Below are 57,671 nucleotides of genomic sequence, written 5' to 3' on the forward strand. Positions count from 1 at the left end.
CGGCGTGCCGGCCTCGTACTCCGTGAGGTCGCCCGTCTCGCCCGCCCGCACGGCACGCCGCCCGAGCACGAGGGCGTACGCGACGCAGGCGCCGAGGGCGAGCGCGCCGATGCCGATCTTGATCGCCCACGGCCACTCCTGCCGGGTGACGAACCCCTCGACGAGGCCCGAGAGCGCCAGCCCCAGCGTGAGGCCCACCACGACGGTCGCCATCGAGCGCCCCGCGGACGCGACGGCTGATCCGCGGCTGGTCGGCCCCGGGGCGACGAGGGCCCAGAACACGCGGAGCCCTGCGGCCCCGGCCGCGAAGATGCACGTCATCTCGAGGAGGCCGTGCGGGAGGATGAACAGCACGAAGTCGGCGCCGCGGTCGAACCACGTCATCACGGCGGCCGACGTGCCGAGCCCGACCGCGTTCTGCACGAGCACGTACAGCGGCCAGAGCCCCGTGATGCCGAACATGATGCACTGCGCCGCGATCCACGCGTTGTTCGTCCACACCATCCCGGCGAAGACCGCCTCCGGATGGTCGCTGTAGTAGGCGACGAAGTCCTCCTCCGCGTACTGCTTCAGCTGCATCTCGTCGCCCATGGCCGCCATGTAGGCGGGGTCGGACGACGCCCACCAGCCGACGAGGGCCACGATGCCGACGAAGGACGCCGCGATCGCGAGGGTCGTCCACCGGAGGCGGTAGAGCGCGGCGGGCAGCTGGTGGACGAAGAAGCGCGGGATCTGCCGCAGCATGTTCTCCGGCGCACCCGTGATGCGCAGCCGCGCCCGCCCGAGGATCGTGGACACGTGATCGCCGATGCGGGTGCGACCCTGGACGGTCTTGATCTCGGCGAGGTCGGCGGAGGCGGATCGGTACAGCCCCACCATCTCGTCGACCTCCGCGCCGGAGAGCGAGCGCCGCTTCGACAGCTCGTCGAGGCGACGCCACTCGTCTCGGCGGGCTTCGGTGAGTGCGTCGAGGTTCACGCCTGCCACCCTACGCGAGCACCCCGCGGCGTCTGATTGACTGGAGGCATGTCCGCGCTCACGGCCCCGGCGTCGCCGCCCGCCCTCGTCGCCGAAGACGAGGTGCTCACGGGAGAGGCCGTGGCCCTCGACCTGCAGCCGATCGGAGCGGGCCTCAAGGCGATCGGCGGCGCGATCGACCTCCTGGCGTCGATCCTCGCGTACATCGGCGTCATGATCGGCGCGCTCAGCCTCGCGAACGCCGGGCTGCTCACCTCCGCGACGATGCAGATCGTCGGCATCGTCATGCTCGTCGTGTGCTTCGTGGCGGTGCCGACGATCGTCGAGACGCTCACCCGCGGGCGCAGCCTCGGCCGGCTCGCCGTCGGCGGACGCATCGTGCGGACCGACGGAGGAGCCATCGGCTTCCGGCACGCGCTCATCCGAGCGCTCGTCGGGGTGCTGGAGATCCTCATGACGCTCGGCTCCATCGCCCTCCTCGTCGCGATCTTCACGCCGCGCGCCCAGCGACTCGGCGACCTGGTCGCCGGCACGTACAGCGAGCGCACGCGCACGCCCGCCCTGCCCCCTCCCGCTCCCGGGCTGCCCGCTCCCCTCGCCGACTGGGCGGAGGTCGCCGACGTGTCGCGCCTCCCCGTGCGGATCGACGCCCGCGTGGCGCGCTTCGCGACGTCCGTCGGATCCTTCGCCCCCGCGACGCGCACGCGGATCGCGGCGGAGCTCGTCGAGGAGGTGCGGCCGTTCGTCTCCCCCGTGCCGGACGCGCCGCCCGAGATGCTGCTGCTCGGCGTCGCCGCGGTCCGTCGCGAACGCGATCTCGCCGCCCTGCGGCGGCGGTCGGCCGTCGCCGCGGCCCTCGCCGGACGACCCGACGACTGAGACGTCACCTCGGGGCGAACGCCGCGTGGCGCAGCACCGTCCATCCCTGCGGGACCTGGAGCCGGTCGGCGTGCAGGGCGCACAGGTCGTGCGCGTGGGGGTCGTTCCCGAGGCCGAGCGGGCCGAGCGCCGCCTGCCGCCCCTCGTAGTCGAACGTCAGCGTCGCGACCGCCTCGCGGTCGCACGACACCTTCGAGCAGATTCGTTCGCGCACGGGGCACACTCTAGGCTGGATCCATGAAGTGGTGGGATCGCGCACGCCGCGAGCGCGTCGATCAGCCGCTCCCCTCTCCCGCCCGCCACGGGCGGCACGGCAGGGCGGGGGGCGGATCCCTCACGCGCCCGCCGTTCCCGGCCGTCGGCTCGCGCTTCGACCGGTTCGACATGACGCTCGCCTCGTCGGCGGACTTCCTGCGGAGCACGTGGCCGGAGCTGCGCGACGTGCGCTTCGACATCGAGCGGATGCCGCAGACCGACGCCTCGGACGACGTGCCGCGCTGGGCGATCGACCGCGAGCGGAAGCGCATCGTCGTCTTCCGCGTGCCCGTCGAGCGGCTCGAGCGGGCGCACGGACAGCCGATGCACCAGACGGACGAGTTCCACCGCCGGCTGCTCATCGAGAGCGTCGTGTTCCGCGCGGCGGCCGAGTACCTCGGCCGCGACCCCTGGGATCTCGGCCTCGACCACCCGCACGACTGAGCCGCGTCAGGGGGCGACCGTGATCTCCTCGGGGGTCGCAGGGTCGGGGACGACGGGGAGCGTCGCGACCGATCCGGAGGACACCCGAGCGATCGACGCGGCGATCGGCCCGTCCGGCGCGATGCGCAGCGTCTGCCCGGACTCCGCCGGCATCTGCTCGCTCGCCCCCGGCGCCACCTCGACCGTCGTCGGCTCGTCGTCCCCGTCCTGCCGCGAGACGGCGACCTCGACGGGCTCGTCGGAGGTGTTCGCGAGCGTGAGCGTGTAGCTCGACGCGCTGCCGGGCACCGCGACGAGCGCCGGCTCGTCGAAGGGCTCGCTCGGCACGACCCAGCCGTAGTCGGATCCGCGCGTCTGCAGCGCCGCCGCGACGAACGGCGCGTCCGAGCGCATCCGGAGGGTGTAGCGCCCCGGATCGAGATCCGACAGGTCGACCGTCGCGGGCTTGCGATCCATGATGTCGACGTCGGCGGTGAGCTCGCTCTCGCCCGTCTTCAGCGAGACGACATCGACCGTCACCTGCGCGGCGTCCGGCCCCGTGCCGAGGAGCCGCAGCACCGTGGTCGCGGCGGCGGACTCCTCGGGAGGGGCGGTGATCGAGACGCGGGGCATGACGTGCTCGTGAGCGGGGAGGCTCGCGCTCTGCAGGTCCGCGCCGTTCGGCTCGAGCGTCGCGATGCTCGACGACTGGAGCGACGCCCGCACGGGAGCGCCCTCGCTCGTGACCCGCAGGACCGGGTCGGTCTCCCCTCCCGCCAGGGAGGCGACGGGCACGGCGCGCTGGCTGCGCGCGGGGATGGCCATGGATCCGGCGCTCGGCGTCGCGGCGCCGTCGACGCCGAAGACCTCGACCTCGACCGTCGCCGGCACGTCGGAGGGGTTCTGGACGATGAGGATGTCGGTCACGCCGGTCGCCACGCGGGCGCCGACGATCCAGGACTCCGGCTGGCCGGGCGCGCAGGCGGAGGCGACGAGGCCGCTCATGTCCTCGGCATCGATGTCCGCCGAGACAGAGGCCGCGACGGGGACGGGGCTCTCGCCGTCGGGCGCCTGGCGGACGAGGAACGAGGACCCGACGTCGGGCAGGTCGATGCGCCCCTCCGTGTCAGGTCCGTCGGCGTCGGCGCTCGCCGAGACGAGGTCGACCTCCGCCGCGACCGACAGACCGGCGGCGTCGCTCGCGTCGCGGCCGAGCGCGAGCATCGGGCCGTCGCAGGCGAGGACGGTCTCGGCGGGGAGCGGGGTGAGGGTGTGCCGGGGCCCCGCGGGCTGCTGCTCCGCGACGCCGTCGCCCGCGATCGTCGGCCACGGCGCCACGGCGGCCCCCACGGCGGCGGCCGCGAGGATCAGGCCCGTCGCGCCCACCGCGATGCGCTTCGCCACGGATGCGGTGCTCATGCGTCCTCCTCGTAAGCGGCGCCGATGACGCGGGGGTTCGCGCGCGCCGCCCGACGCGTGGAGCGCGTGGGGGCGGCGAGCAGCAGGGAGACGACGAGCACGGCCACCTGGGCGGCGCCGACGAGCCACGCGCCGCGGGCCTCGTCGCCGGAGAGGGGCGCGCGCTCGGCGACCTCCCCGTCCAGCAGCCACAGCACGCCGCGCGCGGTCTCCCCGACGCGCACGAAGCCGGCTCGGGCGTCCATCGAGGCCTTCGCCGTCAGCGACATGATGCGCTGATCCGCGTTCTGCTCATCCGCGGTCTCCCGCAGCAGCACGAAGGAGAGCCCGTCGTCTCGCAGGGGTCCCGCGATGTCCGACGCGCTGCCCGCGACGATGTCGGCCGCGAGCGCGGCGAGTCTCTCGTCGTCCTCGGACGTCTCCATGCGGGTGCGCAGCGCGGTGGACTGGCCGCTCAGCGTCTCGCTGGCGCCCCAGACGACCTCGGTGCTCATGCCGCCGTCGTCGAGCGGCGTGAGCACGAGGGTGCCCACGGGGCGGTCGCCGCGCGCCTCGGCCGCCACGTAGGCGGGGAGCGTCGTCTCGGTCCCCGCGTGCAGGGGCGTCGCGCCGCGGTGCAGCGCCGTCATCTGGGGCACGACGGCGACCGCGGCGCAGGCGACGACCGCGGCGCAGGCGATGCCGCGCCACGCGTGGAGGCGGCGCGCGGTGTCGAGGGTGATCGCCGCCGCGCAGACGATCCCGATCCAGGCGAGGCTGAGCCCGGCGCCTGGCCAGACGGCGACGGCGTCTCCGCGCTGGAAGGAGACGAGCACGTGCGGCGCCGCCGTCGCCGTCGCGATCCCGAGCGCCGCGGCCCCGAGGGCGTAGAGCGAGAGCCTCCAGCGTCGCGTGAGGGGCGCGAGGAGCGCGAGCAGGACGGCGGGGACGACGAGCAGCGCCGTCCATCCGTAGAAGGAGGGGTCCTGCGGTGCGCTGATACCCAGGTCGGAGAGGAAGCGCGGCCAGAAGGTCGCCTGCCCGTTCGCGAGCCCCGCGCCCGTGAGCGGGCCGCCGCCGTCGCTCGGCTGCGCGACCGGGTCGGCGAGGAGGGCCCAGGGCGTGCCGCGGCGCACCTGCTCGACGACGAGCGGCGCGAACATCGCGGCGGAGGGCACGGCGAGCCAGAAGATCCGCGCGATCCCCCTGCGCACCCACGCGATCGCGCTGAGGAGCGACACCGCCCACAGCACGCAGAGCGCCGGGGCCAGGGACGGCGAGCCGGCGAGCACGACGACGAGGAGGAGGGATCCCGCGCCCGCGGCCGTCCAGGATCGGTGCGCCGCGGCCGCGGCGAACACGAGCCAGGGAAGCGCGAGGTGCACGATCACCGCGGCGGGCTGTCCCTGCATGAGCGCGTCCCAGAACGGCGGGGCGACCCCCCAGAGGCAGGCGGCGAGCACCCGCGCCACCGCGCTGTCCGCCACGCGCGTCGCGGCGAACCACGCGCCGAGCACGGCGAGCGGCAGCGCGAGGAGCCACAGCGCGACGAGCGTCGCGCCGGGAGCGGCGGGCCACAGCGTGCCGAGCAGGGCCATGACCGTCGAGAAGGGATCCGCCGGGGCGGCCTCCGCGAGGCCCAGGGGACGCAGCCCGTACAGCGCGTCGTTCCACAGCCCCGACACGGTGCGGCGCAGCGGCAGCAGCGCGCCGCCGGCGATGTGCGGCCAGGTGAGCAGGGCGATGAAGACGCCGACGCTCACCGCGAGCGCGGCGAGGACGGCCCACGCCCCGCCGCCCGAGAAGAACCGCAGGTCGCTGCGCGCGTCGGCCCCGCCCTGCCCGTCCTCGTTCTGGCGCTCGCGCAGCTCGCCGCCCGAGATCCGCAGCGGGTCGACCTGCTGCCACGAGCCCGTGCGGAAGCGGGACAGCAGGGATCGGGAGCGGCCGATCGACGGCCAGCGCACCATCGCGGTGAGCGCGCCGGCCCACTCGGGCCAGACCCGGTCGGGTCGCTTGGCGAGGAGGGCGACGACCGTCGCCCAGAGCGCCGCGGGAAGCAGGCCGAGCCAGTGCAGGGGCAGCGCCCACAGCGGCGCGTAGACGAGGCGCCGGTGGAGCTGGGCCACCCGCTCGGTGTACGCCCGGGTCCCCGCGCGCTGCCGCGACGGCCGGACAGCGACGCGGGCCTCGGGCGCGAGCGCGACGCGCCGGCCGCCCAGTCGGGCCCTCACCCCCATGTCGAGCCCCTCGTCGACGCCGAGGAGGGCGCGATCGGGCACGAGCGCGTGGGCCACGTCGCCGCGCAGGAGCATGCCGCGCACGTCGGCGCCGAGCACGTCGTCCGACGCGTCGCGCTGACCCTGGTCGAACTCGCCCGCGGCGAGCTGCACGGAGCGGCCGAAGCGCGTCATCGTCACGCCCAGCGACTCGATGATGTCACTGTCGTCCGCGCGCACGAGCTTGGGGGCCGCGATCGCGACCGAGGGCTGGCGCTCCAGCGCCGCGTGCAGGGCGGCGAGGGCGCCGATCTCGGGCGCGGTGTCGTCGCCGACGAGCCAGACGGCGCTGCCCTCCGGCACCCGGCGGAGCGCGAGCTCGACCGCGCCTCCGAAGGGGATCGTCTCCGGCGCGCTGATCACGGCCTCGGCGCCGGACGACTCGGCCGAGGCGCGCAGCGGAGCGGGGTCGCCGCAGACGACGATCGTCAGCGCGTCGACGGGGCGCGTCTGGCGGCGCAGGGCGGAGAGGGTTCGCTCCAGCCGCTGCTCGGCCTCGGGGGCCGAACGCGCGACGAGCACGGCGTGAACTGGGGCGGGCATGACCCCGCAAGCTTAAGCCGCGGGCGATGCGCGCCGGTCAGGACACGCACAAGCGGGCGCGACGCGGGTCGCGGGCGCTCAGGACGCCTGGGCGGCGCGCTTGATGCGGCGCCGCTCGCGCTCGCTGAGGCCGCCCCAGATGCCGAAGCGCTCGTCGTTCTGCAGCGCGTACTCGAGGCACTCGGCGCGCACGTCGCAGGACGCGCAGATGCGCTTGGCGTCGCGCGTCGATCCGCCCTTCTCCGGGAAGAACGCCTCGGGGTCGGTCTGCGCGCAGAGCGCCTCGCTCTGCCACGAGAGCGCGCCGTCATCCGCCCCGTCGTCCGGCCTCACGCCGGGGACGCCGAGCTCGACCGGGTCGACGAACCAGTCGGCCGGCGCTTCGGAACGGTACTGCGGTGCGGTCATCGTGCTCTCCCCCGGTCTGGACCCGCTGGCGGGATCGTGCCTGGGGCAATTACACCCGTGTGATTCCCGAATATCAAGTCGCAGATACTAGAGGCCTCAACCGCGACATGAATGTTTTGCGCGCCCTCGGCGTGTCGCGCCCCCCTCAGGAGCCCGGCTGCGCGACGAACACCTCGCCCCTGCCGCTGACCGACACGCGCGCCTCGTCCTCCGAGACGAAGGCGGCCCCGCCGGCCGTCAGCGGTACGCTGACGCCGCCCGCCGTCACGGTCGGCGCGCCGTCGACGGCGAGGACGATCGCCGGGCCGGCCGGAGAGAACGACGCCTCCGAGGTGCCGTCGAGCCGGGCCCGGAGCAGCTGGAAGTCGCGCGCCGCGGCCGGATACTCCTCGAACCCCCCGCCCTCGCCCTCGAACACCCGCGGCAGGACGACGGGGACCGGGCCGGCGTGCGGGTCGAGGATCCGCATGAGCTCGTCCACGTCGATGTGCTTCGGCGTGAGCCCGCCGCGCAGGACGTTGTCGCTCGCGGCCATGATCTCCACGCCGAGCCCCTCCTGGTACGAGTGCAGCTGGCCTGCGCCCAGGAAGAGCGCCTCGCCCCTCCGCAGCACGACGAGGTTCATGAGGAGGGCGACGACGATGCCGGGGTCGCCGGGGAAGACCGCGGCGATCGAGCGGGCGTTGGACAGCTCGGCCGCGAACTCCGTCGAGCGCGCGGTGTCGAGCGCCTCGACGACGCCGTCCACGAGCTCCTGCGCCTCGCCGGAGAGCAGCCAGCGCACCGCGCCCGCGAGGCTCTCCTCGTCCGAGATGCGCTCGGCGAGCGGCGCCGCCGCCGGCCCGAGCGCGTCGAGCAGGCGGCGGGTCGCCGCGATCTCCCTCAGCCCGCACATGGCCGTGAACCGGTCGCTGAGCGCGACGATCATCTCCGGCTTGTGGTTGTCGTCGGCGTAGTTGCGCACGAGGCCGGGAGCGAGCGACGCCTCGCGCGCGAACCCCTCCTCCGCCTGGCTCTTCGTGGGGTGCACCTGGATCGACAGCGGCTTCGCGGCGGCGAGGAGCTTCAGGAGGTACGGCAGGCGGCCCGATCCCCGCTCGGCGAGGAGCGCGTCGAGGGTGCGTCCCGTTCCGTCCCGCAGGTCGGCGGGGTCGGACGGATGGTCTCCGAACCAGACCTCCGCCTCGGGCCCCAGGGCCGCCTCGCGGCCCTCCAGCGAGGCGAGGAGCGTTCTGGACCCCCAGGCGTAGTCGCGCGGCGCGTTCGTGAGAGAGACAAGCATGTCCTTCACTCTAGGGTCTCGTCGCATCTCCTCCCGTCGGGACGCGCGCGGCCGGAGCGCATACCCTGAGAGGCATGGCGCAGCTCAGCAGGCACCCCGTGGCACCTCCGCCTCGCGCTCCCCGCCGCGAGGCGACGGCGCATCTGCTGCTGCGCGCCTACGCGACCCTCGTGCTCTTCTCGCTGCTCGCCTACTCGGCCTGGTTCAACCTCGTCGGCGCGACCGGCGCGGCCGTCGTCCTGGGGGCGGGGACCCTCGCGACCCTCGCGATCTGGATCCCGGATCTCGCCCGGCGCCGCGGCGCGCGGGCCTTCGCGTGGCGCCGGCTCCCCTGGGCGGCCCTCGGGTACGGGACGCTCGCCGTCGCCTCTCTCGCGTGGTCGCAGTGGCCGGGCGCGACCGCCCTCACGCTGCTCCTGCTCGCCTCGTGCACCCTGCAGGGCGTCTTCCTGGCGGACGCGCTGTCCTGGGGCGAGATCGTCCGGGCGCTCGAGGTGGCGCTGCGCTGGATCCTCGGCCTGTCGCTCGCCGTCGAGGCGTGGGTCGCGCTCGTCGTGCGGCATCCCATCCTGCCGAACTTCTTCTCCGTCGACGGCGAGCCGGACCCCCACTGGTACTGGGTGCGCGGCAACCTCTTCGAGGCGATCGGCATCGGCCTCAGGATCCAGGGGATCGTGGGCAACTCGAACCTCCTGGGGATGCTCTGCGTCGTCGCCCTCGTCGTCTTCTCCGTGCGCCTCGCGGCCGGGCTCGCCGAGCGCGCGGCCCGCGAGCGGATCGCGATGAGGATCGTGTGGATCGCCGTGGCGGCCTGGCTGCTGCTGCGCGCCGGGTCGGCGACCTCGTTCGCGTGCGCCGCGCTCGTCGCCGTCGTGCTGCTGGCCGCGCTCGCCATGCGCCGCCAGCGCTCGCCCCGCGGCCGCACGCGGGTGTACGCGCTGTTCACGGCGCTCGTCGCGGCGGGCGCGATCGCCGCATGGCTGGGGCGCGATCTGCTGCTGAGGGTCGCGGGGCGCGGGGAGGGCCTCACGGGCCGCGACGCGATCTGGGGCGCGGTCGCCGATCGCGCCGCAGAGCTCCCCGTGCTCGGCCACGGATTCTCCTCGCCGTGGGTGCCGTGGGATCCCGCCTTCGACGGCTGGATCGTGGATCACGGCATCACGGTGTTCCAGGCGCACAGCATGTGGCTCGACGCCTTCCTGCAGCTGGGCGCGGCGGGCGTCCTGCTCGTCGCGATCGCCTGCGGGGCGCTCGTCTGGCGCGCCTGGTTCTTCGCCGTGGACCGGCCCCGCTGGGATGCCGACGGGAGCCGCCCGTTCTCGGTCCTGTCCCTCGTCCCCCTCCTCGTCGTGTGGGCGCTGCTCGTGCAGGGCCTCACCGAGTCGAACCCGATCATGCTCTGGGGCTGGACCCTCATCGTCCTGTTCTCGTTCAAGATCAAGACCGCCCCCGTGCTCTCCCCCGTCGACACCGACGCGGGCATCGGCACCGAGCAGCGCTGGCGCGGCGCGCGCCGCATCGCCGACCCCGCGGTGAGGGCGCAGCCGTGAGGGATCGGCCCGCGCGGGATGCGATCGTCGCGGAGCTGCAGTCGCCGGCGTTCGCGCGGGCCTACACTCTGACAGCCCTCACGGCGGGGTTCCTCACCGCCGTCCTGCACCGCACCGTCGGAACCGTGACGCTCGCGACCATCGTCACGGGGCTCGCCTGCCTCGGCGTCGCCGTGCTCGTCGCCCGTCGCGACGAGCTCTCGCTCGTCGGCTTCGCTCCCACGAGCCTCGTCCTCTTCCTCGCGTGGACCCTGGCGAGCGTCGCCTGGGCTCTCGACGGCGCCAGGGGGCGCACGCTCGCCGCGTGGCTGGCCCTCGTCGGGTGGGCGGTCGTCGCCATCACGATCGCCCACGTCAGGGACACGCTGCAGATCGCGCGCGCCGTGGGCGACGTGCTGCGCTGGCTGCTGACGCTCTCCCTCGCGCTCGAGGTGCTGAGCGGCATCGTCATCGACGTGCCGTTCACGGCGCTCGGGATCACGGGCGACATCGCGTTCGGCGGCCCCGTGCAGGGCCTGTTCGCCTCGCGCAACCTCCTCGCGTTCGTGGCCGTCGTCGCGCTCGTCACCTTCACGATCGAATGGCGCTCGCGCTCCGTCCCCCGGCACGTCGCCGGCTACTCGCTCATCCTCGCCGCGCTCCTGGCCGTGCTCTCGAGCTCGCCGACGGCGTTCGTGCTGCTCGTCATGATGGTCGTCGCGACGGCGGCGCTCGGCATCGCCCGCCTCGTCCCCCTCCCCCGCCGGCGCACGGCGCAGGTCGCGATCGCGGCGGCCGCGGTCATCGGCTTCATCGGGGCGTTCGCGATGCGCGGCCCGATCGTCCGCTTCCTCTCGGCGCGCAGCGGCTTCACGACCCGCGCCGACCTGTGGACCCAGATGATCGAGTGGATCAGGCACCGTCCGATCACGGGATGGAGCTGGTTCGGCACGTGGGAGGACGAGCCGTTCCCCACCAACATCGTCAACCTGTCCCTCGGCTCCCCCAACGCGTCCGCGCTCAGCGCCTACTTCGACGTGCTCCTGCAGCTCGGCTGGGTGGGCCTGCTGCTCTTCTCGCTCCTCATCCTGCTGGCGCTGGCGCGGGCGTGGCTCGCCGCCTCCGACCGCCGGTCGGTCGTGTACGCGTGGCTGCCGCTGATGCTCGTCGCCCTGCTCGTCGAGTCGGTCTTCGAGAGCTACGCGCTGAGCGACCTCGGGTGGCTGCTGCTCGTCATCTGCGCGGTGCGCGCGGGGCAGGAGCGCTCGTGGCGCATCGCCCTCGACCCGACGGCCCCTCTGCCGCCGCCGCGCGGCCTTCCCAGGCCCTGAGAGGTGGGCCGAGTAGGCTCGTCACCGGCGCGCGCGCCGCACCGTTCCCGAGCGACCTTCGAAAGCTGTGAGCACATGCCGATCGTCCTGCAGAACGTGGTCCTCCCCACCGACCGCGACCCCGACCTCCTGCCGCTGTACGTCGACCCCGACACCTGGTCGACGATCGACGGCGAGGCCGTGCGCGTGTCGCAGAGCGCCCACATCTCGGACGTGCGCAGCCGCACGAGCGTGCGGATCCCCGCCGGCACGCGCACGTCGTTCGCGACCTACTTCAACGCCTTCCCCGCGTCGTACTGGCAGCACTGGACCCCCGTGCGCGCCGTGCGCCTCTCCGTGCGCACGGAGGGGGCGGGGACGGTGCTCGTCTACCGCTCCAACGGGTCCGGCGTGCAGCAGCGCATCGCGACCGAGGAGGTCTCCGGCGAGTCCGAGAGCGTCTTCGACATCCCCCTCACGCAGTTCTCCGACGGCGGCTGGATCTGGTTCGACATCGTGGCGGGCGGCCGCGCGGTGACCCTCGCGGGCGGCACCTGGACGACCGAGCAGGAGCCGGAGCGCACCGGGCTCGCCTCCATCGGCACGACGACGATGAACAAGCCCGGCTACTGCGTCGACACGCTCACGGCGCTCGCGGGGAGCCCCGACGCGCTCGAGGTGATCGATCGCATCTTCCTCATCGACCAGGGCACCGACCGCGTCTCGGACCACGAGGGCTTCCCCGCCGTCGCGCAGGCGCTCGGCGACCGCCTGCAGGTCATCGAGCAGCCGAACCTCGGCGGCTCGGGAGGCTTCTCCCGCGCCATGTCGGAGACCCTCGGGCGCGAGGAAAGCGACTTCGTGCAGCTGCTCGACGACGACATCGCCCTGGAGCCGGAGTCGCTGCGCCGATCGGTGGTCTTCGGGCGGTTCACGACGGATCCGACGCTCGTCGGTATGCACATGTTCGACCTGCTCGATCGACCCAAGCTGCACGCGTGGGCCGAGGAGGTCGAGCGGGAGCCGTTCATGTGGCGCCCCCTGTTCCTCGAGCAGATGCCGCACGACTTCTCGCGGCGCAACCTGCGGCAGTCCCGTCTCCTGCACATGCGCATGGACGCCGACTACAACGGCTGGTGGGGCTGCCTCATCCCGAAGGCCGCGATCGAGGAGGTCGGGCTGTCGCTTCCCGCGTTCATCAAGTGGGACGACGCCGAGTTCTGCCTCCGCGCGGGCGAGGCCGGGTTCCCGACCGTGTCGCTGCCCGGCGCCGCGCTGTGGCACGTCTCGTGGGTCGGCAAGGACGACGCGATCGACTGGCAGGCGTACTACCACGCGCGCAACCGCATCGTCGCGGCGCTGCTGCACTCCGAGGAGCCCGAGGGCGGCCGCCTGCTGCGGCACAGCCGCCGCGTCGACCTGAAGCACCTCATCTCGATGCAGTACTACCCCGTGGCGCTGCGCATGCGCGCGCTGCGCGACGTGCTCTCCGGGCCGGACCACATGCGGCGCACCCTCGCGACCCGCATGCCCGAGGCGCGCCGCCTCGCCGCGCGCTTCCCGGAGACCACCGTGCACCGCGAGTCGGACGAGGTGCTGCGCTCGCGCTTCGGGCGCCGGGTGTTCGATCCGCCACGCGGGCCGGTCCCCGACCCGCCGCTCGGGCGCGCGCGCATCGTCACGACGGCGCGCGCGGTCGTCTCGCACCTGCTGCGCCGCCCCGACCCCCGCAACCTCGACACGCCCCAGGTCGAGTTCAGCAAGGCCGACGCGACGTGGTGGCGCGTCTGGTCGGTCGACTCCGCGATCGTGAGCGCGGCGGACGGCTCGGGCAAGCAGATCTACGCCCGCGACCGCCGCATGTTCCGCCGCATGCTGCTCGAGTCGGTGCGCCTGCACCTCCGTCTCCGCCGCAGCTGGTCGCGGCTGGCGCGCGACTATCGCCGCGCCCTTCCCGACCTCGTCTCGCCCGAGGCGTGGCGCCGCACGTTCGAGCAGGACGCATGACCCCCTCCCCCGAACGCCCCGCCAGACGGGCCGCAACGAAGAAGGCGACCGACGTGACCACGACTTTCGACCCCCAGAGCGCGACCATCGCCGTCGTCACCTACAACCGCTCCGCGCTGCTGACGCGGCTGCTCGAGTCGATCGAGCGCATGGATCCGAGGCCCGGCCACGTCGTCATCGTCGACAACGCCTCCTCCGACGACACCACCGAGGTCGTCGAGGGCTTCCGCTCCCGTCTCGGCTCGGAGATCGTCTACCAGCGCCTCGACGAGAACACGGGCGGATCCGGCGGGTTCAGCGAGGGCATGCGCCTTGCCTACGAACTCGGGTCCGAATGGATCTGGCTCATGGACGACGACGTCGAGGTGCTGCCGGACGGCCTGGCCGCGATGGGCAGGTGGACGCCGCGGTTCCAGAGCATCCAGGGCCGCCGCTACGACTACGACGGCTCCGAGTTCTACTGGCAGTACCGCGTCTCGGTGCCGCTCGGCATCCCGATCCCCTTCGCCCCCGCGGGCTTCGACGAGTCCGGCTACCGGGAGATGAACTCCGGCTGCTTCGAGGGCATGTTCATCCACCGCGACATCGTGCGGCGGATCGGGCTGCCCGACCCCCGGTTCTTCATCTACTGGGACGACACCGTCTACGGCTACCTCGCCTCGATCATCACCCGCAGCGCGATCGTCGACGAGTTCGTGCTGCAGCGCACCCGCGAGATCAGGCAGTGGGACATGGGCACGAGGCACCTCAACGCCTCGAGCGACATGTACCGCTACTACATCATGCGCAACCGCGGCATCATGAAGCACTACTACGCGGCCCACGGCGACTACCGCCCCGTGCGCTTCGCGATCGGCACGGCGGCGACCTTCGCCAAGGAGATCATCCGCCTCGCCGCGGTCGAGCGCCGCGTGACCCGCAAGGGCTGGGGGAACCTGTGGCGCGGCATGCGAGACGGCTGGCGCCTCGCCCACGACAAGGCGTTCGAGGTCATGCCGGCGCTCGAGGAAGCCTGAGCGGCTTCCCCGGCGCACGTCCGAGCGTCAGGGGAGGCTCTTGATCACCCTCGCGGGGACGCCTCCGACGAGGACGTCTTCCGGGACGTCCTCCGTGACGATGGATCCGGCGGCGACAATCGCCCCCGCGCCGATCGTGACACCGGGGAGGATCGTCGCGCTCGCGCCGATCCAGACCCCGTCCCCGATATCGATGGGATCGGTGCGCACCGCCCCGGCGCGTCGGCGGTGAGGGCCATGGTCGTGGTTGTCGGTGATCAGTCGGACGAAGGGACCGAGGTTGACCCGTGCGCCGAGGCGCACGCTCGGCCGGATGTAGGCGTCCCGGTTGATGAAGGTCTCGGCTCCGATGAAGACATCGGGGCCGACGATCTCGGAGCCCCGATAGATCTTGACGCCCTTCTCGATGACGATGTTCTCGCCCATCACGCGGACGGAGCCGTCGACGAACGCCTCGGGATCGATCGCTGCGGTCATGGACCGTACCTCCTCCTATGGTCGAACATGGCCGCCCGATTGTATGTTTCCCGGCTGGGCGCGCGGCGCGTGCGAGCCGCGGAGAGCGGGGTGGGTGCGTCGACCTCGACCGGCGCGCCCCCCCTCCCGCTCCCGCGGAGAGTCCGCGGACCGCGCCCCGAAGACGACGCCGAGCAGCAGAAGCACGCAGGCCGCCGCGAACATCGTCCTCAGGAGCACAGGGGAGATGTCCATGAAGGCCGCCGGATCGGAGATCGATGCCGGCGTCCCCTCCTCGCGTGCCCGCCATGTCAGAGGGACCGCGGACCGCATCGCCACACCGACGACGACCATGGCCACGACCCCGCCGATGATCGTCACGGCGCCGTTCACACGTCGTGATGCCCGGTGCGCCAATCGGTGAGCCAGCATCGCGAACGCCAGCGCGAAGACGGCGATCCCGCTGAAGAGGTACCTTCCCTGGATTCCGCGCCTCAGACTGCCGAGATCCCAGTAGATCGCGTGCGAGTTCTGAAAGAGCGTCACGAGGATGACCACCGGATACAGCAGCAGGATCGCCAGCAGGAGACGCCGACGGGCGAGAACCAGCGCCAGCACGATGACCAGGACGAGGAAGATGCCCCCGGCGCCCACGATCCACCCCTGCCCATCGGCGCGCACGTAGCCGATGCGGTCCCAGAAGGTCGCGTTGAGGCGCGCGAAGAACGTCTTGACGAAGAGGGAGAGCGAGTAGCCGTCCGCCGCGACCTCCTGGCCGCGGTCATCTCTCAGTCCGAAGCGGCTGGGCTGGATCCGCCCCAGCAGGATGAGGTTGCGGATCCACCACCATCCCCCGATCGCGGCTGCGATGCCCGCCGGCAGCAGCAGTCGCCATGTCGCAGACCACAGGCCCCACCCTCGCCGCCATACCGCCCAGACCGCAAGCAGGAGCACGACGGGGGCGAGCATCAGCGCGTATCCCTTCGCGAAGAGCGCCACGCCGTACGCGACCCCCGAGAAGACGAGCATGCCGGTCCGGTGACGTGGGTCTGTTACGGCCCGCACAAGCGCATAGATCGTCGCGCTCACCGCCAGGATCAGCAGCGCATCGTTCGATATCCGGCTCCCCGACGCCGCGTACCAGGGAATGAACAGGGGAAAGAGCGCCCCGAGGATCCCCGCCCATCTGGACCCGGTCGCCCGGCGCACGACACCGGCGATGAAGGGGGTCGCTCCCGCGACCATCGCCGCCGAGAGAGCGTAGAGGACGAAGGCGGTGTGGTCCCATCGCATACCCTCGCCACCCGTCGTGTGGACGACCGCGGCCGCCACCAGGTAGTAGCCCGGCGGGTGCTGAACCATCCCGTCGTTCGACCTCATGGGAGGGACGGACGGATCGATGAAATCCCCCCTCCCGCTCGGCGCGGGAAGAGGATCGACGAACTCCCCGTCGGGCATGACGGCCCCGGACTCGCCGAGCGCTCGCCACGTCGAGCCGAGCAGAGATGCCTCGTACGGGAGGGGCCATCCGCCGCCGTCAACCAGCCGAGCCACGGAGTTGTAGTGCTCGCGCTCGTCTGGCCCCTCGAAATGGGGCAGGGCGAATGCCCAGAGCAGGGAGAACAGAAACGTCGCCGCGGTCAGAAGTGCGGCGCTGCCGAGATACGCTCGCTCACGCCTCGTCGCCACCCGCAAAGAGGGAGACACCCCGGAATTCTACCTGTGCCTCCGGCCGCGCCGGAGTGCGCGCCCTGACGTGACGGCGCCGTCTCCCGTTTCCCGGCTGGGCGCGCGGCGCGGAGTCGATCGCGCCGCGTCCCCGTAGCATGACGGTCGTGTCCAACTATGCCTTCATCGCCTACGGCCCGTCGAAGCGATCCGCGATCGACGCCTGGCTGCGACGGAGCGCCCCGGAGTCGGAAGTCCGCAGGATCCGCCTCCCCCTCGGGCGGACTCTGGCGATCGTCAGCAGGGACGTCGAGCGCAGCATCTCGGGAAGCGCCTTCTTCCGGGGCACGCTCATCGCCCCGGCGGAGAAGCGCATCGTCTTCGGCGCGCGAGGATGGGCGGACGCTCCGCCCTCGGTCCGAGCTGAGCCCGGCGAGCACGACGGCTCGTACATCGCCGCGGACTGGGAGGACGGCGTGTCGATCGATCGGGACGCGTTCGGATGCGCGCGTCTGCTCGTCACCTCGGGCCGAGGCTACGCAGCGGCCTCCGATTCGCTCCTCGTCCTCGCGTCTCTTCGGCGCGCTCTGGGAGACCCCTGCACGCCGAACGAGGAGGCTCTGCTCGCCAGGATCCCGCGAACCGAGATCGTCGGCCAGCAGATCTCGTCCGAGACGATCATCTCGGAGGTCTCCTTCGTCCCGCCCGGACGCGGTCTCCGGCTCTCCCGCGCGACAGGCGGCTGGCGGATGACCGGGCGCACGCTCCGCGAACGAATCGAGGCACCGAGGGGATCCTATGCGGACGAGCTCCGTGCCGGCGCGGAGCAGGTCGCGAGCGTCGTCGCCGGGCTCGTCCAGGTCGGCGGCTGGACGACCGCACTCGAGCTGTCCGGCGGATACGACTCACGACTCGTCCTCGCCGGGTCGACGGCGGCAGGGGTCGCCTCCGACCTCCGGATCGTCGTGGGCGACTCCGGGCGCCCCGAGCTCGCGGGCGATGTGGCCGCGGCGACGGGGATCGCGCGCTCCCTCGGCCTCGACCTGTCGCTCCGCGATCTGCGCCCGCGCGCGTTCGAGCCGGGCGAGGACGAGCTCGCGACGTGGTCGGCGACGCTGCTCGGTGTCTACGACGGCTATGGCTCCGCGCGTCGCGGAATGCAGGAGGATCGTCAGATCACCTTGCAGGGCCTCGGAGCGGGGGCGGTGAAGGGCGCCTGGGGGTGGAGCCCGCTCGACGCGCTCCTGCGCAGGATGGATCCTCCCGACATCGCGATCGACGCCACGCGCGCTCAAATATCGGCCTCCCTGCGCGGGCTCGGGGGATCCCCCGAGGACGGCGATGCCAGCGAGCTCTACTACCTGGGCTATCGCAACGCACTGCACGGCACCGCGGCGCACATTCACACTCGGATGACCGCAGTGAACCCCCTCATGCAGATCCTGCTCGCTCGCCTCGGACACACGCCGGCTGCCGATGGACGCGGATTCGCGGGCGAGGGGGACGTCATCATGGACATGATCGCCGTGCTCTCACCCGACGTCGGTTCGCACCCCTATGATTCGCCGGAGCGGAATCGGAGCCTCGCGTCGCTCCAGGCACGATCCGCGGAACTCGGAGGCGAGCTCGGGTCGGTCCAGGTCTCCTCCGTGTGCGGGTCCCCGGATGACGTCGTCGCCGGCCCGTCCGCCTTTTCTCTAGAGCTCGCGCGCAGAGCAGGTCTCACGGGCCCGCTCACCCCGGAGAACGCCGCCAGCCGCGCCCCGTCCGCGATCGACGCCCTCCCCTCCGCGCCACTGCGAGACGCCTATCGCGACCTCTACGAGAACGCCGTCTGGCGCATGAGCAGGTCCGGCCCCGATCTCCGCTTCACCGGCGTGACCATGCCCCGCATCTCGATGCTCGAGGTCCTCACCCTGGCGGGGTAACGCATCGCCCGCGTTCGCAGGCGAGAAGAGGGGCCTCAGGCCTCGCGCGACGCAGAGAGGGCGGGACGGGTGGCCGCTCGCTCCTCGTCATCCGCGGGACCGATCAGTCCCAGCGCGCGTGCTCGCGCGATCCCCTCCCCGATCTCCGCGTTCTCGCGCGCGACCGCGCGCGCGAGAACGATCTCCTGCGCTCCGACGAGTCTCCACAGCACCTCGTCGCGCCAGGTCGGCGGCTGCTCTCCACCCCGCTGCGCCTGCGATACCGCTGTCATGACGCGCGCATCGAGCTCGTTCCTGACTGCTCCCTTGCGCAGGAACCAGTAGAGGGAGCGGGCGGCGTGAGCCGTCGCGCCCGGCCCGCCGTTCGCGTCGTCGCAGACGCGAAGCGCGAGCGCGTCCTGGTCGCCGATCAGACCCGCCGCGCGCGTCAGCGCCCGCGCCTCTTCCGCGGTCTCCCGATACTCGAGACCACGGGCGATGTCTTCCAGAGCCGTCGCCGACGCGCGGCGGAGACCCGCCTGGTCGCGGTCCGGCCCCCGGGAAGACTCACCGCCCCAGACGTCGTGCGGGAAGGCGCTGAGCAGAGCCTCCCGATCGATCTCCGTGGGCTCGACGGGCCCCAGATCTCGCGCTTCGGCGGGAGAGGAGGCAAAGCGCACGCCTCTGCGTCCCGTCCCCGCGTAGTAGTCCACGTATTTGAAGGGGTGCTCCGACGCCGACAGCAGCGGACGAGACGGGATCCCGAAGGCGTCCGCGACGATCAGCGCGTGGAGAGAGCTCGCGATCACGAACGAGGCGCCCAGAATACGGCGGATGACCGAGCGCGGATCTCCGCGCGGATCGACGACATCGCCCGCGTCGAGAAGCGCGCGGTCGTTGAGGTTCGGGACGAGCACCTCGTCGCGATGCGCCCGATTCCCGACCCCCCTGGCCTTGGCGAGCTCGGGCACGAGATCCGGAAGGAGGAGCGCCGGATCCCCGTAGACCTCGGGCACGTCGATGCCGTGGCCGAGCAGGACGGCTCGCGTGTAGGGGCCGCGCACCGCGCGCACATCGAGGGGATAGGTCAGCACCTGCCTGACCTTTCCGTTGACGCCTGCTCCCCACACGACGTCGCCCGGCCGGGCGAAGTGCAGAACGCTCCCGATCGAGATCAGCCGCCCGGCGCCGGGCCCGGGAGATGGAGACGGCTCCTCGGTCGCCTGCTCTCGGATCGCTCGCACGAGCATCGGGCCGAGCTCATCGCCGAAGTTGCCCCCGTCGTCGTCGGGGTGCCATCGGGGGAGCTCGACTCCTTCGAGCACATCACCATCAAAGGGCACGAATCTCCCACCGCTCCGCGTCCGAAGGCTCCCCGGGCGTCTCCCGCCTCGGGGTCCACTGCGTGATCTACAATAGCGGCGATGCGCGAAGGTTCCTCAGTTCTCGTCTTCCCTGCGTGGCGGGACAACCCGTTCCTGAACATGCTCGCGCTCGCGGCGCGCGCCGAAGGCCACCGCTTCCTCGGATCGACGACCTACGACGGCCTGCTGCTGCAGCTGCGCCGGCTTGGCGCGGGCGATGTCCTCCACGTGCACTGGACGCACCCCCTTCTCCAGACCGCGGAGACGGCGGACGACGCGGAGGTCCGTCTGGAGCGGCTCCGCGAGCAGTTCGCGGAGCTGTCGGATCGAGGCGTGTCCGTAGTGTGGACGATCCACAACCATCTGCCCCACGAGCTCTCCTACGCGGATGCGGAGCGACGGCTCTATCGTCTGCTCGCCGACGCGGCGAATGCCATCCACGTGATGGCGCCGGCCACGCCGGAGGTCGTCTCCGACGTCGTCGCGCTCGACGCCGCGAAGGTGCGGATCATCCCCCACCCGAGCTACGAGGGCATCTACGACACGTCCATCGACCGCGCCTCCGCGCGGGCGAGCTTCGACCTCGCGGCGACCGATCGCGCTGTCCTGTTCCTCGGCCAGATCCGCCCCTACAAGGGAGTCGACTCCCTGATCTCGGCGGCCGCCGCGGCATCGCTGCCGGACCAGGACATCGTGCTCATGCTCGCGGGAGCGATCAGGGAGATCCCCCTCGACGACTTCGTCGCATCCGTGCCCGACGAGCTGCGGACGATCACCCACCTGTCGTTCGTGGACGACGGCGACATCGGTCGGTGGTTCCGCGCGGCGGACATCGCGGTGTTCCCCTACCGCGCCATCCTGAACTCGGGGAGCCTGCACCTCGCGGCCAGCTTCCACACGCCCGCGATCCTGCCGGATGAGCCGCATCTGCGCGCGCAGTTCGGGGACGAGCGCTGGGTGGCGTTCTTCGACCCGGCCCGTCCCTCGGAGTCGATCGCGGAGCTCCTCAGCGATCCCTCGCTGTTCGCGGACGTCGACGCCGCGGACTTCCGTGCCTTCGCCGACCCGATCTCTCCCTGGGAGGTATCGCGCCGGTACGCCGCGCTCCTCGACGAGCTCGGCGCAAGCGCGACCGCGCGCTGACCCCTCGGCCCGTCAGCGCGGCGCCCGAAGAGAGCCCGCGCGAAGCCTTCGCCGAGACGGCGAAGGATACCATCGATCATCGCGCCCCTGCTGCCGGAGCAGGTCGCCCCGCTTCCAGGACCCTTCACACGCCCATGCCCCACGAACGAACATCACACGCGAACCTCGCACCGCCGGATCCGTCGCCGCGCAGCGCTCGCGCGGAGCCCAGCGGGCCCGCGCGCATCCCGGAGATCGACGGGCTGCGCGGGATCGCGCTGACGCTTGTGGTGCTCTTCCATCTCTTCGGCCATGGGCGGGTTTCCGGTGGCGTGGACGTGTTCCTGATGGTCTCGGGCTTCCTCCTGACCCTCTCGCTGGCGCGCGCTCTCTCCTCAGGTCGACCGATCGGCGTGCTCGGTCGATGGGGTCGGACGTTCGTCCGTCTCACGCCGCCCGCGGCCGTGGTGCTGCTCGTCGTCGTCGCTCTCTCCGCGACGGTCCTCGATCCGGGGCAGCAGCTCTCGACGCTCGAGGAGGTCATCGCCGCCGCGCTCTACCTGGAGAACTGGCAGCTGATCGACGCGAACCTCGCCTACGGGGCGGCAGGCCCCGAGACGAGCCCGCTGCAGCATTTCTGGTCGCTGTCTGTCCAGGGCCAGTTCTTCCTGGTCTTCCCCCTGCTCGCGCTCATCATCACGCGGGTCGTGCGCACGCCCCGCGCCCGCTCTCGCCTGCTGTGGATCCTCACGGTCGCCGGAACCATCGCGTCCTTCGTCTATGCCGCCCTCGCGAACGCCGAGGACCCGAGCTCGGCGTACTTCAGTACCTTCGCCCGGCTGTGGGAGATCGGACTGGGCGGGATCGTCGCGGGGCTGTGGTTACGGGGTAGCGTCATCCCGCTGGCGCTGCGCGGGGCGACCGGGTGGCTCGGTCTCGTCGCGGTCGTGCTCAGCGGCTTCCTGATCGACGGAGGCGCCGCCTACCCGGGTCCGCTCGCGCTCGTCCCTGTCGGTGGCGCGGCGCTCGTGATCCTCTCGACGGGTGCCGTCTCACGGCGGTCGGCCTCACGCATCCTCGCACACAGGAGGCTCGCCCAGCTCGACCGCATCTCCTACGGCCTGTACCTGTGGCACTGGCCTCTGCTCATCGCCTATCTCGCGGTCTTCGACCGAGAGGACGGCCGGGTCGGGCCGCTCGGAGCGATCGCGGTCCTGGCACTCGCTCTCCTCCTCTCCACCGCCACGACGTTCGTTCTCCGGATCCCGACGCGCTGGGCAGCGAATCGAGGCACGCCGGCGCAGCTGATCGCCGTCCTCCTCGCCATCTCCCTCGCCACGCTGCCCGCATACGGCGCCCACGCGCGGCTGATGACCCTGGAGATGGGCGGACTCACCTCCTGCTCGGGCGCCGCGGCGCTGGATCCCGACAACACGGAATGCGCTGACTTCGAGCTCCACGATGACCAGGAGGCGCTGACGCCGGGGATCCTGCCGCCCGTCGCGCTCCGGCCCGCAGACGACCCGACCCGCCCGGAGTGCTGGGCGGGCCAGACGGAAGACGAGTTCCGCCTCTGCACGATCGGGGACACGGCGGGGAACATGACGATTCTCGCGGTGGGAGACTCCCACATGGCAACGCTCACCGATGCGCTCGACGAGATCGGCGGACGCCAGGGCTGGAGGATCGACCTCGCGACGCGAGGGAAGTGCCGCTGGATGGGCACGGAGGCGCACCTCGCCTCGTCCGCCACCCAGGAGCGCGAGCGCTGCGCCCGATGGCGAGCCGACGTCGATGACCGCGCCGCGTCGGGCGACTACGACGCGGTGATCGTGGCGAGCGCCTCCAAGACCGAGCTCGCCGTGCCCGCCGACCGCGATCCGGATGAGTTCGACGCCGAGCAGCTGCTCGCCGCTTGGGCCGTCCGCGCGGATCCGGAGCGCACGCCGCTCGTCGCCTTCCGCGACAACCCCTCGATCTTCGACTCCCTCCAGGAGAAGTGCATGTCCGACATCGAGGCGCTGCGGGGCGGCGACTGCTCGCTGCCCCGTGACAGGGCCCTCTTCGAGACGGGCGTGGAGGAGGCCGTCGCCGCCGACCCGAACGCGCACCTCGTCGACCTCACCGACCGCATGTGCCGGGACGAGGTCTGCGACCCGGTCGTGGGCGGGGTCTGGCTGCTGCGCGACAATAACCACCTGACGGGAACGTTCGTGCGCACGCTCACTCCGTACATCGAGAGGGAGCTCGTCGACGTCCTCGGCGGCTGACGACGGTCGGGGAGGATCGCGGTCCTCCTCGGATCGAGTGTGCGGCACGCGCGGGTTCTCGGCGGATTCATCTCGCCTCCCCCGTAGAATCCCGTGGTGTCCTCCACCGCGCCGCCATCTGCCCGCAAGACCACGCAGCGCCTCGATATCCAGGGCCTGCGTGCGGTCGCCGTCCTCGCCGTCGTCGCGGCGCACGTCGTCGGCTTCCCGGACGGCGGGTTCGTGGGAGTCGACATCTTCTTCGTCGTCTCCGGCTTCCTGATCACCGGTCTCCTGCTCCGAGAGATCGATCGCACGGGAAGGATCTCCTTCACCCGCTTCTACGAGAGGCGTGCGAAGCGCATCCTTCCCGCGGCCGCCGTCGTGCTGGTCGCCACGGTCGTCGCCTCGTTCGTCCTCCTCGGCGGCGATCAGGGACGGGAGACGGCGGTCGACGCATTCTTCAGCGCCGTGTTCCTCGGCAACTGGCGCTTCGCCGCACAGGGCGTCGACTACTTCCAGCAGGGCACGCCGCCGTCGCCCCTGCAGCACTTCTGGTCGCTCGGCGTCGAGGAGCAGTTCTACCTCGTCTGGCCCTGGGTGCTCCTCCTCGTCGTCGTGCTCGCCGCGCGCTTCACCGACTGGTCCTCGCAGCGCGTGAGGGCCGTCGGCGCCGGCGCGATCCTCGTGCTCACGCTCGCCTCCTACGCCTGGGCGTCGGTCGAGACGGTCTCCCGTCACGAGTTCGCCTACTTCTCGACCTTCTCGCGCGCCTGGGAGCTCGGCATCGGCGCGCTGCTCGCCTTCCTCCCTCGCTTCTCCGCCTCGACAGCCGTGCGCCGGATCCTCACCTGGGTGGGTCTCGCCGGCATCGTCGCCTCGTTCGCCTTCGTCACGAGCGCCTCCCCCCTCTGGCCGGCGCCCCTCGCGCTCCTCCCTGTCCTCAGCACCGCGCTCGTGCTGCTCGCCGGAGTCGACTCCCCTGACGACTACCGCGCGCCGTGGCTGCTGACGAACCGGGTCGCGACCTACGTCGGCGACATTTCCTACAGCCTCTATCTCTGGCACTTCCCCGTCGCCATCCTGCTGATCTCGGTCCTCCCCGCCGGCTCCCGCCGGTATCTGCTCGTCGCGCTGGTCCTGATGTTCGCGCTGTCCGCGGCCAGTTACCACCTGGTCGAGAACCCCGCACGACGCGCCGCCTGGTTCCGCCGGCGAGCGGGCGCGGCGGGGCCGTCGCGCGTATGGGTGCCGCTCGCGACCGCATTCGCTCTCATCGCGGCGCTCGGCGCCGCGGGAAACGCCGCCGTCCAGCAGAGCCAGCCCGTGGCGAGCGAGGGCCCCGAAATCCTCGTCTCACCGGAGGAGGCGCCGCCGGAGGAAGCCTGCTGGGGCGCCGGCGCGTTCGCACGGGGTGAGGCGTGCGCTGAGATCGATCTCGGCGCTCTTGCGCCTGCCCCCAGCGAGGCGGAGTCGGATTCCGGCGGCGCCTATGCCTGTTACTCCACCGACGGCGAGATGCAGACCTGCCGCTACGGGTCGGAGGACACCGACGCCCTGCGCGTGGCGCTCGTCGGCGACAGCCACGCGGCTTCCCTCATCCCCGCTCTCGAACCGCGCCTCACGGACCTCGGGTGGTCCATGGACACCTACGTCGGGCGCGGCTGCGGCCTCATGGAGGAGGGCGCGACGGAGTCCGACTGCGACACCGCACGCTCGGAGATCAACGAGCGGCTCGTCTCGGACGACTACGACCTCGTGATCACAACTTCGACCCGGATGTTCCAGATCGACCCCGCGCCGAAGGCCGCCATGATGAGCCGTCTGCTCGATGCCGGCACCCAGGTGGTCGTCGTGGCGGACAATCCCCTGCTGTCGGAGGACGCGATCGCCTGCACGACGCGCATCGGCGTCGGGCCGGACGAGACGTGCGCGGACCCCGAGTCTGACGCGATGGGCCCGGAGGACACCAACATCGAAGCGGCCCGGCTCGCTGGCGCGGAGGTGGTCGATCTGACCGAGCTGTACTGCGACCGGAGCTCCTGCCCCGGGATCATCGGGAACGTCATCGTCTATCGAGACGCCGCCGGGCACATCACCGCCACCTGGGCCCGGACCCTCAGCCCGTACCTCGTCGAGGCGCTTCAGGAGCGACTGACGACCTGACCAGGGGTCGTCAGCCGCGGCGGCGCAGCGCGCGGACGACGCGGCCGGCGGCCCCTCGGCCGCGACGCGCGGCACCCTGCATCGTGCGCCGGGCCGCGCGCGGGAGCCAATGACGGCGACGGCGCACCATCAGCGCCTCTCCGAAGGAGTCGTACAGCAGCGGATCAAGCGCATCGTACTCCGGGAGCTCCGCGCCGCACCGAGCCGACACCGCCTCCGCGCCCTCGGCGAGGAGAAGCGCCGGTGCGAGAGGTCGTTGGAGAGGAAGCGCGCGCACCGGATACAGGGCACGCCATTCGTTGCGCCCGTCCTCCGTGCGGCGCCAGCTCAGCTCGGCGGGCTCGATCGGCGCGCCCCCGTTCGCCTCCGCGTCGTGCAGGACGGGGAGGATGTCTCCCGAGCCCAGCGTGGACGTCCCCGTCACGACGAGTCCCGTCCGTCCGCCGGAGATCCCGGTGACGACCCCGTCCGCCGCGTCACGGGCGCGCAGAGCGTCCTCGAGACGGTTCACGGGGATCCTCGTCTCCGGCACGAGCACGACCGCACGCGACCCGCAGAGCTGCTCGCCGGCCTCCGACGCGCGGCGCCACGCCTCGGGGTCCTCGCCTCCGCCGGGGGCGAGGAGCGAGGCGATGATCGGCAGGAGGAGGGCCTTGCTGTCTCCGGCGCGCCGCAGCGCGCGCTCCTCGATCAGTTCGAGCGCGCGCGCCCAGCCCGCGAGATGGTCGGGCACGACCCGCTTCGGGTCGTCGTTCCCGGCTGTCATCGCGCGCGCCGCCTCGAACTCGCCCTCGGCGACCAGCTGCAGCGTCAGTCGCTTCGCCGTCGGCAGGCCGCCCGGTGCGGCTGGGATCGTCTCCAGCAGCGTGCAGACCGCTTCGGCGACCGCCGCATCGTCCTCGGTCGGGCCAGTCCGGCGCGACAGATATCGAGCGACGTGCAGATAGCCGTCGCGGTCGTAGATCAGCCTCGCGTAGGCGCGCTCGATCGAGGTGCTCCCCTGCTCCATGACGAGCCTCGCGCAGGTGGTCTCCTGATCGAGGTAGCTCAGCACGGAGACGGCGGAGCTCGCCTGCGCCGTCATCGAGCCGGCGCCGGGCCGGGCGCGGTAGAGGTACACGACGTCCGGGATCACGTCGATCGTCGTCGCCGCGAGATAAGCCCTCATCATCGGCACGATGTCGTTCGAGCGCGGGACGTCCGGGAACCGGAGATCGTGCCGGACCCACCAGTCGCGTCGGAAGACCTTGTTCCAGCACGGCCGGCTGTAGAGGAGGGTGGGCGCATCTGCGAGGGACGTCCCGGTCGCCGGGGTGCCGTAGGCCGCCATGCTGTCGGTCGGTCGCCAGGTATCCACGGGGCTGAACTTGAGGTAGTCGCCGATCGCGATGTCGGATCCCGATGCGCGGAGGCTCTCGACGAGTGCGGAATAGGCGCCGTCGGGGATGAGGTCGTCTCCATCGGCGAAGACGAGGAAGCGTCCTCTCGCGTGCGCGACGCCCTCGTTCCGCGCGGATCCCCCTCCGCGGCTGGTCGCGTTCAGCACCCGGACGCGCGGATCCCCCTCCGCGGCTCGCTCCACGACGTCCAGCGTGTCGTCCTCCGAGTGGTCGTCGACGACGAGCACCTCCAGGTCGGCGAGACTCTGCGAGAGCACGGACTGGAGCGTCTCGCGCACCCACGGCCCGACGTTGTGGGTGGGCATGACAACGGAGAGCAGCGGAGACGCGCTTCGATCGGGATTCACCATCGCGGACATGCTAGACGACCTCTTCCTCTTCTCCCTGTCAGGCGGGGATTCTCTCCGGTACGCGGCTCCGCCCGGACGGCTCCTCGCGCGCCCCGAGGAAGGCGCCGCCCGCGGCACCCGCCGCGAGGAGCAGCGCGGCGACCGCGAGGAGCACTCCGTAGGTCGCCCCCGACACGTCCATCCGGGTCGCGACCTCCGCCGGCGAGATGCCGGAGATGCCGTGGTAGGCCTGCCATTCGAAGGGGACCACCCAGAAGGCCGATGCGACGAGGATCGCCGCGGCCAGACCCGCCGCGACCGGCGCGACCGCCGCCCGCAGGGGCGCCCGCCGACGCGCGAGGATCGTGTGGGTGAGAGCCGCGAACGCCAGGGCGAAGGCGGCGATGCCGCTGTAGAGGTAGCGGCCCTGCGTTCCCCGTGTCGGGTCGCCGATGTCCCAGTAGATGCCGTGCGCGTTCCGGAAGATCGTCACGGCGATGATGACGGGGAATGCCAGCAGCAGGAGCAGCATCCACCGCGAGCGCGAGAAGACCAGCGCCGCGAGCACGATCGCGACCAGCAGGATCCCCGCCGCGATGATCGCCCCGCTGGGGTTCGCCGTCGCGGCATATCCCACGCGCCCCCAGAAAGTGGCGTTGAGCCGGGTGAGGAACGCCTCGACGAAGACCTCGAAGGAGTAGCCGTCTACCGGGATCTCCTGCCGCTCTCGGGAGCCGAGCACGCTCGGCTGGAGGGTGCCGAGGAGCAGGACGTTGCGCACCCACCACCACCCTCCGATGGCGAACGCGATCACGCCCGGGACGAGGACCCGCACCAGGGTCCTCCACGCGCTGCGCGTCGCCCTCCAGGCGGCGCCGACAGCGAGAACGACCACGACGGGAGCCAGCATCATCGCATAGCCCTTGGACATCAGCGCGACACCGTAGGCGACCCCGGCGACGGGCAGCAGCCAGCTCGCAGCGCGCGCGTCGTGCCAGGCCCGGACGAGCGCCCAGATCGTCGCGCTGCAGGCGGCGATGAGCAGCGCGTCGTTCGTGATCGTGCCCCCCGAGACGGTGAACCACGGGACGAACAGAGGGAACAGGCCTCCGAGCACGCCAGCCCAGCGGCTGCCGGTCGCCCAGCGTACCGCGCCGGCGATGAACGGAACCGCGCACGCGATGAGCGCCGCGGACAAGCCGCGCAGGAGGAAGGCCGCGTGGTCCCAGCGCAGCTCCCCGCCGCCCACGGCCGCGATGAGCGTCGAGCCGACGAGGTAGTACCCCGGCGGATGCTGGACCATCTGATCGCGGACGAACTCCGGAAGATCGCTGTCCGCGAGGAACGCCGAGCGCTCGGCGGCCGGCGGCACCTCAACCGTGTACTCCGGGTCGGGGAGCTCCAGGCCGCTCTCCCCCACGGCCTCCCAGGTGGATCCGACGACGCGCGCCTCGTACGGGAGGGGCCACCCTCCCCCATCCACGAGTCTGGCCACCGAGTTGTAGTGCCGCGGCTCGTCGGGACCCGTGAAGTGAGGCAACGCGAGCCCCCACAAGAGCGAGATGACGAACGTCGCGAGCGCGATGACGGCGACGCTCCCGCGATAGACCCGCTGCTCCCGCCGGGCCCGCGCGCCGTGAGCCGGGGCGTCGCTCATCAGCCGCCCTGCACGATCTCGGCGATGAGGTCCGCCTGGCGGGCGGAGCGCGCCTTCACCTCCGGGAGGTGCGCGTCAAGCCGGGCCTGCACGCTCTCCCGCTGGGCGTCGAGGTCGGCGAAGCGCTCGGACAGGTAGTCGGGCGTGAGCTTGTCGTGTCCGAACGCCCATTCCTCGAGCTCGAACATCTCCAGCACCTCGCGGTACTTGTGGCTCCACCCGATGACGAGCGTCGGCACGGCCATCGCGAGCGAGGACACCATCGCGTGGAACCGGCTCGCGACGAACAGATCGCAGCGGCCGATGAGGTAGCGGAGCTGCTGGGAGGACAGCTCGCGGTCGACGAACAGGAGGTCGTCGCCGATCCGCAGCTGGGCATGGATCTCGCGGCAGAGGGGCAGATCGTTGTTGTGGGTCTTCTCGGTGCCGGTCCGCACGCTGTGCGGGATGAGCACGACCTTCTTGCCCTGACGGCGCAGGTCCTCGACGAAGGAGACGATCTGCCCGGCGTAGTCGCCTCCGCGCGCGTCGACCTTCTTCTGCAGAACGACGCTGGGGCAGACGCCAACGACATCGCGCTCGTCATCGAAGAAGGACAGATCGACGTGCTGCGAGACGGCCTCCGCCTCGTCGCCGTCCATCTCGAGCGAGAACGCGTAGTCGGCACCCGCGAACAGGTTCGTCAACCCGAGTCCCTCGGCGAACTCGTGCGTGATCCGTCCGCGGGTGACGAGGGTCCGCGCCTTCGGCAGGAAGACCTTCGCGGCGCGGCGGTTGATCGGGTTCTCGAACGGGCCGACCGCCTGCGCGCACTTGAAGACGGGCGTGCCGGTGTTCAGCGCGGGCAGGATCGAGGCCACGTTGTAGAGCAGGAACTTCTCCCGGCCGTCCGTGAACGTGATGCCCCCCTGGTCGAGCAGCACCTGGCTCGAGGTGAGCGCCGCGATCGCCTTGGACTTCTTCCGCAGCAGCGGACGCAGGGGCGGGAGGAGGCGGTAAACGAGCGCCAGTGTGTTGATCGTCACCCCGAGCTGCTTGGGGTCGGCGGCGACGATGTCGAGGTTCTCGTACGGGTTCTGCTCCCGATCCTCGCGAGGATACATGCTGAACAGCGTGAAGCGCGGGTTGTCGAGTCGCTCGCTCAGCGTCTGGATCGCGCTCTCCAGCATGGCGGCCGCGCCCTTGTTGCCGGACAGAGCGGATCCGATGATCGTGATGTGCGGGGTGTTCATGGACGGATCTCCTTCGGGATGGTCCGGCGGACGATGACGTAGATGAGCGCGACGAGCGCGTCTCCGACGGTGGACAGCAGGCGCGCGATGAGACTGATGACGATGGCCTCCGCGAGGGGGATGTACTGGCTCAGCACCGCGACGATCACGGCTTCCCTCACCCCCAGGCCGCTGGGGACGAGGAACGCGAGGATCCCCACCGCGCCCGCGAGGGCGTATGCCGCGGCGAACGGCAGCCACTCGGCCGGGGAGATGCCACTCACCGATACCGCAATGGCGACGAAGCCGACGCCGTTGACGATCCTCGGTCCGAGGAAGGCGATCGCGGAGCGGAGCGCCTGCCCGCTGCTGAGGAAGTACTCGCGCGGGATGTCGCGCTTCAGGATCTTCTTCGCGGGGAGCGCGACGATCCGGTGGAAGAGGGGGGCGTACAGGACGGCGGCGACGGGGATGAGGACGAGGAGGGGGGCGATCAGCGTCGTCGCGTTCTCGCCGAGGACCCGCGGCCCGAGACTCACGAAGAGGATGATCACGGCCGGGACGATGGAGGCGAGCTGCAGGAACACGTTCTCGTAGATGAAGGTGATGACGATCAGCGTCCTGCTGATGCCCTTCTTCTTCGCCCACAGGACCTTGTTGGCCACCGAGCCGACCTGGCCGGGAATGTACTTGAGCACCCAGGACAGGCACTGCACCGCGATCGCCTCGCGCGCGCTCACCCGCGCATCCGGCTCCAGCACCCGCACGATGCGGCCCCAGGACAGTCCCGTCACGGGGACTGCGGCCGCGAAGGCCGCGATCGCGAGCGCCCACCATCCGTCGGGGCGCAGATCGCGGTCTCGGAGCGCATCCCAGTTGTCGATCAGGGCCGTGGCGAACAGCCATCCGACGACGCCCACGATCGCGGTCGTCGCGCCCCAGCGCAACGCGCGCCTGCGCCAGCCGGCCTTCGTCGCCCGCTCCCCGCCGGGCCGATCCACATCGCCCATGTCGTCAGTTGTAGCGGCGGAAGGTGTCGAGCTCCTTCTTCGCCGAGAACGGCACGAGTCCGTCCGGATCGGCGTAGCCGAACCCGATCAGCATGACCACGCGGTCGCTGAGGTCGAGCCCCAGGCGCTTCTGCATCTTCGCCTCGAGCGGCTCGAAGTCGGGCCAGTTGATCACGCACGAGCTGAGCCCCTGGGTCTCGAGTCCGAGCAGGAACTGCATCGCCGCGAGCGAGCTGTCGACGTAGATCGCATGGCGATCACGCGGGCTGAAGTAGGACTCGAGCTTGCCGATCACGACGGCGATCGCCGGCACGTTGTCGGCGTAGCCCGCCGTGCCGAACGGAATGCCCGCGATCTCGCGCGCGAGATCCGGCTCGTCGAAGACGCGGAACTCGTACGGGAGCCTGTTGCAGGCTGTCGGCGCCTGCCGGGCGAGCAGGAGTGCGTTGTCGATCTTCTCGCGCTCGACGCGCCTCTGTTCGAACCATCGAACGCTGCGGCGCTGGAGGACGAGCTTCTCGAGCTCCTCATAGGGCAGCTCGCTCAGCCGATCCTTCGCGTGCGGGACCTTCCCCGTCTCCTCCGCCGCGTACCCCGCTGCGTCGAAGCGCGCTCGCGCCTGGCGGATCGTCTGGTCGTCGCCCGTGGCTGCCGCGAAGTAGGCGGTCAGCACGTCGTGCGCCCAGTCCATCTCGGCCTGGTCCATCGTCCCGGGCGCGGTGCGGCACTGGCGGGCGGCCTGCTCGTAGAACTCGATGGTCTCGGTGATGTAGTCGCGCGCGAAGACGTCCCGTCGGGGGCGCATGATGAGCCCCTTCTCCAGCCGGTGGATGTTCCGGCGCAGCTCGACGTGCGTCGCGCGATCGCGGGTCTTGTTGCGGTAGTAGTTGCGACGGCCCCGAAGGACGGCGCCCTGCTCGCGGTTGAACGTCAGGAAGCTGACGAAGTAGAACAGGTGCGTCAGGATGCGACTCGACCCGAACGTCTCGAGGAAGAATCGGTTCACCACCTCGTAGACGCGGCGGATCCACGTGATCGCCAGCAGGTCCTTGGCGATCTTCTTCAGCTTGTTCAGCACGGAGACACTCCCGTCGGGTGAGGGCCGCGGTTCATGCGGCGTTCGAGTCGCGCCGCGGGAGCGGGCGTGTGAGGCTCTCGGGCGGCGTGACCATCAGCGAAGGGTGGCGGATCGCATCGTCGAGCGTGACGACGCGAGGATCGATCTGCCTCTCGGGGGCATACTGAGCGGCCTTCGCCCTCTCCAGCTGATCTTCGACGAGGGTGCGGTTGGTTCGCAGCATGTCGCTGATGACGATGAGCGCGAGGCTCAGCAGACACCCCACGAGCATCGCCGAGCCGAAGACGAGCGATTGGATATGGTCGCCCGCGATCCCCATCCAGGTGAGGATGAGGAACCGCCCGAAGGGGATCGCCGCCCCGAGGAAGAAGAGCGCCGCGAGGCTGAGGAACACCGCATGCGGCTTGAACATCACGTAGCTGCGCATGATGGCGCCGCCCGAGCGCCCCATGTGCTCGAAGATGTTCTTGAACAGCCGCGATTCGCGCGTCTTGGGGTTCGTCGTCACGGGGACGCTCTCGATGCGCAGCCGCTTGTTCCCCGCCTGGATGATCGTCTCCATGCAGTACGAGAACTCGGTCACGACGTTGAGACGGAAGAGCGACTCGCGCGAGTAGGCACGGAAGCCGCTCGCCGCATCGGGGAGCTTCGTTCCCGCGGCGAAGTTGACGACCCGGCTACCGACCGCCTGCATCATCTTCTTGAACGGCGAGAAGTGCGCAATGGTCTTCGTCTGGCGGTCGCCGATGACGATGTCGGCGGTGTTGTTCAAGATGGGCTGCACAAGGTCCGCGATGCGGTCCTGCGGGTACTGGTTGTCGCCGTCGGTATTGACGACGATGTCAGCCCCGCGCTGGAGGGCATAGTCGATCCCGTCCCGGAACGAGCGCGCGAGGCCCATGTTGCGGGTGTGGAAGACGAAGTGCTTCACGCCGAGCTCCCTGGCGATCTCGACGGTTCGATCACTCGATCCGTCGTCGATCACGAGGATGTGGATCTCATCGATTCCCGGGATCTCCTTCGGGATCGATTCGATGACGCTCGGAAGCGTGGCCTCCTCGTTCAAGCAGGGGATCTGAACGAAAAGACGCATAGGGTTGTGGAGACCTTTCACAGCGGGGCGGACGGCAGAGGTACCCGGGCAATCATAGCCGCCGGCGGTCGTCGTTCCTGGCAGCGCGCCCCGTGCGCTGTCCGCCCCTCCGTCCGGGAGCCGCCCTGATGATCGACGCGCCGCGACGACGCCTCCGAGATGCTGCGCGAGGGAGCCTCCCCGTGCTGGTCGCCGCACTCGCGGTGTGCGCGCTGGCGCTCCTCGGCGCGGCCGGGTGGGTCGACCGGCGTCGCGCCCCCGGAGAGGCCTACACCCTGTTCCTCTCCGACTTCGCCTCCCATGCGCCGGAGGCGATCACGGCGTTCCTCCTCTTCGCGGCGCTCTACACCGCGTGCGCCGCGGCTCTCCGCGCCGCTGCGTCGCGTCCCGTTCCGGCCACAGCACGGGGACGCGAGCCGAGGCCGACCGCAGCGCGTCTCGAACGGACGACGACCTGGCTCTGCGGCCGCTGGTGGCGGCTGTCCGCACTGCTCGCCGTCGCGTGGGCGCCGCTCCTCCTCATGCAGCTGCCCGGCACCTCGAACCCCGATTTCCACCTCGCCGTCATCGAGGTCCTCGGCGATCGCGCGACCCTCGAGTACCCGCCGTTCGACGTCTACCCGATCGCTCACCACCTCGTGCCCGACGGAGACGTCCTGGTCTCCACGCACCACAACGCATTCCTGACCTGGCTCTCCGGCACGCTCATGGGCGCCAGCCTGGATCTGACCGGATCCTTCATGTGGGCCTTCTGCCTCCTCACCGGATCACAGGCCGTCTTCACGATCGTCGCCTTCGGCCGCGCGCTCGAACTCCTCGCACGACACGCGCCTCGGACATCATTCCGCGCTCTCGCAGTGCTCTGCGCCATCGCCGGAGGGTGGCCGATCGCGATGTGGAGCCTGGCTCTGGCGAAGAACCCTCTGTTCGCCGCGGCACTCGTGTGGTGGGTGGCGGTCTGCATCGACGCCGTGCTCTCTTCGCGGCCGGTCTCCGCTCGGCGTCTGGTCGGGTGGGCGTGCCTCACACTCGTTCTCCTCTGCTCGGCGAAGTACGGCGTCTACATCGTCCTCGCGCAGCTGCTCCTGCTGATCGTCCTCCGTCGGGGACGGAGGCGGTGGGCGGAGACGCTCACTGCTCTCGCCCTGCCGATCGTCATCACGGAGGCTCTCCTGCGCGGACTCATCGCGGGCGGCTTCGTGATCCCGAACGACCCGATGGAGGCGAAGTCGCTGCAGATCCAGTCGCTCGGTCTCGTGCTCCAGCAGGATCCGGAGGCGCTCACGCCGGAGGAGCGGTCTTCCCTCAGTCCGATCTTCGACCCCGACGCGATGTCCCGCGACTTCGACCCCGATTTCGTCCGCCCGCTCCGCAGCTCCGGGTACATCGACGGCGCGTATCGGTGGCGCACCGTGACACAGGAGGAGGCCGCGGCGTTCGACGGGATCTGGGCGGCGGTCGCGGCGCGGGAGCCCCTGCTCGTCACGGACAGCGTGATTCGCGGCGCCTTCCGCTTCTTCGATCCTCTCTCGCGCGGATTCGACAACTGGCCCCGCGCCGATGCCGACGACGGCATCCAGGCCGTCCCGATCGACGGCCACCATTTCGGAGACGATGGCCGGAACGATGCGGCGCGGGACGCGCTGACGGCGACGACCGCCCACGTGGAGTCGCTGCCCGGGATCCGGCTGTTGCTCGAGCCGTCCGTGCGCGTCGTCCTCGTGCTCCTGCTCGCCGCGGCCGCGATCGCCGCCCGCGTGCGTGCGGCGTGGGTCTGGGCCCTGCCTCTCATCCTCCACTGCGGGGTGCTGATCGCCGCTCCGCTGGCGGCATCCGGCCGCTACAGCCTCGGCATCGTCTACGCGCTGCCCGTGGCGATCCTCGCGCTCGGGATCGAGGGGCGCGGACGCTCGCCGTCCGAAGCTCCTCAGCCCGCGCTGTCGGCGTTGTAGGCGTCGATGACGTCGCCGATCGGGGCGTCCATCACCAGACGGTGGTCACGAATGTACAGGCCCCGCCTGCAGAACCTCTTGAGGTCGCCCTCCCGGTGGCTCACGAAGAAGAGCGTGCGGCCTGCAGCCAGCATCTCGTCGATGCGGCGGTAGCACTTCTCGCGGAACGCCTTGTCTCCGACGGCGAGCACCTCGTCGACGAGGAGGATCGGCTCGTCGAGCTGCGAGACGACGGAGAACGCGAGGCGCACCTTCATGCCGTTGGACAGGTGCTTGTAGGGGGTCTCCTGGGAGTCCTCGAGCTCCGCGAACGCGATCATCTCATCGTATCGCGCCGCGATCTCGGGCTTCGTCATGCCGTGCAGGCCCGCCGTCAGGCGCACGTTCTCGCGCACCGTGAGGTCGCCGACGAAGCCGCCCGTGAGCTCGATGAGCGGCGCGACGCCGCCGTTCACCCGCACCTCGCCCTCGTCGGGCAGCAGGACGCCCGCCACGAGCTTCAGCAGCGTCGACTTGCCCTGGCCGTTGCGCCCGACCACGCCGATCGACTCGCCGGGCCGCACCGTGAAGGACACGTCGCGCAGCGCCCAGAACTCGCCCTTCGGGGTGCGCCGCTTCGCCCCCGCGAACATCGACTTGATGCTCCGTCGGCCGCGGCGGTTGCGGCGGAAGCGCACGCCGAGGCCGGACACCTCGATCGCGTTCCCCGTCACGTCATCGTCCATCACAGCTCCTTGAGAAGGGCGTGCTCCATCCGCCGGAACACGAGGAGGCCGACGACGAGCAGCACGACGCTCACCACGGCCGACGAGACGACGGGCCAGGTGCTCCACTGGTCGGGGAAGAAGCCCACCCGGTAGAGGGTCATGATCCCCGCGAGGGGGTTCAGCGCCGCGAGTTCGGAGAAGGCGCCAGGCAGGTCCGAGACGCCGTAGATGATCGGCGTCGCGTAGAACAGGGCGCGCAGCACAAGCCGGGTCGTGCGCTCGAGGTCGGTGAAGAGCACGCACAGCGGCGCGATGATGAGCCCGAGGCCCACGAGCAGGACCGTCTGGAGGATCACCGCGACGGGGAACCACAGGAGCCCCCATCCGACGCTCGCCCCGCCGAAGATCGCGAACAGCACGAGCACCGGGAGGGAGCAGAGGAACTCGATGCCCTTGGAGAGCACGATCCGCCCGACCCAGATGGAGCGCGGGATGGAGGTCGAGCGCACGAGCTTCGCGTCGCGATTGAACGCCCGGGTGAAGTCGCTCACCGAGGCGTTGAACCACACCCACGGGAGGAGCGCGGCGATGAGGAAGACGATGTACGGCTGCGCCCCGACGGTGCGCTCGAAGACCTGCGTGAAGACGAACCAGTAGATGAGGCTCATCACGAGCGGATCGAGCACGCTCCACAGGTAGCCGAGCCAGCTCGTCGCGTATCGCACGCGCAGATCGCGCGCCGACAGCAGCCACAGCGAGTGCAGGTATCGGCGCGGCGTCCCGGGACGGCCGGCGCCAGCAGTGCTCACACAGTCGATCCTACGGGGACGCGATGGCTGCGCGCGCAGGCGCGCCCCACCCCGGCTCGGGCTCCCGGCCTTCGCGCCGGATCCGAGCACGATCCCATCACATACGTGGAGCCCGCCGGCGTCAGCTCGGCGGGCTCCACGACGGAGGCGGGTCAGTCGTCGGACCCGCCGAACTCGTTGCGCCACATCGACAGCGCCGACCCGATGGCCATGTGCATGTCGAGGTACTTGTACGTGCCGAGGCGACCGCCGAAGTGCACGTCCTTCTCGTCCTTCGCCAGGTCGCGGTAGGCGAGGAGGCGCGCGCGGTCCTCGTCGGTGTTCACGGGGTAGTACGGCTCGTCGCCCTGCTCCGCGAAGCGCGAGAACTCGCGCATGATGACCGTCTTGTCGGAGGGGTAGCGATCGAAGCGCTCCGGGTGGAAGTGCTTGAACTCGTGGATGCGGGTGAACGGGATGTCCGCGTCCGGGTAGTTCATGACGGGCGTGCCCTGGAAGTCGCCGATCTGCAGCACCTCCTGCTCGAAGTCGAGCGTGCGCCAGCTGAGCGATCCCTCGCTGTCGTCGAAGTAGCGGTCGACGGGGCCGGTGTAGACGACGGGGAGCTGCCCGACGACCGCCTGCTTGTGGAACGGCTGCGACGCGTCGAAGAAGTCGGTCTCGAGCCGCACCTCGATGTTCGGATGGTCGGCCATCCGCTCGAGCCACGCGGTGTACCCGTCGACGGGCAGCCCCTCGTGGGTGTCGTTGAAGTAGCGGTTGTCGTACGTGTAGCGCACGGGGAGGCGGCTGACGATGTCGCCCGAGAGCTTCTTCGGGTCGGTCTGCCACTGCTTGGCGGTGTAGTCGCGGAAGAACGCCTCGAACAGGGGGCGCCCGACGAGCGCGATGCCCTTCTCCTCGAAGTTCTGCGCCGTCCTGACGTCGAACTCGCCGGCCTGCTCCTTCACGAGGGCGCGCGCCTCGTCGGGCGAGTACGCCGCCTGGAAGAACTGGTTGATGGTGCCGAGGTTCACCGGAAGCGGGTAGACGACGCCGGCGTGGTTCGTGTACACGCGGTGCACGTAGCTCGTGAACGCCGTGAAGCGGTTGACGTACTCCCACACCGACTCGTTCGAGGTGTGGAACAGGTGGGCGCCGTAGCGGTGCACCTCGATGCCCGTCTCGGGCTCCGCCTCGCTGTAGGCGTTGCCTCCGATGTGGCTGCGCCGGTCGATGACGGTGACCTTGCGGCCGGCCGAGGCGGCGCGCTCGGCGATGGTGAGTCCGAAGAAGCCGGAGCCGACGACGAGGAGATCGGTGTCCATGTGCTCCATCCTCTCAGGCGTGGCGCGGTCTTCCTGGCAAGATGCCGCCGCGCCGCGACAAGATCCCTCACCCCCGCTCAGGGAGATCCCCGCACTGATCGATGCGGAACAGCGTCGAGTCGCCGTCGGTCGCGACCGGATCGAACAGGCCCGCCTCGACCGCCGCGTGGGGTCCGGGGAAGTGGTTGCCCGCCGGGTCTCCCCCGCCGAACTCGTGGGGGTCGTACAGCACGTAGCGCACGCGCAGCGCGTCGAGCGCCTGGCAGACCGCCGGATCGTCCTCGATCTTCTCGAGGTGCCAGGCGAGGGAGAGCCGGTGCGGATCCCACTGCCCGTTCACGTGCGGGAACACCGGCTCGCGCCCCGCGTAGAGCTGGGTGAGGGCGGAGCCGTCCCAGGGATCGCCGAGGATCCGCTGGTCCTCCGGAACGGTCTTCGCGACGGGGTCGGCCATGAAGTCGATCTGCTTCTGGGAGACGATCTCCCAGACCGCGCGCTCCGCGGGGAGCCGGAACACGCTCGCGGTCGCCGCGCTCGTCCCCGTGAGCGCGAGCACCGCGGCCCCCGTCGCGGCGACCGCGGCGGTGAGGGCCGTCGCGATCCGCCGCGCCGCGATCCGCGACCGCGCCAGGCGCCGCGCGACCGCGAGGATCCCGAGCGTCGCGAGCGGCACGGCGAGGACGGGGATCGCCGCCTGCAGGCGGAAGCGGTCCTTGTACCAGGTGCCGGTCGCGAGCTTCGCGATCGCGCCGTCGGACCCGGCCGCCAGCACGAACAGCGCGGCGACCAGTGCGAAGGAGACGACGATCCAGCGCGTGCGCCGGTCGCGCGCCGCCGCGACGACGCCGCACAGCACCGCGGCGGCGATGAGCGGGGAGGCCCAGGTCAGCTCCTCCCCCTCCCCGGTCATGGCCCGCTGGAGGAGGACGTCGACGACGCCGGCGCCGATCGTCTGCACGGCCTGGGCCTGGGGGCCCTCGAGGCGGTCGGCGAGCGGCTCGTCGAACAGGCCGAGGCTCACGACCGCGTACGCGAACGCCGCGGCCCCGCCGAGGGCGACGACCGAGAGGATCGAGCCCAGCCAGGCGTTCGCGACCCGACGCGCTCTCCCGCCCCGGCGACGAGCGCGCCGGTATCCGCGGGCCAGGATCCACACGACGAAGGGCGCGCCGATCACGACCCAGGTGGGGAGGACGCGCGGGTGCGCGATGCCGAGGGCGCCGACGACGAGGAGCGTGCCGGCCGCGCTCAGCCAGATCGTCGCCGTCCGGCGCGGTCCGGGACGCATCGCGGCGATCGTCCGGATCGCGAGGACCGGGAGCGCGACGGCCGCCGGCAGCAGCGCGTGCGCGAGGAACGTCGGGTAGATCGTGCCCCAGGCCAGCAGCGCGTAAGGGAACGCGCCGAACAGCGCGCCGACGATGAGCGCGACGGGGACGACCGCCTCGGCCCGGCGCGGGACCGCGACCTGCGCGAGCCAGGCGACCCCCGGAAGCCACACGAGGGCGGCGACGACCAGCCACACGGCGTTGAACGCGACCGCGACCGGCGCTCCGCTCAGCTGGGCTGTCGCGGCGACGAGCAGGTGCCAGCCCGACGGGTACACCGCGAGCCCTCCCCCGCCCGTCTCGATGAGGCTGCGGAGCGTGAGCGGCGACCCCGAGAAGCCGTCGAGGATCGCCGACACCGCCGAGAGGTGGAACACGTTGTCGTAGGTCTGCGAGATGCGATCCGGCCGCACGCCCTGGAACGCGACGAACGCGATGATGCCGGCGCCGATCGTCCATGAGAGGAGGAGACTGCCCGGCGAAGCCGTCTCCTGCGGCGCCCTCGCCCCGGGGAGCGGACGCCGCGCGACGCCGCAGACCGCCAGCACGACAACGGTAGGGATGAGCACCTGCCATGCGGCGAAAGCCACGCCGAGCGCCCCCGCGCCTGCGGCGGCCGTCCCCCACAGCGCGACGCCGACGAGGCCGGACATGGCCGTCCGAGCGAGGAGGCCCGCCCGCAGGGGTGCGCTCGCGAGCAGGCCGGGGACGAGGACGACGAGGACGGCCGCGCCGATCGCCGGCATGGCCTCGAACCAGGTCACGGGCGTTCGCTCCCGCGCCGGACACAGGCGGAGAGAGCCCCCGTCAGTCGATCTTGACGACGGCGGAGCGCGGCACCCACCTGAGCCCCTTCGTCGTCTCGACCTCGAGCCACTGCCGCGTTCCGGAGATCGACGTCGCCTGCACCGTCGTCCCCGTGCGGAGCTGGACGTCGGACACCTCGCACCCCGACCGCGGGCCGACGAGAGCCGGGGTCGTCTTCAGGAGGCGGTAGCGCTTGACCGCGGGGCCGACGCCGCCGTTGGGGGCGAGGCAGGTCCGCTCCGCGGCGGACGACAGCGCGAGCGCGCTGCGGGCGACCCAGCGTCGCCCTTCTCCGGTCTGCACGAGCACCCAGTCGCCGGACCCCGACGCCTGAACCGCCTGAACGACGGCACCGGAGGAGAGCGTGCTCGACCCGAGCTCGCATCCTGCGCGCGGCGCGGTTCTCGCCGTCGTCCCGGATCCCGTGACCCGGAACGCGTAGGACGCGCTGCGCACGCTGCCGCTCGGCTCGGTGCACGCGGCCTCCGCGTCCGACGCGTAGTCGACGGCGCTGCGCGGGATCCACTTCTTGCCCGATCCTGTCCAGACCTGGAGCCAGTCCCTCGCCGCAGTCACCTTGACGGCACGCACCGTCGTCCCCGCCGCGAGGGTGGTCACGCCCCGATCGCAGTCTGCGCGAGGAGCGTCGCGGACCTTCGTGGACGTCTTCACCGTGTAGATCTTGACCGCCGATGTCGTGGAGCCGACGCCGCACGACGGCTGGGGCTTCGGCGGGGTGTGCGCCGACCCGAACCAGTCGGTGTAGTAGTTGTAGAAGTTGCGGTTGCCGTACGAGGCGCACTTGTCGCTCGACGCGCCGTAGCCGGCCGCGAGCGACGCCCTGTTGGGCTGATACGGCGTGTAGTAGTACAGCGCGGCCGTCGCCTTGTTCTCGATCTTCACGGCTCCCGATCCGCAGGACGCGTTCGGGTGCCAGAGCACCTGGGAGGTCTTGCCCACCGGGTACCAGCTGAAGTAGCTGTCCTTCGTGTACCGCTGCAGCTGGTAGGCGGCGTGGTACATCTGGTTCTGGAAGCCGAAGTACTTCGCGTCGCACGCCGCGTCGTCGGGGCACGCGTACCCCATCGCGATGTCGTAGCGCCAGTCGCTCGGCCACGTGTGGGTGACGAGGCCTTGCTCCTTCTGCAGCATGACGATGAGCACCTTCTCGCTCACGCCGCAGGCCTTCGACACCTTGGAGATGATCGCGGCGGCCGTCTCGTTCTTCGCCCCCTGATAGGAGCCGGCGCAGTACGCGTTCGGCGCCTTCGTCGCCGTGCTCTGCCGGAAGTCCTTCAGGCAGGTGTACCCAGACTGGCAGCTCGACACTTTGCCGTCGAAGAACTTCTGGATCGCCGAGGCCGACATCGTGCCAGAGGTGTACATCTGGCTGTCGGCGATGATGTTGCCCGGCCGGAAGTCGTTCAGGCGGTATGCCTCCAGCCCGCGCGACTCCGCGTAGGCCCCCGGATCGGCCTCGTCGATCGTCATCGAGCCGAGGTAGTCGCCCGCTTCCGGTGTCGGGATGCCGAGGTCCGGTTCCGCCTCGGGCGCGGTCTCGTCGTCGACCGGAGCCTCCTCTGCGGGCTGCTCGTCGTCTGCGGGGGCGTCCTCCTCGGCCGGGACGTCCTCCTCGCCCGCCCGTTCGTCCTCCTCCGCGGCCTCGCTCGCCTCCTCGGCGGCCGGCTCCGTCGATGCGTCGTCTGCGCCGTCCGGATCCTCCTCGGGGGACGCGCCCCCGGCGGGGGCGGGCTGCTCCACCGCGGCCTCCGCGCCGTCATCGACCGTCCCCGCGGCCGCCTGCGGCGCGAGGGATGCGATGAGGACCGCGATGACGGCGGTGCTGAGGAGCGAGACTCCCCGGAGGGCGGAGTTCGGCGAGGGAGGACGACGACGCATGCGACCAGTGTGTCAGAAGCGCTCTCGTGAGACTGCCCCTCCCGTCTCTCGCGCAGGCGGCCGCGCCTATGATGACGGGATGCGCGCCGGCTCGAAGATCCTCGTCTTCCCCGCCTATCGGGCGAACCCCTACCTCAATCTCCTGATGCTCGATGCGAGCGCGCAGGGGCGGGAGGTCGTCCGGGCGCACACGGTCGACGATCTGGTGCGCGAGGCGCTCCGGCTGTCGCGCGGCGACGTCCTGCACGTGCACTGGACGACGCCGATCGTGCAGCAGGCGCCCGGCGACCGGATCGCCGCCCGCCGGCTCCGCACCCTCTCGGCGCTCCTGCGCGCCCAGCGCGCGCGGGGCGTCTCGGTCCTCTGGACGATCCACAACCGCCTGCCTCACGAGACGGCCAGGCACGACCTCGAGGTGCGCCTGCACCGGCTCCTCGCCGAGGCCGCCGACGCGATCCACATCATGTCGCCGGCGACCCCCGAGCTGCTCGCCGACATCGTGCGCCTCCCGCCGGAGAAGGTGCGCGAGATCCCGCACCCGAGCTACGAGGGGATCTACGACACGGGGATCGACCGCGCCGAGGCGCGCGCGTCGTTCGACCTGGCAGACGAACGGGCGGCGCTCTTCCTCGGGCAGATCCGCCCCTACAAGGGAGTCGACAGCCTCATCGCCGGCGCCGCCGAGGCGTCCGGACGGCCCGGCGCTCCCGAGATCGCGCTCCTGCTCGCCGGGCAGGTGAAGGAGATGCCGCTCGACGAGTTCCGGAGCTCGCTGCCCGCAGGGCTGCGCACCGAGGCGCATCTCGCCTTCGTCGACGACGGCGACATCGCGCGCTGGTTCCTCGCGGCCGACGTCGCGGTCTTCCCCTACCGCGCGATCCTCAACTCGGGGAGCGTGCACCTCGCGGCCACGTTCCGCGTGCCCGTGGTTCTCCCCGACGAGCCGCACCTGCGCGCGCAGTTCGCCGGAGAGACGTGGGTCGCCTTCTTCGACCCCGCGCGCCCCGAGGAGTCGATCGCGGATCTGCTCGCCGATCCCGACCTCTTCGCCGGCGTGGACGACGCCTCCTTCGAGGCGTTCCTGTCGCGGATCACGCCGTGGCGCGTCGCCGAGCGGTACGCCGACCTCGTCGCGGAGCTGTCTGTGGTCTGAGGAGCGCCCCTCAGCGACCGAGGCGCACCCGGACCGCGAGCAGGGCGCGACGCGCTCCCCGCGGGATCCAGTGCCGTCGCCGACGCACCACGGTGACCCCGTCGTAGCCGTCGTAGAGGAACGCGTCGCGCGCCGCGTACGGCGGCAGCGAGGCCTCCCCCGCGAGCGGGACGACGAGCCCGGCGCCGTCGGAGACGACGGGCGAGAGCGGGCGGTGCAGCGGCAGCGACGCGACGGGGAACGCCGCGCTGAACGCCTGGCGCTCGCCGTCCGCGCGCCACGCCACGCTCGCGGGCGGGATCACGCGCGCCTCGCCCGTCTCGGCGTCGAAGAGGCCGGGCGAGACGTCGCGCGCGAGCGCGCTGCCCTCGACGACGAGCACCTGTCCGCCCGCGATCCCGCTCACCTTCGCGTCGACGCGCTCCGCGAGATCCACGCGACGCGCGTCGTCAGCCGAGAGCCCGTGCGCGGACGGGGAGAACATCGCGGCACGATCGCCGAGCACGCGGCGAGCGCGTTCGACGAGCCTCCGCCATTCCTCCGCCTGTCGCGGCACGCGAGCCCCGACCTGACGGGCGAAGCGCTCGGCCAGGACGAGACGCTCCTCGTCCGTCGGCCCGTCACCCTCCTCGAACACGCGGAACAGCGCGTCCCAGTCGCGCCAGGCTTCCGCATCTTCGACCTCGGCGGCCTCCCCGCGCGCGGCGCCGGCGCGCGCCGCGGCCCGCGCGGCGCGGATCTCGCCCTCCGCGGTGAGGCGGAGCACGAGCTCGCGCGGAGCGGGGACGCTCCCCGTGGGCGCCGGCGAGAGGGCGAGCAGTCCTGCGACCGCCGTGCTCACGCGCGGGTCCCCCTCCCCCTCGGTCAGCGCCAGCAGATGCTTCGCGACGTGCACGTATCCGTCGCGGTCCCATACCAGGTTCGAGAAGACCCGTTCGAGACCGGCATCGCGGCGCGCGGCGACGAGCCGAGCGCAGGCGCTCTCCTGCTCGAGGTAGCTGAGGAGGGACTCGGGCGACGCCGCGCGGGAGGTCATCGATCCGCTCCCCGGCCGCTCCCGATAGACGTAGACCACGTCGGGCACGGTGTCGACGCGGCCCGCCGCGAGATACGCCGAGGTCATGGGCCGGATGTCGTTGGACCGCGGCACGTCGGGGAAGCGGATGCCTTCCCGCTCCCAGAAGTCGCGGCGGAACGCCTTGTTCCAGCAGGCGCGGCTGTAGAGGAGCGTCGGGTCGTCCGCGAGCGTCGCCCCCGATCGCCGCCTCCCGTACGCGGCCATGGCGGCCGTCGGCCGCCACGTGTCGGCCGCGCGGAACTTGAGGAAGTCGCCGAACGCGATGTCGGAGCCGCTCGCGATGAGGCCGTCGACGAGGGCGCGGTACGCGCCGCGGGGCACGAGGTCGTCGCCGTCGCAGAAGACGAGGAACCGACCGCGCGCGCGGTCCGCCCCCGTGTTGCGCGCGGAGCCGCCGCCCGGCGCGTCGGAGGACAGGACGACGAGCCGCGGATCCTCGGCCGCGCGCTCGTCCAGGTACTCGCGCGTGCCGTCGGAGGAGCGGTCGTCGACGACGATCACCTCGAGGGGGTCGACGTCCTGCTCGAGCACGCTGTCGAGCGTCTGACGCACCCAGGGGCGCACGTTGTGGGTGGGGATCACGACCGACAGCAGCGGCGATGTCCCGCCCGCCGCCCGGTCCCCGCGTTCGGTTCCGGCCATAGCGGCATCAGCTTAAGCGACGAGCCGGCGAACCGGCGGGCGGACAGGAGGTTCGAGGATCGCGCGTGGCAGGATGGGAGGGATGCGCGGCAGACGGACTGCCCGCGACGTGCCTCTCGTTAAGGAGATCCCAGATGAAGCTGAGCGTCATCGGATGCGGATACCTCGGCGCCGTCCACGCGGCGGCGATGGCGTCCCTCGGCCACGACGTGGTCGGCATCGACGTCGACGAGACGAAGATCGCCCTGCTCGCGAACGGCGAGACGCCCTTCTTCGAGCCCGGTCTCGACGAGATCCTCCGCGACGCGCTCGCCTCCGGACGCCTCCGCTTCTCGACCGACTACGCCGAGATCGCGGACGCCGACGTGCACTTCATCGGCGTCGGCACGCCCCAGCGCCGCGACGGCGCGGGCGCGGACCTCACCTACGTCGACTCGGCGATCCAGGACATCCTCCCGCACCTCAAGCCCGGCTCCCTCGTCGCCGGCAAGTCGACCGTCCCCGTGGGAACGGCGGCGCGACTCGCGGAGATCGTGGCGCCCTCGGGGGCGCGCCTCGCGTGGAACCCGGAGTTCCTGCGCGAGGGCTTCGCGGTCAAGGACACGATCGAGCCCGACCGCCTCGTCTACGGCGTCGCCGACGCGACGCGCGACGAGGACACGGCGATCCTCGACGCCGTGTACGCGAAGGCCCTCGCGGCGGACACGCCGCGCCTCGTCACCGACTACGCGACCGCCGAGCTCGTGAAGGTGGCGGCCAACTCGTTCCTCGCGACGAAGATCTCCTTCATCAACGCGATGGCGGAGATCGCGGAGGTCACGGGCGCCGACGTCACGCAGCTGGCCGACGCGATCGGTCACGACGTCCGCATCGGGCGCCGCTTCCTCAACGCGGGAGTCGGCTTCGGCGGCGGCTGCCTGCCGAAGGACATCCGCGCGTTCGCCGCCCGCGCCGAGGAGCTCGGCAAGGGAGAGTCCGTCGCCTTCCTCAAGCAGGTCGACGAGATCAACCTGCGCCGTCGCCAGCGCGTCGTCGACCTCGTCGTCGACTCGTTCGACGGACAGCCGTTCGACCGTCGGGTGGCGGTGCTCGGCCTCGCGTTCAAGCCGGACAGCGACGACATCCGCGACTCCCCCGCTCTCGACGTCGCCGTGCGCCTCAAAGGGCTCGGCGCGGAGGTCGTCTCGTACGACCCCGAGGCGATGGAGACCGCCCGTCGCGCGCACCCCCAGCTCACCTACGCCGCCTCCCTCGACGAGGCGCTACGAGGCGCCGAGGCGGTCGTCGTCGTGACCGAGTGGAAGCAGTTCCGTGCGCTCGACCCCGAGCGCACGGCGGAGCTCGTCGACCGCCCCGTCGTCTTCGACGGGCGGAACATCCTCGATCCCTCGGCGTGGCGCGCCGCCGGCTGGACATACACCGGCATGGGGCGCTGACGGATGTCCGCCCGCGTCGCCGTCGTCGTCCGCACGAAGGACCGCCCGGACTTCCTGGAGCGCGCGGTGCGCAGCATCTGCGGGCAGACGATGTCCGACTGGGAGTGCGTGGTCGTCAACGACGGCGGCGCGCCGGAGCCCGTGGAGGAGGTGCTCTCCCGCGCCCCCCGGAAGCACCGCGACCGGTTCCGCATCGTGCACCACGAGAGGCCGCGAGGTCGCTGGGTGAGCGCGAACGTCGGGGTGCTCGCGACGACCGCCCCGTTCCTCGTCCTGCACGACGACGACGACAGCTGGCACGGCTCGTTCCTCGAACGCGCCTGCGCCTACCTCGATGACCCGGCGCATGCCGACCGGGGCGGCGCCGTCTCGCGGATCGAGATCGTCTGGGAGGTCCCCGACGACGAATCCGGCCTGTATCGGGCGGTGGGCCGCGAGCTCTGGCAGCCGGACCTCACCGCCCCGACGCTCGCCGACGAGCTCCTCTACAACCGCTTCGTGCCGATCGGGTTCGTCTACCGCCGTTCGCTGCACGAGGAGCACGGCCTGTACGACGAGCGCCTCCCCGTCGTGGGCGACTGGAACTTCTATCTGAAGGTGCTCCAGGCCGGGCCCCTCGAATACCTCGGCGACACGCCGTACGCCTACTGGCACCAGCGTCCCGGACAGCAGGGAGCCGCCGGGAACAGCGTCATCGCCGGAGACGATCAGCATCGCCGCACCGACGCGATGCTCCGGGACGAGGCGCTCCGCGCGCACATCGACGAGCACGGCATCGGGCTCGCGCTCTACCTGACGAAGTTCGTCGATGAGCGGGTCCGGGCGACCGAGGACCGGCTGCGGGAGGAGATCGAGCGCGCAAGCTTCGCGCAGCGTGTCTACCGCCGCGCCCGGCGCATCCTCGACCGCTGAGCCGCGTTCCGGATCCCGTCGGCATCCGTTCACCTTCTCGTCACCTGAGGCCACGCCCCGGCCACCCTGCCTCCCTAGCCTCGTCGGCGAGTGGGACGCTCCGCGCTCGATGACGAGATCGAAGGGAACACTGTGACCGGCAACAGGAAGAGGGCTCTCCTCGCAGGAGGGATGGCGGCCGTGCTCGGCGGCGCCGGCATCGCGGCGGCGGCCGTCCCGGCGCACGCGGACGACGCGGAGGACGCTCCCAAGAACGTCATCGTCATGATCGGCGACGGCATGGGCTACAACCACATCGACCTCCTGAACGCGAGGACGACGGGCGAGACCCACTGGCAGGTCCAGCGCGGCGGCGACCGGAAGGTGGTCCCCTCGGGGCAGAACACGGAGCCGTCAGAGGGATGGCAGGCGTGGAACCACCTCGGCATGTCCACCCACTGGCACCACGGCCCCGTGTACGACCCCGCGAAGTCGTGGACCGACTGGGAGTGGAACAAGCTCGATCCCACCGACTCCGCCGCCGCCGGCACGGCGATGGCGACCGGCGTGAAGACCTACAACGCCGGCCTCGGCGTCGACTACGAGGGCGACGTCGTCGAGAACGTCGCCGAGCGCGCCCAGAGCCTCGGCAAGAGCGCCGGCGTCGTGAGCTCGGTCCCCTACTCGCACGCGACCCCGGCCGCCTACTCGAGCCACAACGAGAGCCGCAACGACTACCACGGCATCGCCCGCGAGCAGATCGACGGCGACCTCGAGGTCGTCATCGGCGCCGCGCACCCGTACTTCAGCGACGACAGCGAGCCCCTCGAGCAGGGCGACTTCACCTACATCGCCGAGGAGGACTGGGAGCGCGTCTCGAACGGCGAGACCGACAGGGCGTTCCTCGAGACGACCGAGGACTTCGAGGCCCTCACGACCGGCGAGACGCCCGACAAGGTCTTCGGCACGCCGCAGGTCGCCTCGACGCTGCAGCAGGCGCGCACCGAGGGCGCCCCGCTCAACGACGTCGTGGGGCTCCCGACCCTCACCGAGGGCGCGCTCAACGTGCTCGACGACTCCGAGGAGGGCTTCTTCCTCATGGTCGAGGGCGGCGCCATCGACTGGACGGGTCACGCGAACCAGTCCGAGCGGAACCTCGAGGAGGTCCGGGACTTCGACGACGCCGTCACGTCGGTGATCGACTGGGTCGAGACGAACTCCAGCTGGGACGAGACGCTCGTCGTCGTGACCGCCGACCACGAGACCGGCTACCTCTACGGCGCGACCGAGGGCGACTTCAGCTCGATCATCCCGGCGGGCGAGGGCGCGGACGAGGCCGAGCTGCCTCAGCACAGCTGGAACAGCGACAATCACACGAACCAGCTCGTGGGCTTCTTCTACCAGGGCGCGGGGGCCGACCAGGTGACGGCGCTCGGCACCCAGCGCGACACGATCCGCGGACGCTACTTCGACAACACCGACCTCGCCCAGTGGCTGCTGAACGACGCGTGGGCCGTCTCCGAGGAGCCCGAGCCGGGCGACGAGGATGCGGACGCCGACGGCGGATCCGACGAGGCGGACGAGAGCGACGCAGACGGATCCGAGGACTCGGCTCCCGGCGATGAGGAGGGCGCCGAGGCGGGTGAGGAGAACGCCGAGGGCTCCGCGGAGTCCGGCGACGGCGCCGAGGACGGCGCGGGCGAGGGCTCGACGGAGTCGGGCGACGGTGCCGAGAACGGCGACGCCCCGACGGGCGACGACGCCGACGACCAGGGCGCCGCGGGCTCCGACGACGGCGACGCCACGAAGCCCGGCGACCTCGAGGCGACGGGCGGCTCGCCCGCCCTGCCCCTCGGTCTCGGCGCCGCCGCCCTGCTCGCGCTCGGCGGCATCCTCGTGGCGCTCCGGGTGAGGACGCGACGCGCGACCGCCTGATCCGACGCGGAACGCGAGGAAGCCCCGGCCGACGACCGGCCGGGGCTTCCTCGTCTGCGGCGACGGATCAGTGCGGGGTGTCGCGGAGCACCTGCACAGCCTCCTCGATGTCGCCGTCGAAGTGCACCCGGTGCTGGTGGATCATGATGCCCCGGCTGCAGAGGCGCCTGACCGTGTTCATGTCGTGGCTGACGACGAGCATCGTCACGCCGCGTGCCACGAGCTCCTCGATCTTGCGATAGCACTTCTCCCGGAAGGGCGCGTCGCCCACCGAGAGCACCTCGTCGACGAGCAGCACGTCGAGATCGACGTGGATCGCGACCGAGAACGCCAGGCGCATGAACATGCCCGACGAGTAGTGTTTGACCTCCTGGTCGATGAACTCGCCGATCTCGCTGAACGCGACGATGTCGTCGAAGCGATCGTCGATCTGCGCCTTCGACATCCCGAGGATCGCGGCGTTGAGGTACACGTTCTCGCGCCCGGAGAGGTCCGGATGGAAGCCCGCGCCCACCTCGATGAGCCCGGCGACGCGCCCGCGCGTGAGCACCCGCCCCGCATCGGGCTCGAGGACGCCCGAGATGAGCTTGAGGCTCGTCGACTTGCCCGACCCGTTGAAGCCCAGCACGGCGACCGCCTCGCCCTCCCCCACCTGGAAGCTGACGTCGTCGAGCGCCTTGAAGTGGTCGGCGCGCACCTTCTTCCCCTTGATCCAGCCGACGAACGCCTCCTTGAAGGAGTGCGTGTTGCGCTTGAGGAACTGCTTCGTCACGTGGTCGACGACGATCGACGGGCGCGAAGCCGAGGTCTGAACGAGGGTGTCTGGCATCACAGATCCTGGGCGAAGGACCGCTCGAAGCGGCGGAAGGTCAGCTGGCCGATGACGAGGAACAGCAGGCACAGCACGATGGCGCCGGCGGTGTAGAGCTCGAAGTGGGGCGCGAAGCCCGGGGATCCGCCCGGCGCGGTGTCCGCGTCGAAGGCCGGCACCGTGCCCTGCCAGAACGCGAAGTGGAACAGCTCGACCGCGATCGTGATCGGGTTGATCATGTACACGTACAGCACCCACGACGGCAGGTGCTCCTGGATGAGCACCCAGGTGTACAGCACCGGCGAGCCCCACGTCGCGAGCATCCGCAGCACCTCGACGAAGTTCTGCGCGTCGCGGAAGCGCACGTTGAGCCCCGCGAAGAACAGGCCGAGACCGAGCGCGAGCATCCCGATCACGACGAGCGCGAGGAGCATCGCCCCGACGCCGGCGACGGACGGCACCCAGCCGTACAGGATCGCGACGACGACGAGGATCAGCAGCTGGGGCAGGAAGTGGATGAACGCCCCGATGATCGCCGACAGCGGGAACAGCTCCCGCGGCAGGTAGATCTTCTTCACGAGCGCCTTGTTGTCGACGATCGACGTCGTCGCGTTGCCGAACGCCTCGTTGAAGAAGGTCACGACGATGAAGCCCGCGAACAGATACAGCGGGAACTTGTCGACGCCGCGGTCCATGCCGAAGATGAAGCCCATCACGGCGTAGTAGATGAAGAACTGGATGAGCGGCTTGATGTACGACCAGGTCCAGCCCAGCGCGGAGTTGCGGTAGCGCGTGGACGTGCCCTTGCGGATGAGCAGGCGCAGGAGGTAGCGCCACCGCACCACGTCCAGCAGGCCCCGCCCGCGACCGGGGACGTCGTATTCGCTCAGGTCGATGGTCGTCACGTGCCAGCGCCTCGCATCATCAGGCGGAAGAAGATCACACTGGATCCTATCGAAGGGGTCATCACTCGTCGCTGGAATCGGACTCAGGATGCAGGGCGCCGCGCACGAGCTCGTGCACCTGCGCCGCGTCCGGCCACTCCTGGTCGACGCCGGCGTCCGGGGTCAGCTCGAGGCTCGCCATCTCGTGATCGCGCGAGGCGACCGCCAGATCGAGAAACGTCGAGACCAGCCCCTGCGGCACGTCGGTGGTGATGACGTCGGTGCCGGCGCTCGCGACGTCCTGGAACCGCGTGAGCAGATTCTGGGGCGTCACCTGGTCGAGCACCGCCTGCTGCAGGATGCGCTGGCGCTGCATGCGGTCCCAGTCGCTCGTCGTATAGCGCGAACGCGCGTACCAGAGCGCCGTCTCGCCGTCCATGCGCTGCGGGCCGGCCTCGATCCATCCGGTCGCCCACTCGTCAGCCGGCTGCCCGTCGTACGCGGGGCCCGGCCCCTCGGGCAGGCGCTCGGCCACGTCGATGTCCACGCCGCCCAGCGCGTCGATGAGCGCCGCGAAGCCGTGCATGTCGATCGAGACGTAGTACGGGATCTCGATGCCGAGCAGCCCCTCGGCGAGATCCTTCGTCGCCTCGATCGCGGGCGTGGAACCCTGGCGCTCGGCGTCGGGGTAGATCGACGCCCCGCCGTCCTCGCGGCAGGCCGACACCGCGTTGGTGAGCTGGTTGACGCCGCTGTCCCAGCCGCACGAGGGATCCGACCGTCCCTCGAAGTAGCCGTTCGGGTAGTCGGCGAGCATCGGGCTGCCCTCGCTGAAGGGGGCGTGCTGGAGGTCGCGCGGGATGCCCGTGATGGTCACGGCGCCGGTGTCGGCGTTGATCGAGATCACCGAGATGCTGTCGAAGCGCATGGAGTCGCGACCGTCGCCGGAGTCGGCGCCGAGCAGGAGCACGTTGTAGTAGCCGTCGCTCGGCGGGACGACGGGGGCTCCGCGCCCGAACAGGTCGCTCGAGGTCGCCGCGGCGGTGAAGAGGGAGGAGGTCGCGAAGAAGCCGAACGCGGCCTGGACGACCGTGAGGAGGATCGCCAGCAGGCCGATGAAGAAGCGCTTCGGCGCCTGCGTGCGCACGAGGCGCACGAGGCGCAGCGTGTCGAGGGAGAGCACGACCCAGAGGATCGCGTACGCCGCGGCGAGGATCGCGAGGACGAAGAGCGTGACGCCGTGGCTCACGATCGAGACGAAGCCGTGCCGCCACAGCAGCAGCGTCGCCACCGCGATGACCGCGAGCGTCCACAGCACGAGCGTCGCGCCGAGCCCGACCTTCCCGAGCCTCCTGCTCCCCGCGACCGCCTGAGCGGATCCGGGGATGAGGAAGTTCAGCACGACGAGCCACCAGCCGCGGCGCGTCATGAGGCGCCCGTCCTCGACGTCGGGCGTCGTCACGGGGGTCGTGTTGACGAGGGCGCCCCGCGTCTCGGTCCGCGGGCCCGCGAGGGTCACGCGAGCGACTCCTTGAGGCGCGCGTTCTTCTCCCCCACCTGCCGCTCGAGATCGCGGGCGTGCTCCTCGACGCGGTCGGCGATCGCGGGATCCGAGGCGCCGAGGACGCGGGCGGCGAGGAGCCCGGCGTTCCTGGCCCCGTCGATCGACACCGTCGCGACGGGGATCCCCGCGGGCATCTGGACGATCGAGAGCAGAGAGTCGAGCCCCTCGAGGTTCTTCAGCCGCACCGGGACGCCGATGACCGGGAGGGCCGTGACCGACGCGAGCATGCCCGGCAAGTGCGCCGCCCCGCCCGCGCCGGCGATGATCGCCCGCAGCCCGCGCGACCGCGCCTCGCGGCCGTAGCTCATGAGCTTGTCGGGCGTGCGGTGCGCGGAGACGACCTCGACCTCGTGCGGGATGCCGAGATCGGCCAGCGCCTGGGACGCGTCCTGCATCACGCGCCAGTCGGAGTCGGATCCCATCACCACGCCGACGAGGGGGCTTTCAGACGAGTTCAGCACCCTGACAGGGTAGGGGCCCGCGCTGGGATTGCCTGTGAGCGGCGCGGGGTGGCGTCGAACGCGTCGCTCAGGCGAAGAACGCCGCGGCGGCCCGCGCGGCGTACGCCGCGTCGTCGAGGTCGTCGCCCACGACGTTCACGTGGCCGACCTTCCGCCCGGGGCGCGGGTCCTTGCCGTAGGTGTGGATCCGCGCGGCGGGCTGGTCGCGCATCGCGTCCGCGAACCGGCTGTCGATCGTCGCGCCCTGGGGCCCGCCCAGGATGTTGATCATGACCGCCGCGTCCGCGACGGGATCGCTCGATCCGAGCGGCAGGTCGAGCACCGCGCGGAGGTGCTGCTCGAACTGGCTCGTCACGGCGCCGTCCTGCGTCCAGTGCCCGCTGTTGTGCGGGCGCATCGCGAGCTCGTTGACGAGGAGGCGCTCGTCCGTGGTCTCGAACAGCTCGACCGCGAGGAGCCCCGTGACGTCGAGCCCGCCGGCGATGTCGGCCGCGATGCGGGCGGCCACCTCGACGACCCGGTCGGAGGCGTGCGGCGCGGGAGCGAAGACCTCGGCGCACACGCCGTCCTGCTGCACCGTCTCGACCACCGGGTACGGCACGGCCTCGCCCGACGGCCGCCTGGCGATCTGCTGGGCGAGCTCCCGCCGGAAGTCGACGAGCTCCTCGACGAGGATCGGCTCGCCGCCGAAGGCCGCGAGCCAGTCGTCGGCCCCCGCCTCGTGGTCGACGACCCGCACGCCCTTGCCGTCGTAGCCGCCGCGCGGGGTCTTCACGACCGCCCGGCCCCCGTGCTCGTCGAGGAAGGCGCGCAGGTCGGCGCGGGTGCGCACGGGCGCCCAGTCGGGCTGCGGCGCGCCGATCTCGGCGAGGCGGGCGCGCATGACGAGCTTGTCCTGCGCGAACCTCAGCGCGTCGGGTCCGGGGTGCACGGCGACGCCGTCGGCGACGAGCGCGCGCAGGACCTCCTGCGGGACGTGCTCGTGGTCGAAGGTGACGACGTCGACCTCGCGCGCGAACGCGCGCACCGTCTCGACGTCGCGGTAGTCGCCGACGGCCGTCGCGGCGAGCGCCGCCGACATGCCCTCCTGCTCCGCGAGCACCCGGATCTCGATGCCGAGCTCCACCGCGGGAGCGATCATCATCCGGGCGAGCTGTCCTCCGCCGATCACGCCGACACGCTTCGTCATGCCGTCCATCCTACGGCGGAGGGCCGGTCTCCCCGGCGCGTCAGCGCTCGAGGAACGGGTCGGCGGCGCGCTGCTGCGCCTCCCTGTGGGCGAGGATCTGCCCCACCTCGACCTGGTCGGAGAGGGTCTCGCTGACGAGGCGCGGCGCGCGGACGTTCCGCAGCTCGATCGTGTCGGGCCCCGTGAGCACGACGGTCCCCGTGCCGCACAGCCTCTGCAGCGGCGAGCGGACGAGCTCGATGCCGTACCCGGCCGCGTGCGAGAGCTCCCGCCTCCGGCGCACGACGACACCGCGGGTTTCGATCACGCGCCGCGTCGTGACGATGTACGAGCGCGACGCCCAGCGCCACCAGGGGGCGACGACGGCCGCGAGCACCGCGGTGATCGCGCCGATGACGAGGAGGACGTCGGTCAGGGCGCTCCCCGTGTTGCCGGCCAGGTAGCCGGTCGCGCCGGCGACGACGACGAGCACGAGGGCGCTCCAGAGGAGCTTCCCCGCGGATCCGTGGAAGCTCGCGATCCTCAGCTCGGCGCCGTTCTCGTCCATCACGGATCATTCTGTCGCGGGCGCGGCGGATCCCGGGGCGCGGCGCGCCCGATCAGGCCGGGCGCAGGTGCACGATGTCGCCCGCCGAGACCGCCCATCCGTCGACGACGAGCCGTCCCTCGTCGTCCAGTCCCTCGGCCGTTCCGCGGCGGATCGATCCGTCCGGCAGGTGCACGGCGACCGCCTGCCCGATGGTCGAGCATGCGTCCCGCACCGCCTCGCGGGAGGAGCCGTCGACGAGGCCGGTCAGCAGCGCGTCCAGACGTCCGAGGTAGGTCGCGAGCAGACGGTCCTCGTCGACGTCGACGCCCTCGGTCGCGAAGGAGGTCGCCGTGGGCACGGGGAGCTCGTCGGCGGTCATGCGGGTGTTCACGCCGCTGCCCAGGACGATCGCGTCGGGTGCGGCGATCTCGGCGAGGATCCCGCACAGCTTGCGCGCGCCGACGAGCACGTCGTTCGGCCATTTGACGCCGGCGCGCCGCCCGAGCTGCTCGCCCGCGGCCTCCGCCATCGCGGCGCCCGCGACGAGGGGGATCCAGCCTCGTCGCTCGGCGGGGACGTGCGGCACCCGCAGCACGACCGACACGGCGAGCGCCTGGTCGGGCGCCGTCGTCCAGGTGCGGCCGAGCCTCCCCCTGCCGCCGCGCTGGTCGCGGGTGAGCAGCGCGCCGAGGTGCGGCCACTCCTCCCCCGCGGCGAGGGCGCGGACGAGGTCGGCGTTCGTCGACTGCGTATGCGGGACCTCGACGAGGCGGGGCGAGACGCGTCGGGTGAGGGTCCAGGTCATGTCCCCGAGCCTACGCGCGCCCGCGAGACGAGGAGGATCCGCCGAGAGGAGGACGCCCCGCGCGGATCCGTCCTCGTCTCGGTCGGTCGTCCTCGGCTCAGAAGGCGCGGTTCCACGCGCCGTGCTCGGGGAGCCGGCGCATGCGGCGCACGCGCGACCACCGGTCGACGGGCTCGTCGGCGACGACGGCCTCGGCGATCTCGCGGTCGTGCTGCTGCGAGACGACGGCGACGACCGCGGCCAGCTCCTCCGCGGTGGGCCGGCCGCTCTCGATCCGCAGGGCGGTCTGCATCTCGGTCACAGCGGGATGTTGCCGTGCTTCTTGGGCGGCAGCTCGGCGCGCTTCCGGCGCAGCCCGCGCAGAGCCTTGGCGACCATGACCCGCGTGTGGGCGGGTTCGATGACCGCGTCGAGCTCGCCGCGCTCGGCCGCGAGGAACGGCGAGGCGACGTTGTAGGTGTACTCGTCCGCGAGACGGGTGCGCACCTCCGCGAGGTCCTCGCCGGCCTCCTCCGCGCGCTTGAGCTCGCCGCGGTAGAGGATGTTGACGGCGCCCTGGCCGCCCATCACCGCGATCTCCGCGGTGGGCCAAGCGAGGTTCACGTCGGCGCCCAGCTGCTTGGATCCCATCACGATGTACGCGCCGCCGTAGGCCTTGCGGAGGATGACGGTGACGAGCGGCACGGTCGCCTCTGCGTACGCGTAGAGGAGCTTCGCGCCGCGTCGGATGACGCCCGTCCACTCCTGATCGGTTCCGGGGAGGTAGCCGGGCACGTCGACGAGCGTGACGATCGGGATCGAGAACGCGTCGCAGAACCGCATGAAGCGCGCGGCCTTCTCGCCCGCGTCGATATTGAGGGTGCCCGCCATCTGGGACGGCTGGTTGGCGATGATGCCGACCGAGCGGCCCTCGATGCGGCCGAAGCCGATCACGATGTTGGGCGCGAACAGCGGCTGCACCTCGAGGAACTCGCCGGCGTCGACGACCCGCGAGATGACCTCGTGGATGTCGTAGGGCTGGTTCGGGGAGTCGGGGATGATGCCGTTGAGCTCGCGGTCGAGGTCCGTCGTCTCGAACTCGAACGCCGAGTCGTACTCGGGCGCGTCGGTCGCGTTGTTGTCCGGGAGGTGGCCGAGCAGCGTGCGCGCGTAGTCGAGCGCGTCCTCCTCGTCGTCGGCGAGGTAGTGCGCGACGCCCGAGCGGGTGTTGTGCGTGTGCGCGCCGCCGAGCTCCTCCATCCCGACGTCCTCGCCCGTGACCGTTTTGATCACGTCGGGCCCCGTGACGAACATCTGGCTCGTCTTGTCGACCATGATGACGAAGTCGGTGAGCGCGGGAGAGTACACGGCGCCGCCCGCCGCGGGACCCATCACGATCGAGATCTGCGGGATCACGCCCGAGGCGGCGGTGTTGAGGCGGAAGATCTCGGCGTACTTGCCGAGGGCGAGCACGCCCTCCTGGATGCGCGCGCCGCCGGAGTCGAGGATGCCGATGATCGGCATGCCCCCCTTGAGCGCGAACTCCATGACCTTGACGATCTTGTCGCCGGCGACCTCGCCGAGCGATCCGCCGAAGGTCGAGAAGTCCTGGGAGAACACCGCGACGGGACGGCCGTGGATCGTGCCGGCGCCCGTGACGACGGAGTCGCCGTAGGGCCGCGCCCTGTCCATCCCGAAGGCGGAGGTGCGATGCCGCGCGTAAGCGTCCATCTCGACGAAGCTGCCCGGGTCCAGGAGCTGGTCGATGCGCTCGCGCGCCGTCTGCTTCCCCTTGGCGTGCTGCTTCTCGATGGCCTTCAGCTCGGGCTGCTCGACCGCCTCGGCGTGGCGCGCGCGGAGGTCGGCGATCTTTCCGGCCGTTGTCGACAGATCGGGTTCGGTCACGCGCTCCACTCTATCCGCGCTCGTCGGCCAGCTATTGGAGGACGTGCACAACGCCCTGTCGGATCCTGTATGAGGCGGCGACATCGAGCCGCGGAATTGTCCCCCGAATGGCCGACAGACAGCGGCGCCGCGCGTCGTTAGCGTGGATGCAGAACGCTCCGCGCGTTCACCGCCGTTCCCTCCGATGTTTGGGGGAACAGGAGCGAACGGCGCGGGATGCGGATGGCTTTCGGGTAGCTCATCCGCTCTCTTCGCCCGGAGCGGCCGATCCGGCCGCTCCGGGCGCTTCTCCGTCCGGACGGGCGATCTCCTCCCACAGCTCCAGCGCGTCGGGGCCCGCTCCGCGCCCGGCGACGGTGACGGCGGTATCCGGGAGCGTCGAGGTCCGCACGACGACCTGCGGCGAGCCCGCCTGCTCCAGCACCCGCGCCAGCCGGTCGCGCACCGCGACGAGCTGCTCCGGCGACAGCCCGTCCAGCCCGCCCTCGTCGTCGAGGGACACGACGGATCCCTCCCGCCGCAGCCGCGCGACCGCCGCGCGCACCCGGTCGTCGAGCAGCGCCGTGCCGCGGATCTCGTCGCG

General features: G+C 71.4%; 46 protein-coding genes (1 of these 46 running past the window's edge). 15 read left to right on the forward strand and 31 right to left on the reverse strand.

Annotated features, from left to right (window positions below):
- Positions 1-978 (reverse strand): stage II sporulation protein M (locus NHL53_RS10395; RefSeq protein WP_433776797.1); only part of this gene is annotated, 978 nt, incomplete at its 3' end.
- Positions 979-1,026: 48 nt separating this feature from the next.
- On the opposite strand from NHL53_RS10395, the gene NHL53_RS10400 reads away from it, so the two are divergent.
- Positions 1,027-1,857 carry an RDD family protein gene (locus NHL53_RS10400; RefSeq protein ID WP_433776798.1) on the forward strand — a complete coding sequence of 277 codons (831 nt, stop codon included), beginning with the start codon at positions 1,027-1,029 and terminating at the stop codon, positions 1,855-1,857.
- A 4-nt stretch (positions 1,858-1,861) separates the two neighbouring features.
- Here the strand turns inward: NHL53_RS10400 and NHL53_RS10405 are convergent, their stop codons facing one another.
- Positions 1,862-2,071, reverse strand: coding sequence for a DUF3499 family protein (locus tag NHL53_RS10405; RefSeq protein WP_433776799.1), 210 nt, complete (start codon positions 2,069-2,071; stop codon positions 1,862-1,864).
- A 23-nt stretch (positions 2,072-2,094) separates the two neighbouring features.
- On the opposite strand from NHL53_RS10405, the gene NHL53_RS10410 reads away from it, so the two are divergent.
- Positions 2,095-2,556: a metallopeptidase family protein gene (locus tag NHL53_RS10410; RefSeq protein WP_433776800.1), complete on the forward strand. Its 462-nt coding sequence runs from the start codon at positions 2,095-2,097 to the stop codon at positions 2,554-2,556.
- A 6-nt stretch (positions 2,557-2,562) separates the two neighbouring features.
- Here NHL53_RS10410 and NHL53_RS10415 read toward each other — a convergent pair whose 3' ends face one another.
- From NHL53_RS10415 to manA, 4 genes are all read right to left on the reverse strand, one after another.
- Positions 2,563-3,954, reverse strand: coding sequence for a DUF5719 family protein (locus NHL53_RS10415; protein WP_433776801.1), 1,392 nt, complete (start codon positions 3,952-3,954; stop codon positions 2,563-2,565).
- Positions 3,951-6,755, reverse strand: coding sequence for a glycosyltransferase family 2 protein (locus tag NHL53_RS10420; protein WP_433776802.1), 2,805 nt, complete (start codon positions 6,753-6,755; stop codon positions 3,951-3,953). Before NHL53_RS10420 ends, NHL53_RS10415 begins: the two co-directional genes overlap by 4 nt.
- Before the next feature lie 78 nt (positions 6,756-6,833).
- Complete coding sequence (locus NHL53_RS10425; RefSeq protein ID WP_433776803.1) at positions 6,834-7,163, reverse strand: WhiB family transcriptional regulator; 330 nt, start codon at positions 7,161-7,163, stop codon at positions 6,834-6,836.
- Positions 7,164-7,308: 145 nt separating this feature from the next.
- Positions 7,309-8,445, reverse strand: a complete 1,137-nt coding sequence (gene manA / locus NHL53_RS10430; RefSeq protein WP_433776804.1) for a mannose-6-phosphate isomerase, class I — start codon at positions 8,443-8,445, stop codon at positions 7,309-7,311.
- A 98-nt stretch (positions 8,446-8,543) separates the two neighbouring features.
- On the opposite strand from manA, the gene NHL53_RS10435 reads away from it, so the two are divergent.
- From NHL53_RS10435 to NHL53_RS10450, 4 genes are all read left to right on the forward strand, one after another.
- Positions 8,544-9,995, forward strand: a complete 1,452-nt coding sequence (locus NHL53_RS10435) for an O-antigen ligase family protein (protein ID WP_433776805.1) — start codon at positions 8,544-8,546, stop codon at positions 9,993-9,995.
- Complete coding sequence (locus tag NHL53_RS10440) at positions 9,992-11,305, forward strand: O-antigen ligase family protein (RefSeq protein ID WP_433776806.1); 1,314 nt, start codon at positions 9,992-9,994, stop codon at positions 11,303-11,305. The genes NHL53_RS10435 and NHL53_RS10440 overlap by 4 nt, the downstream gene beginning before the upstream one ends.
- A gap of 75 nt (positions 11,306-11,380) precedes the next feature.
- The gene (locus NHL53_RS10445; RefSeq protein WP_433776807.1) at positions 11,381-13,291 is read left to right on the forward strand and encodes a glycosyltransferase; all 1,911 of its coding nucleotides are present in this window, start codon (positions 11,381-11,383) and stop codon (positions 13,289-13,291) included.
- Complete coding sequence (locus tag NHL53_RS10450; RefSeq protein WP_433776808.1) at positions 13,288-14,307, forward strand: glycosyltransferase family 2 protein; 1,020 nt, start codon at positions 13,288-13,290, stop codon at positions 14,305-14,307. The genes NHL53_RS10445 and NHL53_RS10450 overlap by 4 nt, the downstream gene beginning before the upstream one ends.
- A 27-nt stretch (positions 14,308-14,334) precedes the next feature.
- Here the strand turns inward: NHL53_RS10450 and NHL53_RS10455 are convergent, their stop codons facing one another.
- On the reverse strand, positions 14,335-14,784 hold the full coding sequence (locus NHL53_RS10455) for an acyltransferase (RefSeq protein WP_433776809.1): 450 nt from the start codon (positions 14,782-14,784) through the stop codon (positions 14,335-14,337).
- Positions 14,785-14,799: 15 nt separating this feature from the next.
- Positions 14,800-16,470 carry an ArnT family glycosyltransferase gene (locus NHL53_RS10460; protein WP_433776810.1) on the reverse strand — a complete coding sequence of 557 codons (1,671 nt, stop codon included), beginning with the start codon at positions 16,468-16,470 and terminating at the stop codon, positions 14,800-14,802.
- A 128-nt stretch (positions 16,471-16,598) separates the two neighbouring features.
- Between NHL53_RS10460 and NHL53_RS10465 the strand changes: the two genes are divergently transcribed.
- Positions 16,599-18,359: a hypothetical protein gene (locus NHL53_RS10465; protein ID WP_433776811.1), complete on the forward strand. Its 1,761-nt coding sequence runs from the start codon at positions 16,599-16,601 to the stop codon at positions 18,357-18,359.
- A 35-nt stretch (positions 18,360-18,394) separates the two neighbouring features.
- Here the strand turns inward: NHL53_RS10465 and NHL53_RS10470 are convergent, their stop codons facing one another.
- Entirely contained in the window at positions 18,395-19,663 is a 1,269-nt protein-coding gene (locus tag NHL53_RS10470) for a polysaccharide pyruvyl transferase family protein (RefSeq protein ID WP_433776812.1), read from the reverse strand.
- Between the two features lie 99 nt (positions 19,664-19,762).
- Between NHL53_RS10470 and NHL53_RS10475 the strand changes: the two genes are divergently transcribed.
- The 3 genes from NHL53_RS10475 (at position 19,763) to NHL53_RS10485 (ending at position 25,239) form a co-directional block, all read left to right on the forward strand.
- Positions 19,763-20,845 carry a glycosyltransferase gene (locus tag NHL53_RS10475; protein ID WP_433776813.1) on the forward strand — a complete coding sequence of 361 codons (1,083 nt, stop codon included), beginning with the start codon at positions 19,763-19,765 and terminating at the stop codon, positions 20,843-20,845.
- A gap of 134 nt (positions 20,846-20,979) precedes the next feature.
- On the forward strand, positions 20,980-23,094 hold the full coding sequence (locus NHL53_RS10480; RefSeq protein ID WP_433776814.1) for an acyltransferase family protein: 2,115 nt from the start codon (positions 20,980-20,982) through the stop codon (positions 23,092-23,094).
- 96 nt (positions 23,095-23,190) lie between these two features.
- Positions 23,191-25,239, forward strand: coding sequence for an acyltransferase family protein (locus NHL53_RS10485; RefSeq protein WP_433776815.1), 2,049 nt, complete (start codon positions 23,191-23,193; stop codon positions 25,237-25,239).
- 10 nt (positions 25,240-25,249) lie between these two features.
- Here NHL53_RS10485 and NHL53_RS10490 read toward each other — a convergent pair whose 3' ends face one another.
- From NHL53_RS10490 to NHL53_RS10515, 6 genes are read right to left on the reverse strand one after another with little or no spacing between them, the layout of a single operon-like run.
- Complete coding sequence (locus tag NHL53_RS10490; protein ID WP_433776816.1) at positions 25,250-26,989, reverse strand: glycosyltransferase family 2 protein; 1,740 nt, start codon at positions 26,987-26,989, stop codon at positions 25,250-25,252.
- Between the two features lie 37 nt (positions 26,990-27,026).
- Positions 27,027-28,625, reverse strand: a complete 1,599-nt coding sequence (locus tag NHL53_RS10495; protein WP_433776817.1) for a DUF2142 domain-containing protein — start codon at positions 28,623-28,625, stop codon at positions 27,027-27,029.
- Positions 28,625-29,857, reverse strand: coding sequence for a polysaccharide pyruvyl transferase family protein (locus tag NHL53_RS10500; RefSeq protein ID WP_433776818.1), 1,233 nt, complete (start codon positions 29,855-29,857; stop codon positions 28,625-28,627). Before NHL53_RS10500 ends, NHL53_RS10495 begins: the two co-directional genes overlap by 1 nt.
- Positions 29,854-30,846, reverse strand: a complete 993-nt coding sequence (locus NHL53_RS10505; protein ID WP_433776819.1) for a lysylphosphatidylglycerol synthase domain-containing protein — start codon at positions 30,844-30,846, stop codon at positions 29,854-29,856. The genes NHL53_RS10500 and NHL53_RS10505 overlap by 4 nt, the downstream gene beginning before the upstream one ends.
- Positions 30,847-30,850: 4 nt before the next feature.
- Positions 30,851-31,924 carry a nitroreductase family protein gene (locus NHL53_RS10510; RefSeq protein WP_433776820.1) on the reverse strand — a complete coding sequence of 358 codons (1,074 nt, stop codon included), beginning with the start codon at positions 31,922-31,924 and terminating at the stop codon, positions 30,851-30,853.
- A gap of 31 nt (positions 31,925-31,955) precedes the next feature.
- Positions 31,956-33,017, reverse strand: coding sequence for a glycosyltransferase family 2 protein (locus NHL53_RS10515; protein ID WP_433776821.1), 1,062 nt, complete (start codon positions 33,015-33,017; stop codon positions 31,956-31,958).
- Between the two features lie 182 nt (positions 33,018-33,199).
- On the opposite strand from NHL53_RS10515, the gene NHL53_RS10520 reads away from it, so the two are divergent.
- Positions 33,200-34,969 carry a DUF6020 family protein gene (locus tag NHL53_RS10520; protein ID WP_433776822.1) on the forward strand — a complete coding sequence of 590 codons (1,770 nt, stop codon included), beginning with the start codon at positions 33,200-33,202 and terminating at the stop codon, positions 34,967-34,969.
- On the opposite strand, the gene NHL53_RS10525 is transcribed toward NHL53_RS10520, so the two are convergent.
- The 5 genes from NHL53_RS10525 to NHL53_RS10545 form a co-directional block, all read right to left on the reverse strand.
- Positions 34,945-35,694, reverse strand: coding sequence for an ABC transporter ATP-binding protein (locus NHL53_RS10525; protein ID WP_433776823.1), 750 nt, complete (start codon positions 35,692-35,694; stop codon positions 34,945-34,947). The genes NHL53_RS10520 and NHL53_RS10525 overlap by 25 nt on opposite strands.
- Positions 35,694-36,485 carry an ABC transporter permease gene (locus NHL53_RS10530; protein WP_433776824.1) on the reverse strand — a complete coding sequence of 264 codons (792 nt, stop codon included), beginning with the start codon at positions 36,483-36,485 and terminating at the stop codon, positions 35,694-35,696. The genes NHL53_RS10525 and NHL53_RS10530 overlap by 1 nt, the downstream gene beginning before the upstream one ends.
- A 152-nt stretch (positions 36,486-36,637) precedes the next feature.
- A complete protein-coding gene (glf, locus tag NHL53_RS10535) occupies positions 36,638-37,792 on the reverse strand; it encodes a UDP-galactopyranose mutase (protein WP_433776825.1) in 1,155 nt (384 codons plus the stop codon).
- 67 nt (positions 37,793-37,859) lie between these two features.
- Positions 37,860-39,884 (reverse strand): DUF6541 family protein, encoded by a 2,025-nt coding sequence (locus NHL53_RS10540; RefSeq protein WP_433776826.1) that lies wholly within the window; start codon positions 39,882-39,884, stop codon positions 37,860-37,862.
- Positions 39,885-39,927: 43 nt separating this feature from the next.
- Positions 39,928-41,826 (reverse strand): hypothetical protein, encoded by a 1,899-nt coding sequence (locus tag NHL53_RS10545; RefSeq protein ID WP_433776827.1) that lies wholly within the window; start codon positions 41,824-41,826, stop codon positions 39,928-39,930.
- A 79-nt stretch (positions 41,827-41,905) separates the two neighbouring features.
- On the opposite strand from NHL53_RS10545, the gene NHL53_RS10550 reads away from it, so the two are divergent.
- On the forward strand, positions 41,906-42,979 hold the full coding sequence (locus tag NHL53_RS10550; protein WP_433776828.1) for a glycosyltransferase: 1,074 nt from the start codon (positions 41,906-41,908) through the stop codon (positions 42,977-42,979).
- Positions 42,980-42,989: 10 nt separating this feature from the next.
- Here the strand turns inward: NHL53_RS10550 and NHL53_RS10555 are convergent, their stop codons facing one another.
- Positions 42,990-44,699, reverse strand: a complete 1,710-nt coding sequence (locus NHL53_RS10555) for a glycosyltransferase family 2 protein (protein ID WP_433776829.1) — start codon at positions 44,697-44,699, stop codon at positions 42,990-42,992.
- A 134-nt stretch (positions 44,700-44,833) separates the two neighbouring features.
- Here NHL53_RS10555 and NHL53_RS10560 point away from each other — a divergent pair, with 134 nt between their 5' ends.
- The 3 genes from NHL53_RS10560 (at position 44,834) to NHL53_RS10570 (ending at position 48,961) form a co-directional block, all read left to right on the forward strand.
- Entirely contained in the window at positions 44,834-46,135 is a 1,302-nt protein-coding gene (locus NHL53_RS10560; protein ID WP_433776830.1) for a UDP-glucose dehydrogenase family protein, read from the forward strand.
- A 3-nt stretch (positions 46,136-46,138) separates the two neighbouring features.
- Positions 46,139-47,047, forward strand: a complete 909-nt coding sequence (locus tag NHL53_RS10565; RefSeq protein WP_433776831.1) for a glycosyltransferase family 2 protein — start codon at positions 46,139-46,141, stop codon at positions 47,045-47,047.
- 132 nt (positions 47,048-47,179) lie between these two features.
- The gene (locus NHL53_RS10570; protein ID WP_433776832.1) at positions 47,180-48,961 is read left to right on the forward strand and encodes an alkaline phosphatase; all 1,782 of its coding nucleotides are present in this window, start codon (positions 47,180-47,182) and stop codon (positions 48,959-48,961) included.
- A gap of 67 nt (positions 48,962-49,028) precedes the next feature.
- On the opposite strand, the gene NHL53_RS10575 is transcribed toward NHL53_RS10570, so the two are convergent.
- The 10 genes from NHL53_RS10575 to NHL53_RS10620 all read right to left on the reverse strand — a co-directional run.
- On the reverse strand, positions 49,029-49,790 hold the full coding sequence (locus NHL53_RS10575; protein WP_433776833.1) for an ABC transporter ATP-binding protein: 762 nt from the start codon (positions 49,788-49,790) through the stop codon (positions 49,029-49,031).
- Positions 49,790-50,677, reverse strand: a complete 888-nt coding sequence (locus tag NHL53_RS10580) for an ABC transporter permease (protein WP_433776834.1) — start codon at positions 50,675-50,677, stop codon at positions 49,790-49,792. Before NHL53_RS10580 ends, NHL53_RS10575 begins: the two co-directional genes overlap by 1 nt.
- A gap of 61 nt (positions 50,678-50,738) precedes the next feature.
- A complete protein-coding gene (locus NHL53_RS10585) occupies positions 50,739-52,175 on the reverse strand; it encodes an LCP family protein (protein ID WP_433776835.1) in 1,437 nt (478 codons plus the stop codon).
- Positions 52,172-52,642: a 5-(carboxyamino)imidazole ribonucleotide mutase gene (gene purE, locus NHL53_RS10590; protein WP_433776853.1), complete on the reverse strand. Its 471-nt coding sequence runs from the start codon at positions 52,640-52,642 to the stop codon at positions 52,172-52,174. The genes NHL53_RS10585 and purE overlap by 4 nt, the downstream gene beginning before the upstream one ends.
- A gap of 106 nt (positions 52,643-52,748) precedes the next feature.
- On the reverse strand, positions 52,749-53,870 hold the full coding sequence (locus NHL53_RS10595; protein ID WP_433776836.1) for a 5-(carboxyamino)imidazole ribonucleotide synthase: 1,122 nt from the start codon (positions 53,868-53,870) through the stop codon (positions 52,749-52,751).
- Positions 53,871-53,910: 40 nt separating this feature from the next.
- On the reverse strand, positions 53,911-54,417 hold the full coding sequence (locus NHL53_RS10600) for a PH domain-containing protein (RefSeq protein WP_433776837.1): 507 nt from the start codon (positions 54,415-54,417) through the stop codon (positions 53,911-53,913).
- Between the two features lie 52 nt (positions 54,418-54,469).
- The gene (locus NHL53_RS10605; RefSeq protein ID WP_433776838.1) at positions 54,470-55,204 is read right to left on the reverse strand and encodes a biotin--[acetyl-CoA-carboxylase] ligase; all 735 of its coding nucleotides are present in this window, start codon (positions 55,202-55,204) and stop codon (positions 54,470-54,472) included.
- 97 nt (positions 55,205-55,301) lie between these two features.
- Complete coding sequence (locus NHL53_RS10610; RefSeq protein ID WP_433776854.1) at positions 55,302-55,496, reverse strand: acyl-CoA carboxylase epsilon subunit; 195 nt, start codon at positions 55,494-55,496, stop codon at positions 55,302-55,304.
- 5 nt (positions 55,497-55,501) lie between these two features.
- Positions 55,502-57,097, reverse strand: coding sequence for an acyl-CoA carboxylase subunit beta (locus tag NHL53_RS10615; protein ID WP_433776839.1), 1,596 nt, complete (start codon positions 57,095-57,097; stop codon positions 55,502-55,504).
- Between the two features lie 229 nt (positions 57,098-57,326).
- Positions 57,327-57,671, reverse strand: the end of a protein-coding gene (locus NHL53_RS10620; protein ID WP_433776840.1) for a hypothetical protein. Its footprint extends 696 nt past the window's final position; the window shows 345 of its 1,041 coding nt (coding positions 697-1,041); its start codon lies beyond the right edge, outside the window; the stop codon is at positions 57,327-57,329.

Source organism: Microbacterium sp. gxy059 (assembly GCF_050958665.1).
Lineage (GTDB): Bacteria > Actinomycetota > Actinomycetes > Actinomycetales > Microbacteriaceae > Microbacterium.

What these genes read in the sequence shown, in the direction of transcription:
- NHL53_RS10490 (WP_433776816.1), bottom strand. Translation starts at nt 26,989, where the DNA reads ATGGTGAATCCCGATCGAAGCGCGTCTCCGCTGCTCTCCGTTGTCATG.
- NHL53_RS10455 (WP_433776809.1), bottom strand. Translation starts at nt 14,784, where the DNA reads ATGACCGCAGCGATCGATCCCGAGGCGTTCGTCGACGGCTCCGTCCGC.
- NHL53_RS10450 (WP_433776808.1), top strand. Translation starts at nt 13,288, where the DNA reads ATGACCCCCTCCCCCGAACGCCCCGCCAGACGGGCCGCAACGAAGAAG.
- NHL53_RS10550 (WP_433776828.1), top strand. Translation starts at nt 41,906, where the DNA reads ATGCGCGCCGGCTCGAAGATCCTCGTCTTCCCCGCCTATCGGGCGAAC.
- NHL53_RS10565 (WP_433776831.1), top strand. Translation starts at nt 46,139, where the DNA reads ATGTCCGCCCGCGTCGCCGTCGTCGTCCGCACGAAGGACCGCCCGGAC.
- NHL53_RS10595 (WP_433776836.1), bottom strand. Translation starts at nt 53,870, where the DNA reads ATGACGAAGCGTGTCGGCGTGATCGGCGGAGGACAGCTCGCCCGGATG.
- NHL53_RS10505 (WP_433776819.1), bottom strand. Translation starts at nt 30,846, where the DNA reads ATGGGCGATGTGGATCGGCCCGGCGGGGAGCGGGCGACGAAGGCCGGC.
- NHL53_RS10600 (WP_433776837.1), bottom strand. Translation starts at nt 54,417, where the DNA reads ATGGACGAGAACGGCGCCGAGCTGAGGATCGCGAGCTTCCACGGATCC.
- NHL53_RS10410 (WP_433776800.1), top strand. Translation starts at nt 2,095, where the DNA reads ATGAAGTGGTGGGATCGCGCACGCCGCGAGCGCGTCGATCAGCCGCTC.
- NHL53_RS10400 (WP_433776798.1), top strand. Translation starts at nt 1,027, where the DNA reads ATGTCCGCGCTCACGGCCCCGGCGTCGCCGCCCGCCCTCGTCGCCGAA.
- NHL53_RS10515 (WP_433776821.1), bottom strand. Translation starts at nt 33,017, where the DNA reads ATGCGTCTTTTCGTTCAGATCCCCTGCTTGAACGAGGAGGCCACGCTT.
- NHL53_RS10555 (WP_433776829.1), bottom strand. Translation starts at nt 44,699, where the DNA reads ATGGCCGGAACCGAACGCGGGGACCGGGCGGCGGGCGGGACATCGCCG.
- manA (WP_433776804.1), bottom strand. Translation starts at nt 8,445, where the DNA reads ATGCTTGTCTCTCTCACGAACGCGCCGCGCGACTACGCCTGGGGGTCC.
- NHL53_RS10610 (WP_433776854.1), bottom strand. Translation starts at nt 55,496, where the DNA reads ATGCAGACCGCCCTGCGGATCGAGAGCGGCCGGCCCACCGCGGAGGAG.
- NHL53_RS10420 (WP_433776802.1), bottom strand. Translation starts at nt 6,755, where the DNA reads ATGCCCGCCCCAGTTCACGCCGTGCTCGTCGCGCGTTCGGCCCCCGAG.
- NHL53_RS10445 (WP_433776807.1), top strand. Translation starts at nt 11,381, where the DNA reads ATGCCGATCGTCCTGCAGAACGTGGTCCTCCCCACCGACCGCGACCCC.
- NHL53_RS10480 (WP_433776814.1), top strand. Translation starts at nt 20,980, where the DNA reads ATGCCCCACGAACGAACATCACACGCGAACCTCGCACCGCCGGATCCG.
- glf (WP_433776825.1), bottom strand. Translation starts at nt 37,792, where the DNA reads ATGGACACCGATCTCCTCGTCGTCGGCTCCGGCTTCTTCGGACTCACC.
- NHL53_RS10425 (WP_433776803.1), bottom strand. Translation starts at nt 7,163, where the DNA reads ATGACCGCACCGCAGTACCGTTCCGAAGCGCCGGCCGACTGGTTCGTC.
- NHL53_RS10495 (WP_433776817.1), bottom strand. Translation starts at nt 28,625, where the DNA reads ATGAGCGACGCCCCGGCTCACGGCGCGCGGGCCCGGCGGGAGCAGCGG.
- purE (WP_433776853.1), bottom strand. Translation starts at nt 52,642, where the DNA reads ATGGGATCCGACTCCGACTGGCGCGTGATGCAGGACGCGTCCCAGGCG.
- NHL53_RS10545 (WP_433776827.1), bottom strand. Translation starts at nt 41,826, where the DNA reads ATGCGTCGTCGTCCTCCCTCGCCGAACTCCGCCCTCCGGGGAGTCTCG.
- NHL53_RS10415 (WP_433776801.1), bottom strand. Translation starts at nt 3,954, where the DNA reads ATGAGCACCGCATCCGTGGCGAAGCGCATCGCGGTGGGCGCGACGGGC.
- NHL53_RS10475 (WP_433776813.1), top strand. Translation starts at nt 19,763, where the DNA reads ATGCGCGAAGGTTCCTCAGTTCTCGTCTTCCCTGCGTGGCGGGACAAC.
- NHL53_RS10560 (WP_433776830.1), top strand. Translation starts at nt 44,834, where the DNA reads ATGAAGCTGAGCGTCATCGGATGCGGATACCTCGGCGCCGTCCACGCG.
- NHL53_RS10575 (WP_433776833.1), bottom strand. Translation starts at nt 49,790, where the DNA reads ATGCCAGACACCCTCGTTCAGACCTCGGCTTCGCGCCCGTCGATCGTC.
- NHL53_RS10605 (WP_433776838.1), bottom strand. Translation starts at nt 55,204, where the DNA reads ATGACCTGGACCCTCACCCGACGCGTCTCGCCCCGCCTCGTCGAGGTC.
- NHL53_RS10525 (WP_433776823.1), bottom strand. Translation starts at nt 35,694, where the DNA reads ATGGACGATGACGTGACGGGGAACGCGATCGAGGTGTCCGGCCTCGGC.
- NHL53_RS10500 (WP_433776818.1), bottom strand. Translation starts at nt 29,857, where the DNA reads ATGAACACCCCGCACATCACGATCATCGGATCCGCTCTGTCCGGCAAC.